The organism is Variovorax sp. DXTD-1, from assembly GCF_003984625.1.
GTDB lineage: Bacteria > Pseudomonadota > Gammaproteobacteria > Burkholderiales > Burkholderiaceae_C > Variovorax.
The window spans coordinates 337,096-394,766 of sequence record NZ_RWKH01000001.1 but is presented as its reverse complement, the minus strand read 5'-3'; the positions used below and the strand labels follow the sequence as shown (position 1 = coordinate 394,766).

The 57,671-nt window shown below is 67.3% G+C and carries 46 protein-coding genes and 1 pseudogene (1 of these 47 running past the window's edge); 17 read left to right on the top strand and 30 right to left on the bottom strand.

Annotated features, from left to right (window positions below; all coding sequences use genetic code 11):
* The 13 genes from EJI00_RS01850 to EJI00_RS01790 all read right to left on the bottom strand — a co-directional run.
* Positions 1–60, bottom strand: partial view of a DegQ family serine endoprotease gene (locus tag EJI00_RS01850; RefSeq protein WP_126745753.1) — the beginning only. 1,440 nt of this gene lie to the left of the window's left edge; 60 of the gene's 1,500 nt are visible here — the first part of the coding sequence; its start codon is at positions 58–60; its stop codon lies beyond the left edge, outside the window.
* Between the two features lie 93 nt (positions 61–153).
* Positions 154–1,221: a MucB/RseB C-terminal domain-containing protein gene (locus tag EJI00_RS01845; protein WP_126745752.1), complete on the bottom strand. Its 1,068-nt coding sequence runs from the start codon at positions 1,219–1,221 to the stop codon at positions 154–156.
* A gap of 20 nt (positions 1,222–1,241) precedes the next feature.
* Complete coding sequence (locus EJI00_RS01840) at positions 1,242–1,895, bottom strand: sigma-E factor negative regulatory protein (RefSeq protein ID WP_409513997.1); 654 nt, start codon at positions 1,893–1,895, stop codon at positions 1,242–1,244.
* Between the two features lie 29 nt (positions 1,896–1,924).
* Positions 1,925–2,467: a sigma-70 family RNA polymerase sigma factor gene (locus EJI00_RS01835; protein WP_409514000.1), complete on the bottom strand. Its 543-nt coding sequence runs from the start codon at positions 2,465–2,467 to the stop codon at positions 1,925–1,927.
* A gap of 141 nt (positions 2,468–2,608) precedes the next feature.
* Complete coding sequence (locus EJI00_RS01830; RefSeq protein WP_126745750.1) at positions 2,609–3,091, bottom strand: hypothetical protein; 483 nt, start codon at positions 3,089–3,091, stop codon at positions 2,609–2,611.
* A 13-nt stretch (positions 3,092–3,104) separates the two neighbouring features.
* A complete protein-coding gene (gene fabF, locus EJI00_RS01825) occupies positions 3,105–4,349 on the bottom strand; it encodes a beta-ketoacyl-ACP synthase II (protein WP_126745749.1) in 1,245 nt (414 codons plus the stop codon).
* A gap of 96 nt (positions 4,350–4,445) precedes the next feature.
* The gene (gene acpP, locus EJI00_RS01820; RefSeq protein WP_007830471.1) at positions 4,446–4,685 is read right to left on the bottom strand and encodes an acyl carrier protein; all 240 of its coding nucleotides are present in this window, start codon (positions 4,683–4,685) and stop codon (positions 4,446–4,448) included.
* 103 nt (positions 4,686–4,788) lie between these two features.
* Positions 4,789–5,532 carry a 3-oxoacyl-ACP reductase FabG gene (gene fabG / locus EJI00_RS01815; protein ID WP_126745748.1) on the bottom strand — a complete coding sequence of 248 codons (744 nt, stop codon included), beginning with the start codon at positions 5,530–5,532 and terminating at the stop codon, positions 4,789–4,791.
* Positions 5,533–5,559: 27 nt separating this feature from the next.
* The gene (gene fabD / locus EJI00_RS01810) at positions 5,560–6,513 is read right to left on the bottom strand and encodes an ACP S-malonyltransferase (protein ID WP_126745747.1); all 954 of its coding nucleotides are present in this window, start codon (positions 6,511–6,513) and stop codon (positions 5,560–5,562) included.
* A gap of 50 nt (positions 6,514–6,563) precedes the next feature.
* Complete coding sequence (locus EJI00_RS01805; protein WP_126745746.1) at positions 6,564–7,541, bottom strand: beta-ketoacyl-ACP synthase III; 978 nt, start codon at positions 7,539–7,541, stop codon at positions 6,564–6,566.
* The gene (gene plsX / locus EJI00_RS01800; RefSeq protein ID WP_126745745.1) at positions 7,541–8,638 is read right to left on the bottom strand and encodes a phosphate acyltransferase PlsX; all 1,098 of its coding nucleotides are present in this window, start codon (positions 8,636–8,638) and stop codon (positions 7,541–7,543) included. The genes EJI00_RS01805 and plsX overlap by 1 nt, the downstream gene beginning before the upstream one ends.
* A gap of 61 nt (positions 8,639–8,699) precedes the next feature.
* Positions 8,700–8,882 carry a 50S ribosomal protein L32 gene (gene rpmF / locus EJI00_RS01795; RefSeq protein ID WP_007830466.1) on the bottom strand — a complete coding sequence of 61 codons (183 nt, stop codon included), beginning with the start codon at positions 8,880–8,882 and terminating at the stop codon, positions 8,700–8,702.
* Between the two features lie 146 nt (positions 8,883–9,028).
* Entirely contained in the window at positions 9,029–9,586 is a 558-nt protein-coding gene (locus EJI00_RS01790) for a YceD family protein (protein WP_126745744.1), read from the bottom strand.
* Positions 9,587–9,667: 81 nt separating this feature from the next.
* On the opposite strand from EJI00_RS01790, the gene EJI00_RS01785 reads away from it, so the two are divergent.
* From EJI00_RS01785 to EJI00_RS01775, 3 genes are read left to right on the top strand one after another with little or no spacing between them, the layout of a single operon-like run.
* Positions 9,668–10,249 carry a Maf family protein gene (locus tag EJI00_RS01785; RefSeq protein WP_126745743.1) on the top strand — a complete coding sequence of 194 codons (582 nt, stop codon included), beginning with the start codon at positions 9,668–9,670 and terminating at the stop codon, positions 10,247–10,249.
* On the top strand, positions 10,246–11,010 hold the full coding sequence (locus EJI00_RS01780; protein ID WP_126745742.1) for an SAM-dependent methyltransferase: 765 nt from the start codon (positions 10,246–10,248) through the stop codon (positions 11,008–11,010). The genes EJI00_RS01785 and EJI00_RS01780 overlap by 4 nt, the downstream gene beginning before the upstream one ends.
* A gap of 2 nt (positions 11,011–11,012) precedes the next feature.
* Positions 11,013–12,170, top strand: coding sequence for an MFS transporter (locus EJI00_RS01775; protein ID WP_126745741.1), 1,158 nt, complete (start codon positions 11,013–11,015; stop codon positions 12,168–12,170).
* Positions 12,171–12,191: 21 nt separating this feature from the next.
* Here EJI00_RS01775 and EJI00_RS01770 read toward each other — a convergent pair whose 3' ends face one another.
* From EJI00_RS01770 to EJI00_RS01755, 4 genes are read right to left on the bottom strand one after another with little or no spacing between them, the layout of a single operon-like run.
* On the bottom strand, positions 12,192–13,235 hold the full coding sequence (locus EJI00_RS01770) for a S49 family peptidase (protein WP_126745740.1): 1,044 nt from the start codon (positions 13,233–13,235) through the stop codon (positions 12,192–12,194).
* Between the two features lie 2 nt (positions 13,236–13,237).
* Positions 13,238–13,609: a Rieske (2Fe-2S) protein gene (locus EJI00_RS01765; protein ID WP_126745739.1), complete on the bottom strand. Its 372-nt coding sequence runs from the start codon at positions 13,607–13,609 to the stop codon at positions 13,238–13,240.
* Positions 13,610–13,623: 14 nt separating this feature from the next.
* Positions 13,624–14,295 carry an HAD family hydrolase gene (locus tag EJI00_RS01760; protein WP_126745738.1) on the bottom strand — a complete coding sequence of 224 codons (672 nt, stop codon included), beginning with the start codon at positions 14,293–14,295 and terminating at the stop codon, positions 13,624–13,626.
* Complete coding sequence (locus tag EJI00_RS01755; RefSeq protein WP_126745737.1) at positions 14,288–15,400, bottom strand: RluA family pseudouridine synthase; 1,113 nt, start codon at positions 15,398–15,400, stop codon at positions 14,288–14,290. Before EJI00_RS01755 ends, EJI00_RS01760 begins: the two co-directional genes overlap by 8 nt.
* A 559-nt stretch (positions 15,401–15,959) precedes the next feature.
* Between EJI00_RS01755 and EJI00_RS01750 the strand changes: the two genes are divergently transcribed.
* Entirely contained in the window at positions 15,960–19,181 is a 3,222-nt protein-coding gene (locus EJI00_RS01750) for an Rne/Rng family ribonuclease (protein WP_126745736.1), read from the top strand.
* 125 nt (positions 19,182–19,306) lie between these two features.
* On the opposite strand, the gene EJI00_RS01745 is transcribed toward EJI00_RS01750, so the two are convergent.
* The 4 genes from EJI00_RS01745 to hemC are packed head-to-tail and all read right to left on the bottom strand — an operon-like array spanning position 19,307 to position 23,396.
* Positions 19,307–20,590, bottom strand: coding sequence for a heme biosynthesis protein HemY (locus EJI00_RS01745; protein ID WP_126745735.1), 1,284 nt, complete (start codon positions 20,588–20,590; stop codon positions 19,307–19,309).
* A gap of 1 nt (position 20,591) precedes the next feature.
* Complete coding sequence (locus EJI00_RS01740) at positions 20,592–21,683, bottom strand: uroporphyrinogen-III C-methyltransferase (RefSeq protein ID WP_126745734.1); 1,092 nt, start codon at positions 21,681–21,683, stop codon at positions 20,592–20,594.
* Positions 21,680–22,453, bottom strand: coding sequence for a uroporphyrinogen-III synthase (locus tag EJI00_RS01735; RefSeq protein ID WP_126745733.1), 774 nt, complete (start codon positions 22,451–22,453; stop codon positions 21,680–21,682). Before EJI00_RS01735 ends, EJI00_RS01740 begins: the two co-directional genes overlap by 4 nt.
* A gap of 16 nt (positions 22,454–22,469) precedes the next feature.
* Positions 22,470–23,396 (bottom strand): hydroxymethylbilane synthase, encoded by a 927-nt coding sequence (gene hemC, locus EJI00_RS01730; RefSeq protein ID WP_126745732.1) that lies wholly within the window; start codon positions 23,394–23,396, stop codon positions 22,470–22,472.
* Between the two features lie 81 nt (positions 23,397–23,477).
* Here hemC and ppc point away from each other — a divergent pair, with 81 nt between their 5' ends.
* From ppc to EJI00_RS01705, 5 genes are all read left to right on the top strand, one after another.
* On the top strand, positions 23,478–26,324 hold the full coding sequence (gene ppc, locus EJI00_RS01725; protein ID WP_126745731.1) for a phosphoenolpyruvate carboxylase: 2,847 nt from the start codon (positions 23,478–23,480) through the stop codon (positions 26,322–26,324).
* Positions 26,325–26,523: 199 nt separating this feature from the next.
* On the top strand, positions 26,524–26,742 hold the full coding sequence (locus EJI00_RS01720; RefSeq protein ID WP_126745730.1) for a hypothetical protein: 219 nt from the start codon (positions 26,524–26,526) through the stop codon (positions 26,740–26,742).
* Positions 26,743–26,836: 94 nt separating this feature from the next.
* Positions 26,837–35,050, top strand: coding sequence for a GH36-type glycosyl hydrolase domain-containing protein (locus EJI00_RS01715; protein WP_126745729.1), 8,214 nt, complete (start codon positions 26,837–26,839; stop codon positions 35,048–35,050).
* A gap of 69 nt (positions 35,051–35,119) precedes the next feature.
* The gene (locus tag EJI00_RS01710; protein ID WP_126745728.1) at positions 35,120–35,659 is read left to right on the top strand and encodes a hypothetical protein; all 540 of its coding nucleotides are present in this window, start codon (positions 35,120–35,122) and stop codon (positions 35,657–35,659) included.
* 197 nt (positions 35,660–35,856) lie between these two features.
* Positions 35,857–37,104: an MFS transporter gene (locus tag EJI00_RS01705; protein ID WP_126745727.1), complete on the top strand. Its 1,248-nt coding sequence runs from the start codon at positions 35,857–35,859 to the stop codon at positions 37,102–37,104.
* On the opposite strand, the gene EJI00_RS01700 is transcribed toward EJI00_RS01705, so the two are convergent.
* A complete protein-coding gene (locus EJI00_RS01700; RefSeq protein WP_126745726.1) occupies positions 37,076–38,041 on the bottom strand; it encodes a LysR family transcriptional regulator in 966 nt (321 codons plus the stop codon). The two genes, EJI00_RS01705 and EJI00_RS01700, sit on opposite strands and share 29 nt — an antisense overlap.
* 49 nt (positions 38,042–38,090) lie before the next feature.
* On the opposite strand from EJI00_RS01700, the gene EJI00_RS01695 reads away from it, so the two are divergent.
* Genes EJI00_RS01695 through EJI00_RS01690 form a run of 3 tightly spaced genes read left to right on the top strand, consistent with a single transcriptional unit; the run spans position 38,091 to position 39,857 of the window.
* A complete protein-coding gene (locus EJI00_RS01695; RefSeq protein WP_126745725.1) occupies positions 38,091–38,615 on the top strand; it encodes a GNAT family N-acetyltransferase in 525 nt (174 codons plus the stop codon).
* Positions 38,602–38,928 carry a hypothetical protein gene (locus tag EJI00_RS25305; protein WP_260590417.1) on the top strand — a complete coding sequence of 109 codons (327 nt, stop codon included), beginning with the start codon at positions 38,602–38,604 and terminating at the stop codon, positions 38,926–38,928. The genes EJI00_RS01695 and EJI00_RS25305 overlap by 14 nt, the downstream gene beginning before the upstream one ends.
* On the top strand, positions 38,832–39,857 hold the full coding sequence (locus EJI00_RS01690; RefSeq protein WP_260590416.1) for an MFS transporter: 1,026 nt from the start codon (positions 38,832–38,834) through the stop codon (positions 39,855–39,857). Before EJI00_RS25305 ends, EJI00_RS01690 begins: the two co-directional genes overlap by 97 nt.
* Positions 39,858–39,880: 23 nt before the next feature.
* Here the strand turns inward: EJI00_RS01690 and EJI00_RS01685 are convergent, their stop codons facing one another.
* The 3 genes from EJI00_RS01685 to EJI00_RS01675 are packed head-to-tail and all read right to left on the bottom strand — an operon-like array spanning position 39,881 to position 42,980.
* Positions 39,881–41,140: an AI-2E family transporter gene (locus tag EJI00_RS01685; RefSeq protein ID WP_126745724.1), complete on the bottom strand. Its 1,260-nt coding sequence runs from the start codon at positions 41,138–41,140 to the stop codon at positions 39,881–39,883.
* A complete protein-coding gene (locus EJI00_RS01680) occupies positions 41,137–41,883 on the bottom strand; it encodes a LytR/AlgR family response regulator transcription factor (RefSeq protein WP_126745723.1) in 747 nt (248 codons plus the stop codon). Before EJI00_RS01680 ends, EJI00_RS01685 begins: the two co-directional genes overlap by 4 nt.
* A complete protein-coding gene (locus EJI00_RS01675) occupies positions 41,880–42,980 on the bottom strand; it encodes a sensor histidine kinase (protein WP_126745722.1) in 1,101 nt (366 codons plus the stop codon). The genes EJI00_RS01680 and EJI00_RS01675 overlap by 4 nt, the downstream gene beginning before the upstream one ends.
* Before the next feature lie 22 nt (positions 42,981–43,002).
* Between EJI00_RS01675 and argH the strand changes: the two genes are divergently transcribed.
* Together argH and EJI00_RS01665 are read left to right on the top strand one after the other, a co-directional pair.
* Positions 43,003–44,400, top strand: a complete 1,398-nt coding sequence (gene argH / locus EJI00_RS01670) for an argininosuccinate lyase (protein WP_126745721.1) — start codon at positions 43,003–43,005, stop codon at positions 44,398–44,400.
* A 15-nt stretch (positions 44,401–44,415) separates the two neighbouring features.
* A complete protein-coding gene (locus EJI00_RS01665; RefSeq protein ID WP_126745720.1) occupies positions 44,416–45,891 on the top strand; it encodes a rhomboid family intramembrane serine protease in 1,476 nt (491 codons plus the stop codon).
* Positions 45,892–45,907: 16 nt separating this feature from the next.
* Here the strand turns inward: EJI00_RS01665 and EJI00_RS01660 are convergent, their stop codons facing one another.
* The gene (locus tag EJI00_RS01660) at positions 45,908–47,209 is read right to left on the bottom strand and encodes a tetratricopeptide repeat protein (RefSeq protein WP_126745719.1); all 1,302 of its coding nucleotides are present in this window, start codon (positions 47,207–47,209) and stop codon (positions 45,908–45,910) included.
* 18 nt (positions 47,210–47,227) lie between these two features.
* Entirely contained in the window at positions 47,228–47,764 is a 537-nt protein-coding gene (locus EJI00_RS01655; protein WP_126745718.1) for a hypothetical protein, read from the bottom strand.
* Positions 47,765–48,004: 240 nt separating this feature from the next.
* Here EJI00_RS01655 and EJI00_RS01650 point away from each other — a divergent pair, with 240 nt between their 5' ends.
* Complete coding sequence (locus tag EJI00_RS01650; RefSeq protein WP_126745813.1) at positions 48,005–48,817, top strand: SGNH/GDSL hydrolase family protein; 813 nt, start codon at positions 48,005–48,007, stop codon at positions 48,815–48,817.
* A gap of 6 nt (positions 48,818–48,823) precedes the next feature.
* On the opposite strand, the gene opgC is transcribed toward EJI00_RS01650, so the two are convergent.
* A complete protein-coding gene (gene opgC, locus EJI00_RS01645) occupies positions 48,824–49,966 on the bottom strand; it encodes an OpgC domain-containing protein (protein WP_126745717.1) in 1,143 nt (380 codons plus the stop codon).
* 150 nt (positions 49,967–50,116) lie between these two features.
* Here opgC and EJI00_RS01640 point away from each other — a divergent pair, with 150 nt between their 5' ends.
* Together EJI00_RS01640 and EJI00_RS01635 are read left to right on the top strand one after the other, a co-directional pair.
* Positions 50,117–56,152, top strand: coding sequence for an alpha-2-macroglobulin family protein (locus EJI00_RS01640; protein WP_126745716.1), 6,036 nt, complete (start codon positions 50,117–50,119; stop codon positions 56,150–56,152).
* 87 nt (positions 56,153–56,239) lie between these two features.
* Complete coding sequence (locus EJI00_RS01635) at positions 56,240–56,884, top strand: hypothetical protein (RefSeq protein ID WP_126745715.1); 645 nt, start codon at positions 56,240–56,242, stop codon at positions 56,882–56,884.
* A 1-nt stretch (position 56,885) separates the two neighbouring features.
* Here EJI00_RS01635 and EJI00_RS01630 read toward each other — a convergent pair.
* Both EJI00_RS01630 and EJI00_RS01625 read right to left on the bottom strand, forming a co-directional pair.
* A pseudogene (locus EJI00_RS01630) lies at positions 56,886–57,400 on the bottom strand (O-acetyl-ADP-ribose deacetylase).
* A gap of 16 nt (positions 57,401–57,416) precedes the next feature.
* Positions 57,417–57,665: a DUF3297 family protein gene (locus tag EJI00_RS01625; protein WP_021006088.1), complete on the bottom strand. Its 249-nt coding sequence runs from the start codon at positions 57,663–57,665 to the stop codon at positions 57,417–57,419.
* Positions 57,666–57,671: the final 6 nt, after the last annotated feature.

The window sequence follows — 57,671 nt, the reverse complement described above, 5'->3', positions numbered from 1 at the left end:
GGCCAAGCCGAATGCGAAGAGATAGGAACGAAGCTTGTGTCCCTCGACTTTGAACATCATCGGTTTTCTTTCAAAAGAACAGAGCGACCAAAAGAAGAGCTATGAGTCTGTGATGCGGACTTGGTTCAGCGCCACCTGCGCATGCGCGCCGGGTCAGCGCGTGCGCGCGAGGCTTTGGGCAAATGCATTGAGCGTCTGCTGCGGCACCTCGCCCACCGCAGTGAGCCACCAGTCGCTCGCCGGCTCGGGCAATCGCCGGCGAATGGCGTTGGTTGCGCCAATGGTCAGCACGCCGTCGCGCGGTGCGCGCTTTTCATCGTAGCGCTCGATGAAAAGCGACACCGAAGCGAGGCCATCGGAGAAGGTCCACTGAACGGTGCGGTCCTGCCCCGTCTTGTCGCCGCCGGCCGGGCGCCGATAGAAGCTGCGCGGCTTGAAGCCGGCCACCGGCGTCTTGAGAACCCAGCCCTCGTCTTGCGCGCTGGTGCGCTCGAGCTCGAGCTTCTCGATGCGGTAACCGCTTGTATTGGTCATCATCTGCGCGAGGGCCTGCGCCTTGACCGGGGCGTCGAGCTGCAGTTCGGAGAACGCCGACTGCTCCACGACGCGGGAATCGCCGTCCACGGTCTGCAGCTTGATGACGAGCCCGGAGCGGCGCTCGCTCCAGATGCGGTAGCCGAAGCGCAAGTTGTCATGCGGCACCAGTTGCACCACATCGGCGTCGAAGCCGGCCACACGGTCCTTGCCGATGGTGCGGACGTCGTAGAAGTCGCCGATCGACGAATCCGGCTTGTCGGGCAGATTGGGGAAAAGGTCGAGGTTTTCGCGCTTTTCGACCTTCACGACCTTTGCCTCGGGCAGGAAGGTCATGACGTGGTGATTGCGCCTGAAAGTCGAGCGCGGCGGCCCCGACAGCGCCTCGATGCGCTCAATCTGCAGGTCGCCGTCCCGCACATGCCAGATGCGCGCGCTCGAAAGATCGCCGCCCGCCGCCGAAACCACGAAAGTGCCCACGTAGTTGCGTTGCCGGGCTCCCGTGTGCATGCGCTGAAGCCACTCGACCACACCCATGGCCGGCGGAGCGTCACCGGTTTGCGCCGAGGCCGCGCCCTTTGCATTCACCGGGCCCGAACGGGTCTGTGCGGTCGCAACCTGCACAAGGCAGAAAGCAGTGAACACCAGCGCGAACGCGCGTACGGAGATCGGCATCTGAACGGTCATTGGGAGCGACAGGCGCGCAATCAGCGCGTGGGCCCCTCGAAGGTCGCGTTGCGCAAGAAGCCCGAAGGCATCTGCGAAGCGCCGCCAGCTTGCTGGTGCGCCTCGAGCAACTGGTCGAGCCGTGGGTCGCGCAGCATGACCTGCGGGCTGCCGTTACCGACCATCACGCGGGTCGGCGTCAGCGTGGTGGCGGCAGGCGACTGGCCGTTGACCGCTGCAGCCGCCAGCACCGAATTGGCAGCCGGTTGCTGCTGGGCGGCGATCTGCGGGCCCGAAGACGGGAAACCTGCTCCGTTGCCCACCAACGTCCAGCTGATGGCAGCCACGGCCACCAGCGACGCGGCGCCGGCCACCAGCTTCCAGCGGAACACCGGCTCGTTGGCGGCATCGGCCCTGCGCTGCAGCGTGACCATCTTGGTGGCCGTTACCGGCGCCAGGATCGGGGTTGCAGCCACGGGCTCGGCCGCTAGGCGCTGCTGGAACCGGGTCAGGAACGCAGTACCGTCGCTGCAAGGCGCATGGGCACCCGAGCGCAGGACATCGCCCACCAGGTGATAGGAACGCCAGGCAGCGCGCGCATCGTCTTCGGCGCAGACGGCTTCGATGGCCCGCGCGAAGTCGTCGCCCTGCAAATGACCGTCCGCCAGTGCGGACACCTGTTCACGAGCCGTCATCGTCTGATTCATTTCATTCACCTGCTTACCTACCAACGCTTGCCCGACTGGTTGTCCAGCAGCGGTTTGACCCTGGCCGAAATGGCCTCGCGCGCCCGGAAAATACGCGAACGCACAGTGCCGATAGGGCAATCCATGACCTCGGCAATCTCTTCGTAACTCATGCCCTCGATCTCGCGAAGGGTGACCGCCTGCCGCAGCTCGGCGGGCAGCGCTTCCATGGCCGCTTCGACCACGCTGGCGATTTCGTTTGCCGCCAGCACCGATTCGGGGGTTTCGTCGCTGATTGGTTCGTTTCCGGGGCGGTAAGTTTCATCGTCTTCGTCAGAAGACGGCCGCAAGGCGCTTTCGGAGATGGTCGGGTCGCGCTTCATGTCGACCAGCGCCTTCTTGGCGGTGTTGACCGCAATCCGGTAAAGCCAGGTGTAGAACTGGGCATCGCCGCGGAACTGGTGCAGCGCCCGGTAGGCCCGGATGAAGGTTTCCTGCGCAATGTCTTCGACCAGGTCGACATCGCGCACCATGCGCCCGATCAGGCGCTCGATGCGGCGCTGGTATTTGATGACCAGCAGCTCGAACGCCTTCTGGTCGCCCGCCACCGTGCGCTGGACGAGTTGGAGATCGACCTCGCCCGGGCGCGGCGCCTCGACGGACACATCGGTCAAGCCGGAGTCCGGTGGCACTGGCGGCGGAGAAGTGGTCATCGGGGAGAGTCAGGGCGCGTCGGCCGGCACGGTCGCCCGCCAAGGCTCGCCAGCAGGCGAGGCGGACGGGGGGCGCGAATATACCGCACGGCGCAGATCGCGCCAGCGCTCAGGGAGGGCGCGCCGTTCGGTCCATATCCAACGCGCGGCGCGGCCTGGTTCGGTCAGCCGGACCAGCAGCAGCGATTGAAGATCGAGCGCCACGGAAGCCTGCGCGGCATGAACGGCACGGCCCCGGTCGGTGCCCGTCAGGCTCCAACGGAGCCCGTCGAAGTGCAACACGCCAGCGCCGTCGCTTCGCAGCCCGAGCGCAGCCGCAATGCCCGAGAACAGAACACTCAGAACCAGGAGCAGCTGGCGCCAGCCGGCACTATCGAAGAGATAGCAAGAGAGACCTGCGCAGCAGGCCCCCAGGGCCCAGGTCGCAATCAGTATCCGGGTTGCGCCGCGCGAGCGCCCCACCGGATAGGTCACCGACGGTGCGCTGTGCATGAAAGAGCAAGGTTCAAGCGCGCTTGAACACCAGCGTGCCGTTGGTGCCGCCGAAGCCGAAGTTGTTCTTGACCGCGACATCGATCTTGAGATCGCGCGCCGTATTGGCGCAGTAGTCGAGGTCGCACTCCGGATCCTGGTTGAAGATGTTGATGGTCGGCGGGCTCTTCTGGTGATGCAGTGCGAGCACCGTGAACACCGACTCGATGCCACCGGCACCGCCCAGCAAGTGGCCGGTCATCGACTTGGTCGAGTTCACGACCAGCTTCTTCGCGTGATCGCCGAAGGCGAGCTTGACCGCATTGGTCTCGTTGAGGTCACCGATCTGCGTGGAAGTGCCATGCGCATTCAGGTACTGCACCTCGTCGGCGTTGACGCCCGCATTGGCCAGCGCCATGGCCATCGAACGGCGTGGGCCGTCGACGTCGGGCGCGGTCATGTGGTACGCGTCGCCGGTCAGGCCGAAGCCCGCCACTTCCGCATAGATCTTGGCGCCGCGGGCCTTTGCTCGTTCGTACTCTTCGAGCACCAGCACGCCGGCGCCTTCGCCGAGCACGAAACCGTCGCGGTCCTTGTCCCACGGACGCGAGGCCGTGGCGGGATCGTCGTTGCGCGTGCTGAGCGCGCGCGGTGCGGTAAAGCCGCCGATGCCGAGCGGAGAAATGGTCGACTCGGCGCCGCCCGCGATCATGACGTCGGCGTCGCCGTATTCGATCATGCGCGCCGAGGTGCCGATGGCGTGCAGGCCGGTGGTGCAGGCGGTGACCACAGCGATGTTCGGGCCCTTGAAGCCGTACTTGATCGACACGTGGCCCGAGATCATGTTGATGATCGAAGCCGGCACGAAGAACGGCGAAATGCGGCGCGGGCCGCGGCTCGCGTATTCGCCATGCGTCTCTTCGATCATCGGCAGGCCGCCAATGCCCGAGCCGATGTTGCAGCCGATGCGCACGGCTTCTTCGTACGACAGCGCTTCGCCGGTCGGCAGCCCGCTGTCCTGCACCGCCTGGATGGCGGCGGCAAGCCCCAGATGAATGAAGCGGTCCATATGGCGCGCTTCCTTCTCCGAGATGTATTGGGTGATGTCGAAACCCTTCACCTCACCTGCGAACTTGCAGGCGAAGGCGCTTGCATCGAATGCGGTGATGTTCGCAATGCCCGAGTTCCCGGCCAACAGGTTGGCCCAGGACTCGGTTGCGGTGTTTCCGACAGGAGCGATGCAACCGAGCCCGGTCACGACGACGCGGCGTTTGGTCATGCCGGCAAACCTTTCTGGAAGCGCTGAACAGCTGCTGGCGGCGCGTACGGTGCTTGAACAAAGCGCCGCCGGCCGTCGCAGTTGCAGCCGGCCCGATCAGGCCTTTTGATTCTTGGTGGCGTAGTCGACGGCGTTTTGCACCGTGGTGATCTTCTCGGCGTCTTCATCCGGAATTTCAATGCCGAATTCGTCTTCGAGTGCCATCACCAGTTCGACCGTGTCGAGCGAGTCCGCACCGAGGTCGGCCACGAAGGCCTTTTCATTCGTTACTTGGGACTCTTCCACGCCGAGTTGCTCGGCGATGATTTTCTTGACACGTGCTTCGATATCGCTCATTTGGTTCCCTCTGAGGGTTGTAGGTAATCGGTGGATTTTAGCCGGGCGCATTGTGGCATTTGCCGTGCACCCGGGACGGGGAAAGATTGCGCCTTGCGGCCAATTACATGTGCATGCCGCCGTTGACGTGCAGTTCCTGCCCCGTCACATAGGAAGCCTGCGGGGATGCGAGATACGCCACCGCATGCGCGATGTCGGCCGGCTTGCCCAGGTGGCCCAGCGGAATCTGCTGTAGCAGCGCCTGTTGCTGAGCCTCGGGCAGGCTGGCGGTCATGTCGGTTTCGATGAAACCCGGCGCGACGCAGTTGACCGTGATGTTGCGGCTGCCGAGTTCGCGTGCCAGCGCACGGGTCATGCCCGCGACGCCGGCCTTGGCCGCGGCGTAGTTGGCCTGGCCGGCATTGCCGGAGGCGCCGACCACGCTGGTGATGCTGATGATGCGGCCGTAGCGCTGCTTCATCATCGGGCGAATCACGGCGCGCGAAAGCCCGAACACGGCCTTGAGATTGGTGGCAAGCACGGCATCCCAATCGTCGTCCTTCATGCGCATGGCGAGCGTGTCGCGCGTGATGCCGGCGTTGTTGACCAGCACGTGGATGGCGCCATAGGCTTTCACGATTTCGTCGATCAGGGCTTCGACGGCAGCGCCGTCGTTCACGTCGAGTGCGCGGCCGCGGCCATCGAAGGCGCTGAGCGCGGAGGTGATCTTGGCCGCGCCGTCTTCGGTGGTGCCGGTGCCAACCACCTTGAGGCCGCGCTGGGCGAGCTCGAGTGCAATCGCTGCGCCAATGCCGCGCGACGCGCCGGTGACCAGGGCGACTTGCCCTTCGAATTTGGGAATGCTCATAGAAGAAGTGTCCGGGCCTTTCGCCGTTCAGGCGGCGAGCAGTTGTCGGGTGTCCGCGAGCGTTGCCGGGTCGTACACCGACGCGGCTTCGAGCTCGGGGGCGATGCGCTTGACCATTCCGGCCAGCACCTTGCCGGGCCCGCACTCGATGATGGCGGCTACACCACGCAGTTTCAAGGCCTGCACGCTTTCAACCCAGCGAACCGGGCCGGCGGCCTGGCGCACCAGGGCTTCGCGGATGCGGGCCGGATCGGTTTCCACGGCCACATCGATATTGTTGAGTACCGGAATCTGGGGCGCAGCGAGGGTGATGGTGCTGAGCTTTTCGCGCAGCGCCTCGGCCGCGGGCTTCATCAGGCTCGAATGGAACGGCGCCGAGACGGGCAACAGCAACGCGCGCTTGGCGCCATTCGCCTTGAGCAGCTCGCAGGCCTTGTCGACGGCCGCCTTGCTGCCCGCGATCACGGTTTGCATCGGATCGTTGAAATTCACGGCTTCGACGATCTCGGCGCTGCCCGCACCGAACGAAGCGGTGGCTTCCGCGCAGCCCGCCACGACCTTGCCAACTTCCATGCCCAGAACGGCAGCCATGGCGCCGGTGCCCACAGGCACCGCTTGCTGCATGGCCCGCGCACGAAACCGCACCAGCGGCGCGGCTTGCGCCAGCGTGAGCACGCCGGACGCAACCAGGGCGGAATATTCGCCCAGCGAATGTCCCGCCACGACGGAAGGGGCTGCGCCGCCTTCGGCCAGCCAGGCGCGCCAAGCCGCCACGCCGGCCACCAGCATGACGGGCTGGGTGTTGGTGGTGAGCGCCAGCTCTTCCTTGGGCCCGCTCTTGATCAGCGCGGCAATGTCTTCGTCCAGCGCCTCGGAGGCCTCGCGCAGGGTTTCGACAACGGCCGGATGGTCGCCCCAGGCGTCGAGCATGCCGACCGCCTGCGAGCCCTGACCCGGAAAGACAAAAGCGAAGGATTTCATTGTTTTAAAGCGTCATGTCGCATTGCAGCCCCTACTGGCGCCGCAATACGCTACAAGTTCAATAGCACCGCGCCCCAGGTGAAGCCACCGCCCACGCCTTCGAGCATGACGGTTTCACCCTTTTTCACCTTGCCGGAGCGCACGGCTTCATCGAGCGCCAGCGGAATCGAGGCGGCTGAGGTATTGCCGTGCTCGTTGACCGTGACGATGAGCTTCTCGCGCGGAAGCTTCAGCTTCTTGGCCGTGCCTTCCATGATGCGGATATTGGCCTGGTGCGGAATGAGCCAGTCGATGTCGGCGTCGGTCTTGCCCGCCTTTGCGAGCGTGGCACGCGCGGCTTCTTCGAGCACGCGCACTGCGAGCTTGAACACGGCCTGGCCGTCCATGTGCAGCAGGGGCGTACCCAGCACATTGCCGCCCGACAGGTGGCCCGGCACGCAAAGAATGCCGACGTGCTTGCCGTCCGCATGCAGGTCGCTCGCCAGGATGCCGGGCTCTTCGCTCGCTTCGAGCACCACGGCGCCGGCGCCGTCGCCGAACAGCACGCAGGTGGTGCGATCGTTGAAATCGAGAATGCGCGAGAACACCTCGGCGCCGACCACCAGCGCGCAACGCGCAGTGCCGGTGCGAATCATGGCGTCGGCCACGGTCAGCGCATAGACAAACCCGCTGCAGACCGCCTGTACGTCGAATGCCGGGCAACCGGCGATGCCGAGCTTGTTCTGAAGGATGGCGGCCGACGACGGAAACACCATGTCGGGCGTCGACGTGGCGACGATGATCAGGTCGATGTCTTCCGCCTTGCGTCCTGCCGCCTCGAGGGCGCTTCGGGCGGCTTCAAGGCCGAGGTCGCTGCTCGTCACCTCGGGCGCCGCGAAATGGCGCGCGTGGATGCCGGTGCGCTCGACGATCCATTGATCCGAGGTCTCGATGCCGCGCGTTGCCAATTCCTTGGCAAGGTCGTCGTTGGTCACCCGGCGCGGAGGCAGATAGCTGCCAGTGCCGGTGATGCGTGAATAAGGGCTCATCAAGCGTGAAGGGCCGTCGCGTCCGCTGGCACCGCTGGCTCCTGCCGCGCGAGCAAAGGCGCGGCGTGGGCGATGCGGGCCCGCACGCGATCGAGCAGGTTGTTGCGAGCGGCATCATAAGCGCGATCCAGCGCATGGCCGAAAGCCACTTCGTCAGCCGAGCCATGGCTCTTGAAAACCAGCCCGCGCAGGCCCAACAGGGCCGCACCGTTGTAACGACGGTGATCCAGGCGATTTTTAAACGCTTTTAGCACCGGATAGGCAACGATAGCCGCAGCCTTGGTGAATAAGCTCCGCGAAAATTCCACGCGAATGAATTCGCCGATCATTGACGCGACGCCTTCACTCGCCTTCAGCGCAACGTTCCCGACAAAACCGTCACACACGACGATGTCGGTCGTTCCCTTGAAGATATCGTTGCCTTCCACGTTTCCGTAGAAGTTCAAGTCTTTGGAATTAGCCGCAGTACGAAGCAGTTGGCTCGCTTTTTTGATGGTTTCGCTGCCCTTGATCGCTTCTTCGCCCACATTGAGCAAGCCGACCGAAGGCGACTCGTTGCCCGTGAGCGCGGAAACCAGCGCCGAGCCAAGCACGGCAAACTGCAGCAGGTCTTCAGCGTCGCAGTCGACATTCGCGCCCAGGTCGAGCACGGTGGTGGCGCCGCCCTTGATGTTCGGCAGCTGCGGGGCAATCGCCGGGCGGTCGATGCCGTCGAGGGTCTTGAGCAGGTAGCGCGCAATTGCCATCAGTGCACCCGTGTTGCCGGCCGAGATGGCGGCTTGGGCGGCGCCGTCCTTGACCTGCTGGATTGCAATGCGCATCGAAGAGTCTTTCTTCTTGCGCAATGCAATCTCGACCGGGTCGTCCATGCCCACCACTTCGCTCGCGGCAACGATGCGCGCCCTAGGGTGTTCGCCAAAGCCGGCCAAGGCCGCGGGCGCTCCGACCAGCAGCAGCGATGCTTCCGCATGCCGATCGAGAAATGCGCGGCAGGCCGCAAGCGTGACGCGCGGCCCGTGGTCGCCGCCCATGCAATCGACGGCAAGCGTGATTGCGGCGGGCGCGGCGGAGGATTCGGAGGAGGAAGACGTAACCATCAAAACAAAGGCCCGACGCTACAGCAAAAGTAGCTTCGGGCCTCGGCCTTGGGATGCGAAATCAGGCTTCGGACTTGTTCTTGAGGACCTGACGGCCACGGTAGAAACCGTTCGGGCTGATGTGGTGACGCAGGTGCGTTTCACCGGTGGTCGGTTCCACGGCAATGCCGGGCACGACCAGCGCATTGTGGGAACGGTGCATGCCGCGCTTGGAAGGCGACTTCTTGTTTTGCTGGACGGCCATGATGGCTCCTGGACTGTTAGGTGAGTGAGTGGATGCGCTCTCTTGCGGTGGCAATACAGGGACATGTATGGAATGCCTTTGTCTGTCTTGCTGCTCACGGCGGCGCGCGCGAAGCCCATGATTATAGCCCAGCCTGCGAGAAAGGGCTACTTGCCCTCTTCCGGCTTGCGCGAACGCAACGCGCCGAGCACCGCAAACGGGTTGGGCTTGGCCTCTTCGGCCGCCTTGAAGTCCTCGTCGCTGGACGAAAGCTGGATCGGCGTCGGGCACACCTCATGGACGGGCATGACGGGGATCTCCATCAAAAGCTCGTCCTCGATGAGGGCATGCAGGTCGAAATCGCGGCTCACGACCAGCAGGTCTTCTTCGGATTCGTCGTCTTCCGCATCCGCCGTAGCCTCATCGGCCACAAAACGGAACCAGCGGTCAGATGCAACAAGCGTATCAACCGGTGCCAGGCAGCGCTGGCACACTAGTGGCACCGTCGTTTCGGCCACCAGATGCAGCCAGGGTTCGGCCTTGCCGTCGGCGCCGGTGCGCTGCTCGCCGGCCGCCTCCCAGTGCACCAAGGCTTCGGGCGCCGGCTCAGCCAGTTCTTGCGCCAGCCGGGAGTAATCAGGCACCGGGTCGTTAGCCGAAAGCACCGCGGCTTCAGCGGCAAAGGCGGCCACGTCGAGCCGCTGGGGAACAAATTCTCTCTTCATCCGCGCCAGTCTAGCGCGCCAGCCGGGGGAATTGGCGCGGTGCAGCCAAAGGCTCTTGCGGGCTCACGCACAATCGTCTCCATGCAACGCCCCTTGATTCTTGCCTCGACCTCGCGCTACCGGCGCGAACTGCTGAACCGCCTTCATTTGCCCTTCGACGTGCAGCCCCCGGAAGTCGACGAAACCGCGCTTCCCGGCGAAACCCCGCGCGAACTGGCCGAACGCCTGGCATTGGAAAAGGCCCGCGCCGTGGCCGCACGCTTTCCCGAGGCCGTGGTGATTGGCTCGGACCAGGTGGCCGACCTGGCCGGCGAGGCGCTCGGCAAGCCCGGCGACCACGCGCGCGCCACGGCCCAGTTGTGCAAGATGCGTGGCCAAACATTGATATTCCAGACCGCCGTGGCCGTCGTTTGCCAAGCCACCGGCTTTGTCGAACGCGATCTGGCGCCGGTTCGGGTCGTTTTCCGAGACCTCAGCGATGCGGCCATCGAGCGCTACCTGCAGGCCGAACAGCCCTACGACTGCGCCGGCAGTGCCAAGAGCGAAGGGCTCGGCATCGCGTTGCTGAGCGCCATCGACAGCGACGACCCCACCGCCCTCGTCGGCCTGCCGCTGATTCGCACCTGCCGCATGCTGCGGTCCGCCGGAGTCGAATTGCTGTGACGCCGGGCAAGCTCTATCTCGTACCCGCACCGCTCGACTTCGGCTGCGATACCCAGGCGCCGCTCCAGGACGCCCTGCCCCTCGGCACGCTGCAGGCGGCCGCCGGCATCACCCACTGGATCTGCGAAAACGCCAAGTCGGCCCGCGCCTACCTGAAACGGATCGACGCCGTTATTCCGCTGGCGGCGCCCCTGCAGGCGCAAGACATCCGGGAACTGCCGCGCGAAGTGCACAAGAAGGGCGACCACGCAGGCCAATTCAATGCCCGGCCCTTGCTGGCGGCCGCACTCGAAGGCCATGACATCGGCCTGCTGAGCGAAGCCGGCATGCCGGCTGTGGCCGACCCAGGCTCTTCGGTGGCGCGCGCCGCGCATGAGGTGGGCATTGCCGTGGTGCCGCTCACCGGTCCGGTGTCGCTGCTGCTCGCATTGGCCGCGAGCGGTCTCAACGGCCAGAACTTCGCTTTCGTCGGCTACCTGCCTCAGGACTCGGGCGAGCGGCAAAGCCGCATCCGCGAGCTTGAGGCGCTGGCGCTCAAGACGGGCCAGACGCAGCTTTTCATCGAGACCCCCTATCGCAACGCCGCGCTGCTCCAGGCGCTGGTGCAAACGCTCCAGCACAACACCCGCCTTGCGGTGGCGCGCGGCCTCACGCTGGCAACCGCCCACGTGCGCAGTGAAACGGTGAAGGCCTGGCGCGCCAAGGCGCCTGGCACCGCTACGGACGAACGCCTGCCCGCGGTGTTCGCGATCGGGCGTTGACGATGGTGGTCACCGCCAGCACCCGCTGGGCCTCGCGCGCGCAGTTCTTTTCCTCCGGCTTCATCTTTGCGACCTGGGGCGTGCACGTTCCCACCGTCAAGGCCCACTACGGCATTGATGAGGCCCAGCTCGGCCTCGCAATGCTCGCGGCCGGTGCCGGTGCGATGTACGGCCTGACCAGCGCCGGCCGCTGGATCGGGCGCCACGGCCCCCGGCGGATGGCGGCCGTCTGCGGCTGCGTCTACGCGCTGCTGCTGGCCGGGCTCATCGCCATGCCCGGCTACCTCGCCCTGCTGGCGTTGCTGGCGGCCTTCGGCCTGGTGACTAGCGTGTTCGACGTGGCCATCAATACCGAAGCGGCGCAGCTCGAGTTGCATGGCGGCACGCCGCTGATGAGCGGCATGCACGGCATGTTCAGCCTGGGCGGCATGGCCGGTGCCGCGAGCGGCAGCGCCGCACTCGCCGCCGGCCTGGGCGCGCAGGCGCACCTGCTGTGGGTTGCGGGCGCCATGGCGTTGCTGGTGGCCGTGTCTTCCATGCGCATGCTGCCCAACCCGCCGGCCGCAGGCGATGCAACTGCCGCAGACCGCAAGTTCCGGCTGCCCCGCGGCGCGCTTGCGGTGCTGGGCGTGCTCGCGGCGCTGGGCCTGATTGCCGAGGGCGCCATCTACGACTGGAGTGTGCTCTACATGCAGCAGGAACTCGGCAGCCCGCAAAAGCAGGCCGCGCTGGCGTACGCGAGCTTCTCGGCGGCCATGGCGGCCGCTCGCTTCGGCGGTGACGCCATGCGTGCCCGCTTTTCGCCGGCCGCGCTGCTGCTCGGCAGCGGTGTGCTGGCGGCAGCGGCCATGACGCTGGTGCTGCTGACGAATCTCCCGTGGCTTGCGCTGATCGGCTTTGCGGGCGTGGGCGTCGGCTTTGCGAACGTGGTGCCGATTCTGTTCGGCGCATCGGCGCGCGTGCCCGGCATCGAACCCGCCACCGGCATTGCCGCCGTCTCGGCCGTGGCCTATCTCGGGTTCATGGCCGGCCCGGCGGTCATCGGCCTGCTGGCGCGGGCCAGTTCGCTGACGGCCGCGCTCTATGTGGTGGTGGTTTTTGCCGTGGCGCTCGCGGCCTCGGCCCGATACACGAACAGCGGCGGCGACAAGCCCGCCTGAGCCGGCCACCGGGGGAAAGCCTTAGCGCAGCGCCGGCGCGGCGGACTGCAGCGAGCGCACCGTGGCGTCGCCCATGGCGGCGCCGAATTTCTTGGCGAGCTTTTCGGCCACGTTGTCGCGGCGGGTGTAGTCGGTCACCTCTTCGGCCTTGATGACTTCGCGCGCCACGTAGTCGACATTGCCCAGCTGGTCCGCCAGGCCGAACTCGACGGCCTGCTCGCCGCTCCAGAACAACCCGCTGAAAAGGCCCGGGGTGTCGAGCTTGAGCCGGTCGCCGCGCCCCGCCTTCACCACGTTGATGAACTGCTGGTGAATCTGGTTCAGCATGGCCTGGGCGTGCGCGCGCTGCGCATCGCTCATCGGGCTGAACGGGTCGAGAAAGCCCTTGTTGTCTCCGGCCGTCAGCAGCCGGCGCTCGACGCCGACCTTTTCCATCACGCCGGTAAAGCCGAAGCCATCCATCAGCACGCCGATGCTGCCGACGATGCTGGCCTTGTCGACGTAGATCTTGTCGGTGGCGGCGGCAATGTAATAGGCGGCAGAAGCACAGGTTTCTTCGACCACGGCGTACACCGGCTTCTTGTGCTTGGCCTTCAGGCGCTTGATCTCGTCGCTGATGATGCCCGCCTGCACGGGGCTTCCGCCGGGCGAATTGATGAGCAGCACGATGCCTTTGGCGCCCTCGTCCTCGAAGGCCGTCTTCATTGCGGCAATGACGAATTCGGCGCTGGCGTCGCCGCCGTTGGCAATTTCGCCCTTGATCTCGACAACCGCCGTGTGGGCTGTTGTCTTGGCGGTGCTCGGCGTGCTGCGCGACATGGCCAGCCAGACCAGGAAGATGAAGAAGGCGAGCCACGAAAGACGCGTAAAGGTCTTCCAGCGGCGCGCGGCCTTCTGTTCGTTCAGGGAAGCGAAGGCGAGTTTCTCGAGCGTTGCGCGCTCCCACCCGGGACGCTGCGTGGGATCTTTGGCCATGTTTTTCGGCGCGCCTTGCGAAGACGCAATGGGGGTGGCCGGCTCAAAAGGATCAAAACCTTCAGGTTCCGTGCGGTTCGGGTCGGTCATTGTCAAAAGCTCAGGGGATGGAGGTTCCAGGCAGTATGCCAGTGCACCACGCCGTCACGTTCGCTGAGGGCGATCTTCAGCAGGCCGCCGCGGCACGGGCCGCCCGCGCATTCGCCGGTGTCCGGCTTGTAGACCGCGCCGTGGGTGGCGCAGAGCAGCCACTGGCCGCTGTCGTCGAAGAAGCGGTCGGGCTGGAAATCCATTTCCATGGCCACGTGGCTGCATCGGTTCAGGTAGGCGTGCGGCTGCCCTTCAAAGCGCACTGCAAAAGCACGGCAGGTTTCACCGCCGTAGACCACGTCGAAAGGTACGGCGAGGCTGCCTTCGACGAGGTCCGAGGCGTTGCAAAGGGGAATGGGCTCTTCTTCGCTCATCGCAAGATCTTCGGTCAGGCGTTGTCCAGGAGCCATGCCTCGAGGCTGGCCACCGAGTGGGCAATGAACAGCGGCTTCAGCGCGTCGAAGCTTTCGGGCTCGTGGGCGCCGTAGCTCACGCCCACGCTGGCGCAGCCGGCATTGAGCGCCAGTTGCAGGTCGTGCGTGGTGTCGCCGATCATCAAGGTGCGTTCGGCCGGCACCTCGAGCTCTTCCATCAGCTCCAGCAGCATGCGCGGGTGCGGCTTGCCGAATGTCTCGTCGGCGGTGCGCGAAGCGTCGAAACGGTCGCGCAGCGCGACCGTCTTCAGCGCCTCGTTCAATCCGCGGCGCGATTTGCCCGTGGCCACGGCCAGCTTGTGGCCGCGCGCGCGCAGGGCGTCGATCATCTGCAGCACGCCGTCGAACAGCACGAGGTCGTCCTGGTGCTGCAAATAGTGATAGCGGTAGCGCGCGCCGAGCTCGGCGTATTTTTCTTTCGGCACATCGGGCGCTGCACGCGCCAGGGCCTCGGCCAGGCCCAGGCCGATGACCCAGGCGGCGTCGTTCTCGCTCGGCTTGGCGCCGCCGACGTCGATCACCGCCGCTTGAATGCAGCGCACGATGAGCCGGGTGGAGTCGTAAAGCGTGCCGTCCCAATCGAAGGCGATCAGGTCGAAGCGCAGGGGTCGGGAAGAATCAGTCATTGGCCGTGGGAGTGGGATGTTGGGCGAGCGCCTCGAGCGCCTGCGGCGGCATCAAACTATGCAGCTCAGGCGGCAAGCCGGCCTGCAGCGCCACGCGCTCGCCGGTCGCGGGGTGGCTGAACTGCAAGCGCCAGGCGTGCAGGAACATGCGCTTGAGGCCCAGTTTTTGCAGCGCGCGCTGGCGCTCGAAGGCGCCGTACTTGTCGTCGCCCGCAATCGGGTGGCCGGCCGAAGCAAGATGCACGCGAATCTGATGGGTGCGGCCGGTCTTGATGGTGACCGCCAGCAATGACAGCGGCGTGGTGTCGCCCGGCAGCGTGAGCCGCGCCAGCACGCGCACCAGCGTGACGGCGCGCATCGCATCAGGATGGTCCTTGGCGACCACGCGCACGCGGCGCTCGCCCGCACCGGCGCCATCGCCCGGCAGCAGATATTTGGCAAGCGGCGCATCGAGCACCTTCTTGTTGGCGGGCCAGGCGCCCTCGACCAGCGCAAGATAAGTCTTGCCGGTCTCGCGGTCGCGGAACTGGTCTTGCAGCGCGACCAGCGCGCTGCGCTTCTTGGCCACCAGCAGGATGCCCGAGGTCTCGCGGTCGAGCCGGTGCACCAGCTCCAGGAACTTGGCGGCCGGCCGCGCGGTACGCAATTGCTCGATCACGCCAAAGCTCACGCCGCTGCCGCCATGCACCGCCACGCCGGCGGGCTTGTCGATGGCCAGCACCGCGTCGTCCTCCAGCAGCACCGGAAATTCGCGCGCCGGCACGGGCGGCGCGGCGCCCTCTTCGGCGCGCGGCGATATGCGCACAGGCGGCAGCCGCAGCACGTCGCCGGCCTCGATGCGCGTTTCGGCCTGCGCCCGGCCCTTGTTGATGCGCACCTCGCCCGACCGGATGATCCGGTAGACATGCGTCTTGGGCACGCCCTTCAAGTGGCGGAACAGGAAGTTGTCGAGCCGCTGGCCCGCGGATTCCGCATCCACGGTAATGAATTTGATGGACGCGTGCGGCGCCGCGGCGTCCACCGCAACCTTTTGGGCCGCGGGATCCGGAACTGCGGGATTTGGAGCGGCCGCGGGGCTTCGCTTCGCACCTATAATGTTTTTCACCAGCGCGGTCGTGTAAGTGCTTGATTAGACAGAAGTTTAGATCACTGCAGTCAAACGCCCAGGACAACGCTGCGAGGTCGATGCCGCTTTGGCGCCGAGACTGCAAACCCCGCGCAATTGCGCAAAGTGGCAGCCCCTGCGCCCAAGTCAAGCCGACACCCACGAAACACCGATACGGAATACCCAGCCTGCAGCTTCCAAGCTGCCGGCGGATCGAAGCGAGTCCCTTGTGTTGATACTGCTGATTCAACTGTGCCTGCGTTGGCCCACCTGGCTTTTGCCAGTGGCCTCAGGCATTGAATCATCCGCACCGCGCGCCACCATTGCGCAACCAGCTATCAATAAGATAGCTGCTCAACACCGAACCTGGCTCGCGCCCATCCACGCGCCCCCACCCCGGCTGTCTTCTTGAGCTGATGCTCAAGAGGCCTGCTCGCGCTTGCCGCGGCAGTGACAGCATCCGGGGCCAAGCGGCAATTCCCCTCGTTTCGCGGGCGTCGTCCGTGCATCGTTGGCCCGTCATGGGCCGGTAGAACGATACATATAAGGACAACGCATCATGAAGCGGATGCTGATCAATGCCACGCAGGCCGAAGAACGCCGCCTGGCCATCGTCGACGGGCAAAAGCTCCTCGACTACGAAATCGAGATCGAAGGGCGCGAACAGCGCAAGGGCAACATCTACAAGGCCGTCGTCACGCGGGTCGAGCCATCGCTCGAAGCCTGTTTCGTCGACTACGGCGAAGACCGCCACGGCTTCCTGCCATTCAAGGAAATCTCCAAGCAATACTTCGCCGAAGGCGTTTCCGCCAACCAGGCCCGCATCCAGGACGTCATCAAGGAAGGCCAGGAACTGGTCGTCCAGGTCGAAAAAGAAGAGCGCGGCAACAAGGGCGCGGCCCTCACCACCTTCATCTCGCTGGCCGGCCGCTATGTGGTGCTGATGCCCAACAACCCCCGCGGCGGCGGCGTGAGCCGGCGCATCGAGGGCGACGACCGCGCCGAACTCAAGGAGGCGATGGACCAGCTCGAATACCCGAAGGGCATGAGCATCATCGCGCGCACCGCCGGCATCGGCCGCTCTGCGCCCGAACTCCAGTGGGACCTGAACTACCTGCTCAAGCTGTGGACCGCCATCGACGGCGCGGCCAAGGGCGGCAAGGGCGCCTTCCTGATCTACCAGGAATCGTCGCTCGTCATTCGCGCCATCCGTGACTATTTCAATCACGACATCGGCGACATCCTGATCGACACCGACGACATCTACGACCAGGCGCAGCAGTTCATGGCGCACGTCATGCCCGAGCATGCCGCCCGCGTGAAGCGCTACCGCGACGACGCCGCGCTGTTCAGCCGCTTCCAGATCGAGCACCAGATCGAGTCGGCCTACGCGCGTACCGTGCAGTTGCCCTCGGGCGGCGCCATCGTGATCGACCACACCGAAGCACTGGTGTCGGTCGACGTGAACTCGGCCCGCGCCATCAAGGGCGGCGACATCGAAGAAACCGCCACCCGCACCAACCTCGAAGCCGCCGACGAAGTGGCCCGCCAGATGCGCCTGCGCGACCTGGGCGGCCTGATCGTCATCGACTTCATCGACATGGACGAGTCGAAGAACCGCCGCGAAGTCGAAAGTCGCCTGCGCGACGCGTTGCGCCAGGACCGCGCCCGCGTGCAGTTCGGCTCGATCAGCAAGTTCGGCCTGATGGAAATGAGCCGCCAGCGCCTGAAGCCGGCGCTCAGCGAAGGCTCTTCGATTCCCTGCCCCCGCTGCGGCGGCTCGGGCCACATCCGCGACACCGAATCGAGCGCGCTGCAAATCCTGCGCATCATTCAGGAAGAGTGCCTGAAGGACAACACGGCCGCCGTGCACGTCCAGGTGCCGGTCGAAGTGGCGTCGTTCCTGCTGAACGAAAAGCGCCCCGAAATCGCCAAGATCGAGCTCAAGCAGCGCGTCACCGTGCTGATGGTGCCCAACAAGACGCTCGAAACGCCGAACTACAAGCTCGAACGCCTGAAGCACGACGATCCGCGCCTCGACCACATCGAAGCCAGCTACAAGATGGCTGACGAGATCGAAGACCCGACCGCCGTCACCCGCCGCTCGCAGGAACCGACCAACAAGCAGACGCCGGTCATCAAGGGTGTGCTGCCCGACGCACCGGCACCCGTGGTGCCGCCCAAGCCCGAAGCCGTGCGCACGCCCGCCGTTGCGCCGGCGCCGGTTGCACCGCCCGTGGCAAGCGCACCCGCGCCGGCCGAAATGGGCTTCTTCGCCCGCATCAAGAGCTGGTTCGGCGGCACGCCGGCACCGGCGCCCGCACCGGCCGTGATTCCCGTCGAGGCTCCGAAGCCCGCGCGCCGTGATGGCAGCCGTTCCGGCCGTGACGGCGAAGCACGCGGCGCCCGCGACGGCGAGCAGCGCCGCGGTGGCCGCGGCGGCGAAGGCCGCAGCGAAAACGGCGGCCGTTCCGGCGGCCGCGACGGCGAACGCCGCGGCGGTCGCGGTGGCGAGCGCCGTGGTGAAGGCCGCAGCAGCGAACAACGCAACGAAGCCGCGCTGCCGCGCGAACCGCGTGAACAGCGCGAGCCCCGCGAACAACGCGAACCCCGTGAAGCACGCGGTCCGCGCGAAGGCGAACAGCGCCGTGGTGGCCGCGGCGAGCGCCGCGAAGGCGAAGGCCGCGAAGCACGGCCCGCATCGGCCGAGCTGATCGACGGCAACCTCGAAGCGCAGCAACTCGCGCCCGCCGGCGACGAAGGCAATGCCCCGGTAGAACGCGCGCCCCGCGCCCGCGGCGAACGCCGTGAACGTGGCGGTGAGCGCGGTGAACGTGCGGACCGTGGCGAACGTGGTGAGCGCAACGAACAGCGCAATGGCACCGATGCGCCGCGCGAAACCTCCGGCGACGACAACAACGTCGCTCCGCAGGACGGTTTGCAAGCCGAACGCGCACTGCGCAATGGCCGTGAAGAGCGCGGCCAGCGTGGCGAGCGCAACGACGGCCGCCGTGACCGCCGCAATGAAGGCCAGCCGCGCTTTGCCAACGGCGAAGCACAGGCACCCGCCGACGAGGCAGCTGCCGTCGCTCCGGGCGCTGAAGGCGAAACCGATGCCAGCGATCAGGCACCGCGCCGTGAAGGCGAAGAGCGCCGCGGCCGTTCGCGCGACCGTTACGGCCGCGACCGCCGTGAACGCGGTCCGCGCGACGAAAGCGAAGCCAATGTGGCGGGCGCATCGGCCGACAACGCCGTGGCCGTGACCGAGCCGAACGAAGCCCGTGCTGCAATGCCCGAAGAAGAATCGCGTGCACCCGCAGCACCGCGGAGCTACTTCGACCGCCCTGCAGCGGCGCCTGCACCAGTTGCCGCTCCGGTGGCACCTGTGCAAGCCGTTGCGCCTGTGGAAGCTGTTGCACCAGTCGCAACCTTCGCTCCCGCTCCCGTCGTGGCACCGATTGCCGTCGAAAAGAGCAGCAGCAAGCCCGCCGCCAACGGCCGTGCCCTGCCGAAGGTCCAGCCCTTCGAACTGCCGCTGAACGAACTCGCGCAAATCGCCGAGCGCTCGGGTCTGCAGTGGGTCAACTCCGATGCGGAACGCATTGCACAGGCCCGCGCCGCCATCGCGGCCGAGCCGAAGCCGGTGCACGTGCCGCGCGAACGCCCGCCTGCGATCACGCTCGACGAAGGTCCGCTGGTGCTGGTCGAAACCCGCCGGGAGCTCAGCGCAATGACGCTGCCTTTCGAAAAGGCATCGACCGACGCGCAAGGCGTGAACTGAAGACGCTCAGGCCCTCGGGCCTGAACGCAATAAAAAACGGCGCCAATTGGCGCCGTTTTTTTATTGGGGAACGGAAGAGATGCCTGTCGGCAACAGCGACCCGCAGCAACGTCGCAGCCGAATGCTCAGGCCTTCTCCGCCTGGGCCGCGCGCTTCCACGCTGCAGCGGCCTGCTCCGCGTCTCCGCGCGCCTCGGCCAGTTCGGCCAGCGCCAGCCATGCACGGCGATAAAGGTCTGTGTCCTGCAAACCCATGCCGGCCTGCATGAGCAGCTGCTGGGCCTTGCCCCACAGTTGCCGCTTCATGCACGCCATGCCGGCCAGGTATTGCAGATTGGGGTCGCTGGGGTTGTTGCGTTGTGCTGTCTCGATGCGGGCGAGCCAATCGGCATCCACCGAATCGAGCCCCGCCTCGAGCGCACGTGCCAACCTGACGCGCAATGCGTCGCCGAGGCCGCGCGGCTGCGACACCATGCGCTCCCAGGCCGGCAGCAGCCAGCCGCGTGCCAAGGCAAGGTCGCCGCGCAAGGCCACCATGCGCTGGGCGGCATGAATCGCCACCTCTGGCATTTCGCGCTCGGCGGCGTCGAGCTCGCCCCAGGCGCGGAGCAATTGCGCCGGGTCGTGCGCGCCGCCCAGCAGTTCGGTGGCCAGGCCGCGCACGATGCTCTGCGCCGCCGCGTCGGAAAAGGCACGGTGCTTGGCGAGCAGGCGTGCGGTTTCCAGCGCTTCGAGCGTGCGCCGGTCCTGGCGGGCCGCCTTCAGGCGAATGCGCAGCGCAAGCGTTCGCCGCTGCACGCCTTGCGGAAGCTCTTCGAGCCGGGCGAGTGCGCCCGCTGGATCGTGGTCTTCGAGCGCCCAGCGTGCGGCGCGCAGCTGCACGCCTTCGCGCGTCTCGGGGCTTGCCAGCACGGTCCGGTCGACGCTTTCATTAAGAGCTTGCTGCAGATGGGCATCGCGCGCCGGCCGGTCTTGCAATGCTTGTGCGCTCTCCGCGGCCAGCAGATGCGAGATCACGCGGACCTGCTGCGCCTGCGGCAGGTTGGCGCCCAGGGCCGCCAGCGTTTTCTCTTGCACCAGCGCGGCTTGCGCGGCCTTGCGCGCACGCGAGAAGCGGCCCGACAGCAGCTGCACCATGGCATCCAGCAAAGCCGAATGCAGCGTGCGTTCCTTTTGCTGCAGCCGCCACTGGCGTGCCTGGGTCGGAAGAGAGAACAGCGCCGCCAGGCCCCGCAGCGCAAGGTGCAGCAACGCGAAGGCGCCCAGCAGGATCACCAGCACCAGGTTCAAAGAAAGATCCACGCGCCACGGGGGCCAGAACACGGTGATCGTGCCCTGGTTGTTGCCTGCGAACAGCGCCACCGCCGCGGCGATGGCGAAAAGCGCCAGAAGCCAGAGGGCCGCTCTCATGTCAGCGCCCCGCCGCTGCGGTTGCCAGCGCGGCCAGCGTGTCGTCGATGCGCGGAGGTTCGGAGGTCTTCACCTGTGCCTGGAGCTGCTGCAGCAGCGTGGCGGCCGCTTGCGTGCGCCGCGACGCGGGATCGAAATAGCGGTTCAGCGATGCGGACACCGTGGCGAGCTCGCTGCGCGCGGCATCCACCTGCCGCGAAAGGAGCGAAAGCCTTGCGTTGAGCAGCTTGAGCTTGAGGTTCTCGCGCAGGAAGTAGGTCTGGTCGGGCGCCAGCAGCACGGCCTCGGGGCGCTCGATGCGGCCGACGCGCACCAGCGAGCGCAGTTCGGCACGCACGGTCAGCAGCGCCCGCTCCCACCAGGCCGCGTCGGCCGGAATGGGTTCTGGCTGCCAGGCGTTGACGCCGGCGCCGCGCGTCGCCACGGCATTGAGCGGCGGCAGGTCGTCCACGCTGCGCATCAGTTCGTCGAGTTTCTGCAGCACCTCGCCGCTGTCGGCACTGGCGCTGCTGCGCAGGCGGTCGGCGTCTCGCTGCATGGCGCGCTGCAGCGGCGCAAGCCTGGGCTGCGCGGCGCGCGCGATACGCAGGTCGCCGGACTTGAGCGCGGCCAGCAATGGCTCCACGCTGCCGGTGACCTGGGCCTGCTGCAGCGCCAGCCGCACGGCCGATTCAATGTCGACCACCAGGTTCTCGTCGCGCGAACGCGAGAGGCTTTGCATGAGTTCTTCGAGCTGCGAACGCTGCAGCGCAACTTCGGCGACACGGGTTTCGGTAAGGGCCGCGCGCGCGGCGGTGTCGCGCACGGTGTCCATTGCCTGCCGCGCGAGCGTGCGCGCCTCGAGCGATTGCGCCTGCGCATCCGCGCTCTGGCGCGCCAGCTGCTCCTGCATGCCGCTCACCTTCTGCCAGAGCGCGATGGCGATGGCCAGGGCCGCGAGCGACACGACGGCCAGAAGGCCGAAGCCGATACGGGAGAGCATGGTTGCGGCGGCCGCCATCGCCTCTGGCGACTGCGGCGCCACGAGCGTTGCGGGCACCGGCGCGGCGGCAGTTGGGGGGGAGAAGTCGTCGGACGGAGACGCGGCACTCATGTGAAGGATTCTATCGACGCGATCAACGCCTCACGCTGGGGACTGCACACGCGCACCGCTCCGAATCCCGCGGTGCGCGCGGCCTCGCCGATGCGTACGTGCGTTGCCACCGCGCTGGCGGCCTGCCAGCCGGTTGCGGGCATGGCCACTTGCAAATTGGCGATAGCCTCGGAGCTGCTGAACAGCCAGACCGCATGCCCTTCTGCACCATCGAGTGCGAGTGCGCGCTCCTCGTCGCCAAAGGAGGGTGGCAGGCGGCGGTAGGCGACCACCGTGTCGCGCAGGCCTTGCGCGGCATCGATCTCGTGGGCGAGCCAGTCGCGCCCCTTCGGGTTGCCCGCCCCATCGCCGCCGCGGACGATGAGCACCCGCACGCCCGCCGAGACCTGCGCTTTGACCCGTTCCCACAAGGCTTCGGAGTCGAAGCTCGCGGCATCGGCCGGCGGTGCGTCGATGGCTTCGTCGGGCACGCCGGCGCGCCGAAGGGCACGCGCCGTGCCGGGGCCGGTGGCCCAGAAGCGCGGACGCGCCGCCACAGCATTCTTCTCGGCATGGAAAAAGAAGTGCTCGACTGCAGCCGCGCTCACAAACATCAGCGCGGCATAGTCCGAGATCCGACGCCAGGCGGCCCGCAGGGGTTCAGCATCAGCGGCCGGTTCGATCACGATCAGCGGCAACGCCGCCGCAGCCAGGCCGGCGGCGCGAAAGTCGTCCACCCACTGCGCGGCCTCGCGGCCCGGCCGCGTGACGATGACGGGCTTGGCAGCCATCTGTCTGGGGCCGCGCTCAGTGCGCGCCTGCGTCGCGCAGCAGGTCCGCGGCCCGTTCGCCGAGCGCGCCTGCCTGTGCGAAATCGGCCGCTTCGGCCTGGGTGTGAATCCGCACCAGCGCGGCATTGCCTTCCGGGTCGCCCCAGGCAGCATCGATGCGCAGCGTGCCATCGGTCTGCCAGCGCGCGTGCGCCGCCAGCGGCATCGAGCAGCTGCCGCCCATCGATCGGCTCACCGCGCGCTCGGCGGCGGTGGCCAGCCAGTCGCTCCGGTATGAGAGCGACGCGAGCAATGCAATCAGGTCGCCGCGGTCGGCCCGCACCTCGATGCCGAGCGCGCCCTGCCCTGCCGCCGGCAGCATGGTGTCGGGATCGAACGCGACCCGGATGCGCGATTCGAGGCCGAGCCGCTTGAGCCCGGCCGCCGCGAGCACGATGGCGTCGTACTGGCCTTCGTCGAGCTTGCGAAGGCGGGTGTCGAGGTTGCCCCTCAGCGGCTCGATGCGCAGGTCGGGCCTCATGGCGCGCAGCAGCACCACGCGCCGCAGGCTCGAGGTACCGACGACCGCGCCCTGCGGCAGTTCTTCCAGCGAGGCATACCGCGGCGACACCAGCGCATCGCGCGGGTCTTCGCGCTCGAGCACGCAGGCCAGGACAAAGCCCTCGGGCAAATCCATCGGCACGTCCTTGAGCGAATGAACCGCGATGTCGGCGCGGCCCTCTTCCAGGGCGAGTTCGAGTTCTTTCACGAAGAGGCCCTTGCCGCCCACCTTGCTGAGCGACTTGTCGAGGATCTGGTCGCCCCGCGTGGTCATTCCCAGCAGGCTGACCGTGTGGCCTCTTTCTTGCAGCAGCGCTTGCACGTGTTCGGCTTGCCACAGGGCCAGCCGGCTTTCGCGCGTGGCGATCACGATGTTGCTCAAGATCGCTCCCAAAAAGTACATGTTTCAGACCTCTGGAATGCTAGCATGTTGCGCCGCAGCAACGCAGGCGAAGTCTCCTTTCTAGTTCAGGAAAAACATCGAATGAAAGCCAGCAAGACACCTGCGCCTCCCAAGCGCCGGCAAGCCGAAGACCAGCCACTGATCGACGACATCCGGCTGTTGGGCCGCATCCTCGGCGACGTCATCCGCGAGCAGGAGGGCGAAGAAAGCTACGCGCTGGTCGAAAAGATTCGCACGCTGTCGGTGGCTTTCAGGCGTGATGCGGACCATGCGGCCGACCGCGCACTCAAGAACCTGCTCAAGGGCCTGAGCGCGGCCGAAACAGTGCGCGTGATTCGCGCCTTCACCTACTTCAGCCACCTGGCCAACCTGGCGGAAGACCGGCACCTGATTCGCCGCCGCACCGAGGCCGAGCGTGCCGGCGAGAGCGCCGACGGCGACCTGCAGACCGCTCTTGCACGCATCCGCAAGGCCGGCGTCAAGCCCGACGAGGTGGTGGCCTCTCTGGCACACAGCTACGTGTCGCCGGTGCTCACCGCGCACCCGACCGAAGTGCAGCGCAAGAGCATCCTCGACGCCGAGCGCGCCATTGCGCAGCTGCTCACCACGCGCGACGAGATCAAGCTTCGCCAGAGCGCCTACGCAGGCGGCAAGGACGCGCTCACGCCGCTCGAGTTTGCCGAGAACGAAACGCAGATGCGCATCCGCGTCACGCAGATCTGGCAGACGCGCCTGTTGCGCTTCTCCAAGCTCACCGTGGCCGACGAAATCGAGAACGCACTGAGCTACTACGAAGCCACCTTCCTGCGAGAAATTCCGCGCGTCTATGCCGACCTGGAAAAAACTCTGGGCCAGAACGGCGTGGTGCCCTCGGTGGCTCCGTTCCTGCGCATGGGCCAGTGGATCGGCGGGGACCGCGACGGCAACCCCAACGTCACGGCCGAAACGCTCGAGTACGCATTGCGCCGTCAGGCCGAGCTGGCGCTGCGCCACTACCTGACCGAAGTGCACTACCTCGGCGGAGAGCTCTCGCTCTCGGCCACGCTGGTGGACGTGTCGGTCGAGATGCAGGCGCTGGCCGAGCGCTCGCCCGACACCAGCGAGCACCGCAAGGACGAGCCCTACCGCCGCGCACTCACCGGCGTGTATGCGCGCCTGGCGGCCACGCTGCGCGACCTGACCGGCGGCGAGGCTGCGCGCCACGCGGTGCCGCCGCAAAACCCCTACACCGCGGCCGAAGAATTCCTGGCCGACCTTCGCACCGTGGAAGAGTCGCTCAACGAAAAGCACGGCAGCGTGCTCGCCGCGCCGCGCCTGCGGCCGTTGATCCGGGCGGTGGAGGTGTTCGGTTTTCATCTGGCGACGGTCGATTTGCGCCAGAGCTCCGACAAGCACGAGGCCGTGATTGCCGAGCTGCTGGCCACCGCGCGCATCGAGCCCTCGTATGCGTCGCTGGCCGAGGAAGCCAAGCAGCAGTTGCTGCTCAAGCTGCTCGACGACGCACGTCCGCTGCGCGTGCCCGACGCCGAATATTCGCCGCTCGCGCAGAGCGAACTCGCGATCTTCGCGGCAGCGCGCAACGCGCGCGCACGCTACGGCGCGGCGGCCATCCGCCACTACATCATCAGCCACACCGAAACGGTGAGCGACCTGCTCGAGGCCTTGCTGCTGCAAAAGGAAGTGGGCCTGCTGCGCGGCGCCATGGGCAGCAACGCAACCTGCGACCTGATCGTGGTGCCGCTGTTCGAAACCATCGAAGACCTGCGCAACGCCGCGCCGATCGTGCGCGCCTTCTACGCCCTGCCCGGTATTGCCGAGCTCATAGAGCGCTCGGGCGCCGAACAGGACGTGATGCTCGGCTACAGCGACAGCAACAAGGACGGCGGCATCTTCACCAGCAACTGGGAGCTCTACCGCGCCGGCATTGCGCTGGTGTCGCTGTTCGACGAGCTCAACAAGAAAAAGAAAACCCATCCGATCCGCCTGCGCATGTTCCATGGCCGCGGCGGCACGGTGGGACGCGGCGGCGGCCCGAGCTACCAGGCCATCCTCGCGCAGCCGCCGGGCACTGTGCGTGGCCAGATCCGTCTCACCGAGCAGGGCGAAGTCATCGGCTCGAAATACGCCAACCGCGAGATCGGCCGGCGCAACCTCGAGACACTGGTGGCCGCCACGCTCGAAGCCACGCTGCTGCCGCAGGGCAAGTCGGCGCCTTCCACCTTTCTTTCGGCGGCCGCGGAACTGTCGACCGCGAGCATGGCGGCGTACCGCAAGCTGGTCTACGAAACCCCAGGCTTCGGCGATTACTTCTTCGGCTCCACGCCCATTCGCGAGATTGCCGAACTCAACATCGGCTCGCGCCCCGCGTCGCGCAACCCGAGCCACAAGATCGACGATCTGCGCGCCGTGCCGTGGAGCTTCAGCTGGGGCCAGTGCCGCCTCACCATACCGGGCTGGTTCGGCTTCGGCTCGGGTGTGGAGCAATTCCTGGCGTCGGCCGCAACGCCGGCCGCGCGCAAGGAACGCATCGCTCTGCTGCGCCGCATGTATGCGCAGTGGCCGTTCTTTCGCACCCTGCTCTCCAACATGGACATGGTGCTTGCCAAGAGCGATCTCGCATTGGCTTCGCGCTATGCCGAACTGGTAGGCGACCGCAAGCTGCGCCAGAAGGTGTTCTCGATGATCGACACCGAATGGCATCGCACCTCCGATGCGCTCACGCTGATCACCGGCGCAAAACAAAGGCTCGAGGGCAATGCCGAGATGCAGCGCTCGGTGCGCCATCGCTTTCCGTACATCGACCCGCTGCATCACCTGCAGGTCGAGCTGATGCGGCGCTATCGCGCGGGCGAAGGCGGCGAACGGTTGCAGCGCGGCATTCATATCTCCATCAACGGGGTTGCGGCCGGCTTGCGCAACACCGGCTGAACAGAGAGACAGAGAGACCCAGGGCCTATAGGACAAAAGGCCACGAGAGGGCGCCTTATGCGTCCTCTCCTACGCAAACACCCGCACAACATCGATCTGTAAGGTCAATTAAGAGAGTAGGGTCGGGGAACCTTCAAAGTTTTCTCGCAATCGCTCGCAATCGCGCGGCAGCTTGAGTCGTATTCAGGAGCCCGTTGCAATGTCTACCCCGCAGTCCCTCGCCCACTCGCAGATCGATTTCGTCAACAACGACTTCGAGGCGCTGGCCTCCCATATGCGCCACTGCTCCCGCGCCCACGGGCGTTGGTTCTCGGCCAGAAGCCACATGCAGCGGGTGCGCGCGCTCGCTGCGGGCCGGATCGTCACAATGGCTTGCGTCGCAGCCGCTTTCGGCATCGGTCTGTTCGCCTTCGCTTGAGAGTGACCGACCCCAAACCGAACTGGGCTGTAGTGCTCCCCGATAGGGAACAAGCAAGCAGCAACCCTCATGGATTCCAGGCAAAGGCGGCGCGATGAGCGCCGCCTTTGTCGTTGATCGGCTCGCGGATCTCAGCCCTTACGCGCGCACGCTGCTGCTTGCTCCGCACGATCCGGTTGCACTGCCGATCCGCGCCGAACTCTTCGGAGCCCAGCGCTTCGAACAGCACGGCCGCAGCCTGGCACGGGCCCAGGTGGTCGAAATCGATCCGCGCCGCGCGCGCGAGGGGGCACCCTTTTTTCCGCGCGTGGACGAGAACCTCGAATCCCTGCGCAATGCCTTCGACTACATCGCGCTGATCTCGCAGAGCGGGCGCTATGTGTCTCCGGCGGCCGAATGGCTGCTCGACAACTTCCACCTCGTGGAAGCGCAGCTCCAGCAGATCAACGAGGGAGTGCCGCGCAGCTACTACGCGCGCCTGCCGAAGCTCGCCACGCCGCCTCTCGCGGGCCTGCCGCGCGTCTACGGCATCGCGTGGGCCTATGTGGCCCATACCGACAGCGTGCTCAACCAGTCGCTGTTCACGGCTTTTCTCAACGCCTACCAGGACATCGACGAACTCACGCTCGGCGAGCTCTGGGCGCTGCCCACCACCTTGCGCGTGGTGCTGCTCGAAAATCTGCGCCGCGTGGCCGAAAGCATTGCGGAGAACAAGGTTGCGGGCGAAATAGCGCATGCCGTCTGGGACGCGGCGCCGCATCTCTCGACGCAAGACCTCGATGCGCTGTACCGCGCATTGCAAAGCCACGACCTGCAGGACGCCTACCTCACGCAGCTCTGGCAGCGCCTGCCGGTGGAGCATGGCGAGAGCATGTCCGCGCTGGTGCGATGGACCGAACAGCACTGCCCCAACGGGCCGGCGCTGATCGGCGAGGCGCAGAACGCGCAGGCAGCGGCCAACCTCACCGTCGGCAACATCATCACCACGCTGCGCATGATCGGACAGGTCGAGTGGAGCGACCTGATCGAACCCGTCAGCCGCTCGCTGCGCGTATTGCGCCAGCTGCCGAGCTTCGCCGACGAAAGCGAGCGCACGCGCCAGCAGATCACGTACGCGATGGAGCGGGTCGCGCGCGACAGCGGCCGCTCCGAGCGCGAGGTGGCAGAGGCCGTGGTGCAACTGGCGGCAGTTGCGCCCGCCGACGATGCGAGCCCCCACCCTGCCCGCGGCGACCGCGCCGACGGCACCGCCGGCTACTACCTGTTCGGCCAGGGGCACGCGGCGCTGATTGCGGCGCTCCAGGCCGACACGGCGGGCGGCCGCCCGGCACGGATGCGGCCGTTGCGCAGCCGCGGCTGGCGCCTGCCTGCCTATGTGCTCTCCATTGTGCTGGGTACCGTCGCGCTGCTGGCGGCCGTGGCTCACGGCCTGCCGCAGCCCCACGGCTGGACCACGTTTGCAGCGATGGCATTGCTCGCATGGCCGCTCTCGGAGGCGCTGATCGCCTTGGCACAGCGCATCATGGCCGAGTCAGTGCGGGTGCAGGCGTTGCCTCGCCTCGACTTCGCGGCCGGCATTCCCGAGCGGCATCGCGCGCTCGTCGTCATTCCCACGCTGCTGAGCTCGCCCGCGAACACCGCGCAGCTCGCCCACCGGCTCGAACTGCATTGGCTCGCGAACCGCGAGGCGCACGCCCAGTTCGCGCTGCTGACCGACTGGGCCGACGCCTCCCAGGCATCGCTGCCGGAGGATGCGCCGCTGCTCGAAGATGCCGTTGCGCGCATCGACGCGCTCAACGCGAAGTACCCGGTTCCCGCCGGCGCGGCCTCGCGCTTCCTGCTGCTGCATCGCCCGCGCAGCTGGAGCGGAACCGAAGAACGCTGGATGGGCTGGGAGCGCAAGCGTGGCAAGCTCGAAATGCTGATGCGCCTCCTGGCAACCGGCGACGCCAGCGGCTTTCTTCCGCTCACGCCGGGCCAGCAGCTGGCTCCGGGATTCACACCTTATGTGCTGACGCTCGACAGCGACACCGGCCTGCCGCCGGGCGCCTTGCGCGACCTGGTGTCGATTGCCGCCCACCCGCTCAATGCGCCTGAAATCGATACGCAAACCCGGAGCGCGGTCGCCGGCTTCGGCATCCTCCAGCCGCGCATCGTGACACCGTTTCCGATGCGCAACGAACGCTCTTTCTTCCACTGGATGTTTGCCGGACAGTGCGGGCTCGACCCCTACGGCAGCGGCGCGTCCGACATCTACCAGGACGTGTTCGGCAGCGGCTCCTTCACCGGCAAGGGCCTGCTGAACGTGCGCGCAGTGCATGGTGCACTCGACCAGCGCCTGCCCGAAGGCGCGGTGCTGAGCCATGACCTGCTCGAAGGCACGGTGGCGCGTTGCGCGATGGTGAGCGACGTGGTGCTGATTGAAGACCACCCGCACCACTCCGGCGTGGCCGCATCGCGCGTGCACCGCTGGGTGCGCGGCGACTGGCAGCTGCTGCCGCTGTTGTGGCGCGCCAGGCACTTCGGCATCGACGCGCTCGGCCTCTGGAAGATGGGCGACAACCTGCGCCGCTCGCTGGTGGTGCCCGCTTCTTTCGCGCTGCTGGTGCTCGTCATCTTCACGCAGGCCATGCCGCTCGGATGGGCGCTTGCCGCGGTCGCCTCGGCACTCACGCTCGGGCCGCTGCTCGGCGCCCTGGCCGGGCTGGTGCCGACACGCCGCGCCATCGAGCTGCGCCACTTCTTCGACGTGGGCGCGGTCGAGTTGCTGCGCGCCATGGCCGGTGCGGCCTGGCAATTCGTGCAACTGGCGGCGCAGACGCGCCTGCTGCTCGATGCGATATTCCTGGCGACATGGCGGCTGACCGTCAGCCGCAGGCATCTGCTGCAATGGACCACGACAGCGCAGGCCCAGGCACAGTCGAGCCAGCAACTGCCACCCTTCCTGCGCAGCGCGGCCCTCAGCAGCGTGCTTTGCCTGGCACTGGCGGCAGTGGCGGCGCGCTGGAGTGCCTATCCGCTCGGCGGACCGCTGCTGTTCATCGTCTGGGCGCTGGCGCCGCTCGCGGCCTGGTGGAGCAGCCGCGTCGATGCGCAGGTGCCCGATCCGCTGAGCGCCGAGCAGCGCAGCTACCTCGAGAAACTGGCACACGACACTTGGCGGTTCTTCGAGCGCGTGGTCGGCCCGGAAGACAACCACCTGCCGCCCGACAACCTGCAGCTCGAACCGCAGCCGACCATCGCCCACCGCACCTCGCCGACCAACATCGGCATGTACCTGCTGGCCACCTGCTGCGCGCGCGAGTTCGGCTGGATCGACACCGCGGCGCTGCTCGCACGCATCACGGCCACGCTCGACACCGTCGACCGCATGCAGAAGCACCAGGGCCATCTCTTCAACTGGTACGACACGCAGACGCTGCAGCTGCTGCCGCCGGCCTACGTGTCCAGCGTGGACAGCGGCAACTTCGCGGGCCACCTGGTCGCCGTGGCCCAGGCCTGCCGGGCCTTCGCCGCGGAAGGTTGCCAGCGCCATGAGGAACCCGCGCTGGAGGCGCTGGCACAACGCTGCGACGCGCTGCACGCCGGAATGGATTTCAGCGGCCTCTACGACCCCAAGCGGCACCTGTTCCACATCGGCCTGCGGGTCGAGGAGAACGTGCTCGATGCAAGCTACTACGACCTGCTGGCCTCCGAGTCGCGGTTGCTGAGCTTCCTGGCAATTGCCAAGGGCGATGTACCCCGCCGCCACTGGATGGCGCTGGGCCGGCCGTTCCTGCTGGTGGGTTACCAGCCCGGCCTCAAGTCGTGGTCCGGCTCGATGTTCGAGTACCTGATGCCCGCGCTCGTGATGTCCGAGCCCGTCGACGGCCTGCTGCAGGTGGCCAACACCGCGGCCATCGCCGAGCAGCAGGCCTTCGGCCGGTTGCTGAACCTGCCCTGGGGCGTTTCGGAGTCGGCCTACTTCGCGCAGGACCATTCGCTGGCCTACCAGTATTCGCCCTTCGGCGTGCCGCGCCTCGCGCTGCGCCGCACGCCCCCCACCGACCGCGTGGTGGCGCCCTATGCGAGCGCCATGGCCGCCGTGCTTGCACCGGCCGCGGCGGTGGTCAACCTGAGGCTGCTCGAATCGCTCGGCGCGCGCGGCGAGTTCGGCTTTCACGACGCGGTGGACTTCACCACCTCGCGCCAGGCCGAGGGCCAGGACTTCACCGTGGTGCGCAACTTCATGGCGCACCACCAGGGCATGTCGCTCGTGGCGCTGTGCCACGTGCTGCGCGCCGAGGCCCCGCGCCGCTGGTTCGGCAGCGCCGCGCTGGTGCAGGCGCACGAGTCGCTGCTGCACGAACGCACGCCGCGGCAGATCATCGGCAGCGCCGACCCGCGCACGCCGCCCGAGCCCAGCCAGACCGAACTCGCGCCGCTGTTCCAGCCCCGCGCGGTGGACCCGACAGGGCCCGGCTTCCAGCCCACGCACCTGCTGTCGAACGGGCGCTACACGGTGGCCCTGCGCGCCAACGGCGCGGGCGTGAGCCGCTGGCACGCGTTCAACGTGACCCGCTGGCGCGACGATCCGCTGCGCGACAGCCACGGCACCTTCTTCTACCTGCGCAACATCGAAAAAGAGGGAGGCCGGCACGAACCCGTCTCGCTCACCGCGCTGCCCGCGCCGGGCGCAGGCTGGAGCTACCGCACCCGTTTTCTCGCCGAGCAGGTGCAGTTCGATGCGGCCGGCGACGGCTTGCAAGTGCGCACCACGGTGCTGATCAGCCCCGAAGACGACACCGAGCTGCGCAACATCACACTGCACAACACCGGGGAAGAAACCCGCACGCTCGAGCTCGTCTCCTACTTCGAGCCGGTGCTGTCGAACCCCAAGGCCGACGAGGCGCATCCGGCCTTCACCAACCTGTTCGTCGAATCGCGCTGGGAGCCTGCATGGCGGGCGCTGCTGATGACGCGCAAGCCGCGGCTGCATGGCGACCCCGTGGTGGCCGCCGTGCACTTTCTCGCCTCGGTCGATGCGCATGTGCTTTCCGTCGACTGCATGACCGACCGGCGCGCCTTCATCGGCCGCAACCGCTCGCTCGCGAGCCCCGCGCTCGATGCGCAGCCGCTCGCGGCCGACGGCACGCCGGTGAACGGGCTCGACCCCATCGCGTGCCTGCGCGTGCGCCTGTCGATCGCGCCGGGCACCACCGCGCGCCTGTGCTTCGCGACCGCCGCCGACGAAAGCATCGAGGCGCTGATGCCCAGCATCGACCGCTACCTGGAGCCGATGCATGTCGAGCGTGCCACGCGCATGGCCGCCACGCTGGCGCAGGTGCGGCTGCGCGACCTGAGCATCGCGCCCGCGCAGACCTTCGCGCTGCAAGACCTGACGACCATCCTCACCTACACGACGCCGCGCGTGATGAAGGACCGTGGACTGGTCGACCTGCGGCAGATCTGGCGCTTCGGCATCTCGGGCGACAAGCCCATCGTGCTGGTCGCCATCCATTCGATGAACGGCATGGGGCTCATCGACGCACTGCTGCGGGCGCAGCCTTGGTGGGGCTTCGGCGGCGTGGCCTGCGACCTGGTGGTGCTCAACAGCGAGCCGAACTCCTACCTCATGCCGCTGCAGCGCGAGATCGAGGCCCTTCGCCTGCGCGTTGCACACCAGACCCAGAACAGTTTTCCGCGCAACGACACGGCGGGCTTCTACCTGCTGCGCGACCACGAGGTGGCGCCTTCGGAGAAGGCCGCACTCTCGAAGCTGGCGCGCGTGGTGTTTACCGCCGACGGGCGCTCGCTCGAAATGCAGGTGGCGGCGCTGCACGAAGCGCGAGTCGATGCTGTGACCGGCGGCGATGCCGAGGCGCCGGCGGCATCGTCGCGGGTCGCGTTGCTGGCACGCCCCGCGGCGGCGCCTTCCGCGCAGGCACCGGTGGGAAGCTTCGACGCCGAAAGCGGCGAGTTCCGCTTCGAGGTCGACGCCGGCCATCGCACGCCTCGCCCGTGGATCAACGTGATCGCCAATGCGAACTTCGGCTTCCAGGTGTCCGAATGGGGCACCGGCTTCACCTGGGCCGGCAACAGCCGCATGCACCAGGTCACGCCGTGGTCGAACGATCCGGTTCAGGATCCGGCCTTCGAGCACTACCTGCTGCAGGACGTCGCCTCGCGCGCCCTGCTGCCGCTCACGCCGGCCGGCCAGGGCGCGGGGAGCGAAGATCAGGTGCGCCACGAAGTGCGCCATCGAGTGCGCCACGGCCAGGGCTACACCGTCTTCGAATGCCGCCAGCAGAACCTGGCACTCGAGACCACCTTCTTCGCGGATCGCGACGACGCCGTCAAGCTGGTGCACGTGCGTGTGCGCAACGAGGGCCCCGGCCAGCGGCGCCTGCGCGCCCTCGGCATGGTCGAGTGGCAACTCGGCGCGGCGCGCGGCGAAAGGCGAACCGTTCATTGCTGGAAGCCCGACGACCAGCCCGCGGTGTTCGGCCAGCAGCGTGAATCGAGCACGGGCTTCGGCGGCAGCACGGCTTTCCTGCTGCTGGCCGGAGCGCCCAGCGCCACCGAATGGACCTGTGACCGCAACGAGTTCTTCGCCGGGCGCGGCATCGTCGAAGTGCCCGACACGCTGGCGCGGCGCGCGGGCGGCGGGCTCGACGCGTGTGCAGCCATCGGCGGCGAATTCATCATCGGTGCGGGCGAGGCGGCGGAGTTCAGCTTCGTGCTCGGCCATGCCGGCAACGCCGATGCGGCCCTGGCGCTCGCACGCCGCTGGCGGCAGCGCGACGTGCCCGAAGCCCTGGCGCAGGCGCGCGGCTTCTGGGACGAGTTGCTGGGCCGCCTGCAGGTGCGCACGCCCGATCCGCTGTTCAACGCCATGGTCAACCGCTGGCTCATCTACCAGACGCTGGTCTGCCGGCTCTGGTCGAAAGCCGGCTTCTACCAGGCCGGGGGCGCCTTCGGTTTTCGCGACCAGCTGCAGGACGCCATGGCCTTTGCGCTCACCGATCCGCCCCGGCTGCGCGAGCAGATCCTGGTCAACGCGGCGCGCCAGTTCCCCGAAGGCGACGTGCAGCACTGGTGGCACATGCCCGGCGGTGCCGGCGTGCGCACGCATTTTTCAGACGACCTGCTGTGGCTTCCTTTCGCAACCGCACACTATGTCGAGGTGAGCGGCGATGCGGCGCTGCTCGACCATGTGGTCGGGTTCATCGAAGGCCCCGCGATTCCCAAGGGCGCCGAAGACGCCTACTACGCGCCGCAGCACAGCGGCCGAATGGCCACCGTGTTCGAGCACGGCGCGCTCGCCATCGACCGCAGCCTGACGACTGGCGTGCACGGCCTGCCGCTGATGGGCACGGGCGACTGGAACGACGGCATGAACCGCGTCGGCCACGAGGGCCGCGGCGAATCGGTCTGGCTTGCATGGTTTCTGTGCAGCGTGGTCGAGCAGTTCGCGCCGATTGCGCAGGCGCGCGGCGAACACGAACGCGCCGAGCGCTGGAACGAAGCCCGGCGCGGCTGGATCGCAGCGCTGCACGACGCCGGCTGGGACGGCGCCTGGTTCCGCCGCGCCTTCTTCGACAACGGCGCGCCGCTCGGCTCGTCGGCCAACGACGAGTGCCGCATCGACCTGATCGCTCAGGCCTGGTCGGTGCTGTCCGGCGCATCGGACGGCGCCCACACCGCGCCGGCAATGGCCGCCGTCAAGAAGCACCTGCACGACGAGCCGGCCGGCCTGCTGCGCCTGCTGACGCCGCCCTTCGCCCGCTCGACCAACAACCCCGGCTACATCCAGGCCTACCCGCCGGGCGTGCGCGAGAACGGCGGGCAGTATTCGCACGGTGCCGTGTGGGCGCTGATGGCGCAGGCACTGCAGGGCGACAACGAAGCGGCCTGGCAGAGCTTCGAAGGCCTGAGCCCAGCGCACCGCGCGGCACATCCGGAGCGCGGGCCCGCCTACGAACTGGAGCCCTATGTGATGGCGGGCGACATCTACAGCGCCGCGCCGTATGCGGGGCGCGGCGGCTGGAGCTGGTACACCGGCTCGGCCGCGTGGCTGCACCGCGCCGCGGTCGAAACGCTGCTGGGCCTGTGCGTGAAGGGCCGCATGCTCTCGCTCACGCCGCGCGTGCCGGCACACTGGCCCGGCTTCGAGATTGCGTTGCGGCTCGGTGAAAGAAGCCTTGTGCTGCAATGGGGCACGCCCAAGGCGGCCGAAGCGACCGGTGAGCCCACGCACCACATTGCGGCGGGCGAATGGATCGACTGGCAAGCGCTGCCGGCCAATGCGGTGCTGCGGGTGAGTTAATGTCGGCAGCGCCCGCAGGGCGCTCGCAGCCGACCGCAGGGCACTCGCCGCCAACAGCCTCCTTCCTTCATGACCACCATCCAGTCCCGCCGCAAGCTCATCGTCGCCATCCTGCTCTGCGTGGCCGTCGGCGGCGCCGTCGTGCGGCACTACGCAACACCGGGCTCGACCACGCGCGATATCGGCACGCTGCTGATGGTGCTGTGGGTGCCCATCATCGGCAACGTCATTGCCTGGCTCATCGGCAAGCTGCCGCGGCGCGCACCGTCGGCCGAGCCCGCGAGCTTCGACACGGCGCGCGCGTTCATGCCGCACCTTCGGGTAGAACTCACGCTGCGCCCGCCGGCGCTGCCTTCGCACGACGTGCCGCTGGCCGCCGGCGAATACCGCTGCGCGCTGGTGATCGGCAACGAAGGCTTTTCCGCGCGCTGGTTTGTGCCGCAGGGCGAACAGCTCGAACGCGGAAAGCCGCATGCGCTCGACGTCGAGTTGTTGACGCCAGACATTGCGAACGCACGATTCCCCGAGGGTGCGACCTTTCGTGTGCTTGTGGGCGACTCTTTCATCGCCGACGGGCGGGTTCTGCAGCTTCGCCCGGCGGCCGCCTAGCAGCACTGCAAGGCACTGGTGCGACCGGTGCCAGGCAGGGCGAGAACGGCAAAGGGTCGATTGTTCGCCGCCGGGAAACTGACTACTGCCGGCAAGGCCCTTGGTGAAGAGCCCATCCGCTTCGACACTGGACGGCCTTTCGCAACAAAACGCATCGGCGCGCGCTTTTTTGGCCGGTGCGACTCCAGGACCATCCCATGATGAATTCACCCAGCAGCAACCCCTGCATCGACGATCTGTCGCCCGAACCGGTCAAGACGACCCGCTCGGCCTGGCTGGCCGTCAGCTCGATTGCCGTCGGCACCTTTGCAATGGTTTCGACCGAGTTCATGCCCATCGGTCTTCTGACCGACATCGCCCGTGGGCTCAATGTGTCGGACGGCACGGCGGGGCTCATGATCACCATGCCCGGCGTCCTTGCCGCTCTTGCAGGACCCGGGCTCATCGTCGCTTCGGGCCGCCTGGACCGGCGGACCGTGCTGATCGCGCTCACCACGCTGCTGATCGCATCGAACCTGCTGGCGGCCTTTGCGCCCAACTTCGCGACCATGCTGGTTGCGCGGCTCATGCTGGGCCTGTGCGTGGGCGGTTTCTGGACCTTTGCACCCGCGGCAGCCACCCAGCTGGTGCCGCAAGCCTCGAAGGCGCGGGCCATGTCGCTGGTGCTGGCGGGCGTGTCCGCGGCCACGGTGCTCGGCGTGCCCGCCGGTTCCCTGCTTGGAACGCTGTTCGGCTGGCGCGCCTCGTTCGCGGTGACCGGCGCGCTTGCCGCGGTCGTGCTGCTGGTGCAGCTGTGGCTGTTGCCTGCAATACCGCCGGTGCGCGCCATCGGCGCACGCGACCTGCTCACACCGTTGACGCGCCGCATGGCGCAGGTCGGCCTGCTGGCCGTGCTGTTCTTCATTGCCGGCCATTTCGCCGCCTACACCTACCTGAAGCCGCTGTTGCAGCAGGTGTTCGGCCTGGCGCCGCACTCCGTCTCCACGCTGCTGCTGGTGTACGGCGCCGTGGGCTTCATCGGCACATTCCTGGGCGGTAGCCTGGTGGCGCGCAGCGTGCGCGGCACCACCCTGCTCGCGGCGCTGATGCTGGCGACGGCGCTGCTGCTTTCGACAGTGATCGGCCGCGGCTTCGTGGCCGGCGCGGTGGTGGTCTTTATCTGGGGCGTGGCCTTCGGCCTGATCCCGGTGGCGCTCACAGGCTGGATGATGGAAGCCGTGCCCGATGCACCCGAAGCCGGCCAGGCACTGCTGGTGAGCGGCTTCCAGGTGGCCATTGCCTCGGGCGCGCTGATCGGCGGCGTCACGGTCGACAACTACGGCATCTCGAGCGCCATGGTGCTCAGCGGCGCGCTGGTGCTGGTTGCCGCGCTCATCGTCGGCACGCTGGGCCGCGCACCCGGCGGCGCGGCGCGGGCTACGTCTTCGGCCTTTTCACCGGAGTAACGGCCGGAGTAACGGCCGAACTCCCCTTCTTGCCCGCCGCAAGAATCGCATCGAGCACCACGCGCAGGGCCTTGCTGACCGGCTTGTCGCGCCGGATCACGACGGCCAGCGTGCGGTGCATGCCCGGGCTCAGCCGGCTTGTCTTCAACCCGGGGTGCGCGCCGCGGCCCGCCATGGACATGCGCGGCACGATGCCGTAGCCCAGCCCTGCGGCCACCATCTCCTTCATGGCCTCGACACTGCCCAGCTCCATGACGGGCTGCGGCTGCAGGCCTTCGGCGGCAAACCACCGGTCGACCAGCTTGCGCGTGTTGGCCGCGGGCTCGAACAGCACCAGCGGCAGCGCGGCCAGGTCGGCAGGCCCGACGCAGGCTTTCAGCGGCGCGAGATCGCCGCGGCCGATGGCGACGAACTCGTCGTCGAGCACCGGCAGCACGCTCAGCGAGCGGCCCGCCGCCGGCAGCGTGACCAGCGCGAGGTCGATGCTGTTTTCTTCCACCTTGCGGACCTGGTCGTCGGTATTGCCGGTGCTCACCACGATGCCGAGCGCCGGGAACTGCTCACGCAAGCCGCGCAGCAAGCCCGGCAGGAAATAAAGGCAGGCCGTTGCGCCGGTACCCAGCCGGACGCGGCCCGTCACGCCGCTGGTGTGGTCCGCCAACGCGTCGATGGCGTTCTCCACCGCCGTCTCGATGTGCTGGGCGTGCAGCAGCAGTGCCGCACCGGCGGGCGTGGCCTTGGCCTGCCTGCCCACGCGCTCCACCAGGCGCACGGCCAGCTTGCGCTCCAGCTGGCGGATCTGCAGGCTCACCGCGGGCTGCGTGAGGCCGAGCCTGTCGGCCGCGGCGGAGAAGCTGCCGGTTTCAATGACCAGCCCGAAGGACTTCAGCTGGTCGAGGTTCAATGTCTTTTCCAAAGTATTCCTTATGCTTTGCATAGGCTGGCCAAGCTTCACTTATCCGGTAAAGGCCGTCAAGATCCGGGGCATGCCTCCACAGACCTTCGCCTCCACCTCCTTGGAGATCCTCGGCGCCGAACCGCACCATATGCCGGCGGTGCAGGCCATCTACAGCCACTACGTGCTTCACGACCTGTGCTCCTTCGAGGAAGAGGTTCCCACCGTCCAGCAGATGCAGGCGCGGCGTGCCGACGTGCTTGCGCGCGGCCTGCCCTACCTTGTGGCAATGAAGGACGGCGAGGTGGCCGGCTATGCCTATGCAAGCCCCTACCGCAGCCGGTCCGCGTACCGCCACACGGTGGAGGATTCGGTCTACGTCGCGCAAGGCATGCAGGGCCACGGTATCGGCAAGGCGCTGCTTCAGGCGGTGATCGGGCGCTGCACCGATGGCGGCTTCACGCAGATGGTCGCGGTGGTCGGCAACAGCGCCAATGCCGGATCGCAGCGCCTGCATGAAAGCCTCGGCTTCGAGATGGTGGGCGTGCTGCGCAACGTGGGCTTCAAGTTCGGGCAGTGGGTCGATACCGTGCTCATGCAACGTGCACTGCGCTGAGGCAGCGCCCGCACGCGGATGGCTGGCGCTGCTGTGCGCGAGCCGGCTGCTGCAGGCAATGATCGTCACCGCCTACTCCGGCGTGCTGCCGTTCATGATGGCCGACTGGCACATGACGGCCGCGCAGGCAGGTTCGATCCAGAGCGCCTGGCACATCGGCTACATGAGCTCGCTGTTCGCGGTGGGCCTGCTGGCCGATGCTTCGGCCCGCATCGCGTGTTCCTTGTCGGCAGCATCATCAGTGCATTCGCTGCAGCGGCTTTCGCGGTCTTCGCGCACGACCATCGTTCGGCCATGCTGCTCTACGGCCTGACGGGGTTGTGCGCTGGCGCCTCGTACACGCCGGGCCTGCAGCTCCTGGCACGCAACACCGAACCCGCCGTGCGCGGCCGCGCGATGGGGCTGTTTCTCGGCGCGGCGTCGATGGGCTATGCCTTGTCGCTCGCAGTGGTGGCGGTGTTGAGCCATGTGCAGCACTGGCGGCTCGGGCTGTTCGTGGCGGCGGGCTGCACCTTGGCGGGTGCATTGCTGACGCTGCCCGCGCTGCGGCGCATGCGCCCGCCCGCGCCGCCCGCCAGTGCCGGCACGCCGCGCGAAGGCGCCTGGCATGCACTGCGCGAAACGGTGCGCGACAAGCCCGCGATGGCCGGCAACTGGGCCTATGCATTCCATTGCTGGGAGCTGATGGCCCTGTGGGCGTGGCTGCCCGCCTATCTCGTTGCCTCCGCGGGCGGCAGTGCTCGGTGGCAAGGCGCGGGCATCGCACTGGCGGCGCTGGCGCACCTGGTGAGCGTGTTCGGCAGCATCGCGGGCGGCGCCGCATCCGACCGGTTCGGCCGTGCGCGAATCATGATGGTCGCCACGGTGGCCAGCCTTTGCATGTCGTTCAGCTTCGGCTGGATGTGGACCTGGCCGCTGTGGCTGCTGGCCGCGATGGCCGCCATCTACAGCCTGCTTGCCATCGCCGACTCGTCGGTCTATTCGACCGCGCTGGCCGACGTGGTGGCGCCGCACCGCCTGGGCGTGGCGTACTCGGTGCGCTCGGTGATGGGCTTCGGCGCCGGTGCCTTGAGCCCCTGGGTGTTCGGCCTGGCGCTGGACTGGGGACAGTCGCACTTCGGCTTCGGCAGCACCTACGGCTGGGTCGCGGCATGGAGCTCGGTCGGGCTCGGCGCGCTGCTGGGGCCGTGGATGATCGTGCGCTTCTCCAGGCTGAACCAGGCCCGTGCCCGGTCTGGCTGAAGCCCTCGTGCGGCGCAAGCCTCCTAGTCGCCCAGAAGCTCCCCGATCGGCTGCAGGTCTTCCACCCGGTCGCAGATCGACTTGACCACCATGGTGATGGGAATGCCCAGCAGCAGCCCCCACACGCCCCAGAGCCAGCCCCAGAAGATCACGCCGACGAACACCGCCACCGGGTTCATTCGGCTGGTGCGGCTGGTGAGCCACGGCAGCAGCAGGTTGCCCACCAGGGTGTGGATGAGCAGCGACGTGCCGGCCACCAGCAGCCCCATTTCAAGCGTGTTGAACTGCAAGAAGGCCACCAGCCCCGCGGCGCCCATGACGATGACGGAGCCGATGTACGGAATGAGGTTGGTCACCGCCGCAACAATGCCCCACACGGCCGCGTTCTCCAGCCCCAGCCCCCAGAACGCGAGACCCGTGGCCACGCCGACCAGCACGCTGGTGAGTATCTGCACCAGCAGGTAGCGCTCGATGTTGCGCGTGATGTCGTCCAGCACATGCACGGTGATCTTTTTCTTTTCGAGGCTGGGGCCGGTGATCTTGATCAGCTTACGCCGGAACGTGTTGCCCGAGCACAGCGCAAAGAAGGTCAGAAAGATCACCAGCGTGAACTGCCCCGCGGCGGCCAGCAACCCGACCGTGCCGCTCCACAGGTACTCGCGCACGTTGAAGGCCGGCCGCTCGATGACGACACGCGCCACGCCCTTGCGGGCCGCAACGCGGGCCGAATTTTCCTCGGCCGCGCGTTCGAGCTGCGCGGCGGCCTGCTGCACGCTGTCGAGCGGCGTGGCGGTGGCGCTCTTGTTGCTGCGCGTGGCCTGCCGCAGCTTTTGCGCCGCAACCGGCAACGAATCGAGCAGCTCCGAGGCGCTGCCCGACAGCGAATAGCCCGTCCAGCCCAGGCCGCCGGTCAAGCCCAGCAGGATCACCGTCGCACCGATCCAGCGCGGCACCTTCCAGTGCTCCAGCCGGTCGACCAGGGGCGAGAGCGCATAGCTCAGCAGCAAGCTCACCATCAGCGGAATGAAGACCGCCGAAGCCCATCGCAACGCGAAGACACCGGCCAGCACCGCAAGCACCACCAGCGAAGCGCTGCGCACGTCGACCGGCATATGCAGCAGCATGCGCTGGGGTTCGGGCTCCGGTTCAGGCTCGGGGGCGGCGGCCTGCGGCGCGGGCGCCGCCGCGGGCTCGGGGGGCAGTTCGGGCGGAGTTTCGGCAGCCTCGGGCGGAGGCTGTCCTGCTGCCGTTGTCTCGTCGGCGGTTTTCTTGTCGTCGGTCATCGGGCTTCCTTCAGCACTTCGCGCACTGCAGCCAGTTGCCGCCGCGAAACCGCGACGGGTTCGGGAATCGCGTCGAGCCGCAAGGCCCAGCCTTCGGCGTCTTCCCCGTCATCGTATTTCTCCAGCGCGCGGATGGCTGCGCGCGCCACCAGCGCATTGCGGTGCACGCGCAGAAAGCGCCCCGGGTACCGCTCTTCGAATTCGTTCAGCGAACCGTCCAGGATGTGGCTGCGCGTGGCGGTGCGCACCGTGAGGTACTTGTATTCCGACTTGAGGTAAAGCACCTCCGAAAGCGGCACCCGCTCGGCGCGGCCCCGGTCTTGAATGAGCACGCTCTCCTGCACGGCGCCCGCCTGCAGCACCCGCCGCTCCTTCAGAAAACGCTCGGCCTTCTGCAGCGCCTGCTGCAGGCGCTCGGCCCGCACGGGCTTGGTCAGGTAGTCGACCGCATCGAGGTCGAAGGCCGTGACCGCATGGGCCGCGTGGGCTGTGACGAACACCACGGCCGGCGCGTCCGCCTGCTCGTGCAGCGCGCGCGCCACCTCGATGCCGTCGACACCCGGCATGTGGACGTCGAGCAGCACCAGGTCGATCGCCATGCTCGCCAGGTGTTGCTGCGCTTCGGCGCCCTGGGCCGCCTCGGCCACCACGTCGGCCGCGGGCGAGCGGCAGTCGCGCAGCAAGGTGCGCAGCCGGGAGCGCGCAAGGGTTTCGTCGTCGACGATCAGGGTCTTGAGGGTCATGATTCGGCGGGAATGGCAATGCGCACGCGGTAGTTCTTCTGGTCCATGCCGGCGCTGAACTGCATCTGCATGTCGTGCAAGAGCCGCAGCCGGTCGCGCACGTTGGCCAGCGCAATGCCGTGGCCACGCGGCAAGGGCTCGTCGGCCCAGCGCAGGGGCGGCAGGCTGTTGACCACCTCGATCACCACCACGTCGCCCCGGCGCTCGGTGCGGATGCGCAGCCTGGCGCCCTCGGGGCTGGGCTCCACGCCGTGCTTGATGGCGTTCTCGACCAGCGGCTGCAGCAGCAGCGGGGGCAGACGCGCACTGCTGGCCGCGGCGTCGAGGTCCCACCGGATGCGCAGGCGGTCGCCGAAGCGCACCTGCTCGATGGCGAGGTAGCGCTCGGCCAGCGCGATTTCGTCGGCCAGCGTGCCCGATTCGCCGGGGTCGGCCAGCGCCTGGCGGAACAGCTCGGCCAGGTCTTCCAGCATGGTCTCGGCCTTGGCGGGCTCCTCGCGCACCAGGGCAATGGCGCTGTTGAGCGTGTTGAACAGAAAGTGCGGGCGGATGCGCGACTGCAGTTCCTCGAGCCGGGCGGTCATCGCGGCCGGCGTCTGGCCGCGCGCGCGCAGCACCATCGCCGCCATGACCATGCCCGCGATGAAGGCGCCCGCCACGGCGCTGGCGAGCCACGGCGCCGTGCCAAGAACACCGGTGAGCCGCAGCAGTCCGCAGCCGTAGAGCGCCGAAACGGCGCCCAGCACTGCGCCCGCCGCGTACTGCGCCTGGCGCGGCAGGCGACCGAGCGGCTTCTTGAGCCCGCAGGCGGCGACCAGCCACAACAGGGTGGCGGGCAAGGCGCCGCCCGTGACGGTGGCGGTCTGCACCAGCCATTCCCCGGGGGAAGACGATACGAAGAGCGTGGCGGTCGCCACCAGAGCCTCGACGAAGAGCACCGCGCGCAGAACCACGCCGATCTGGCAGGCGTCGAACAGCCCGGAAACGCCGCGCGCAGGCAAACGCCCTCTTTCCGGCGAGGACGGAGGCGTGGGGTTGGAGGTGGCCGATAAAATCGCCGGGTTGCGCATCACAGATACATTGGGTAACCAACCCATTATTGCCTCTCGAACGGCTCCCATGACCCAAAACCAACTCGACAAGAAATCCGAAGCCTGGTCGGCCCTGTTCTCCGAACCCATGAGCGACCTCGTGAAGCGCTACACCGCCAGCGTGTTCTTCGACAAGCGTCTGTGGCAGGCCGATATCGAGGGTTCGCTGGCGCATGCCGGCATGCTGGCCGCCCAGGGCATCATCGCCAAGCAGGACCACGCCGAAATCGAACGTGGGATGGCGCAGATCCGCGCTGAAATCGAATCGGGCGCCTTCGAGTGGAAACTCGACCTCGAAGACGTGCACCTGAACATCGAGGCCCGGCTGACCCAGCTCGTGGGCGACGCCGGCAAGCGCCTGCACACCGGCCGCAGCCGCAACGACCAGGTCGCGACCGACGTGCGCCTGTGGCTGCGCGGCGAAATCGACCTGATTGCCGACCTGCTCGTCGCACTGCAAGTCTCGCTGGTGGACATCGCCGAAAAGAACGTCGACGTCATCCTGCCCGGCTTCACGCACCTGCAGGTGGCGCAGCCGGTGAGTTTTGGCCACCACATGCTGGCCTACGTGGAAATGTTCAGCCGCGACGCCGAGCGCCTGCAGGACGTGCGCAAGCGCGTCAACCGCCTGCCGCTGGGCGCCGCCGCGCTGGCCGGCACCAGCTACCCGCTCGACCGCGAACTGGTGGCCAAGACCCTGAAGATGGACGGCGTGTGCCAGAACAGCCTGGACGCCGTGAGCGACCGCGACTTCGCCATCGAGTTCACCGCCGCCGCCAGCCTGTGCATGGTGCACATCAGCCGCATGAGCGAGGAACTCATTCTCTGGATGAGCCAGAACTTCGGCTTCATCCAGATCGCCGACCGCTTCACGACCGGCTCTTCGATCATGCCGCAGAAGAAGAACCCCGACGTGCCCGAGCTGGCGCGCGGCAAGACCGGCCGCGTGGTCGGCCACCTGATGGCGCTCATCACCTTGATGAAGGGCCAGCCGCTGGCCTACAACAAGGACAACCAGGAAGACAAGGAGCCGCTGTTCGACACCGTCGACACGCTCAAGGACACGCTGCGCATCTTCGCCGAGATGATCGGCGGCATCACCGTGAAGCCCGAGGCCATGGAGGCCGCCGCGCTGCGCGGCTACGCCACCGCCACCGACCTGGCCGACTACCTCGTGAAGAAGGGCCTGCCCTTCCGCGACGCGCACGAAATCGTGGCCCATGCCGTGAAAGCCGCCACTTCGCACAAGGTCGACCTGGCGGAACTGCCCCTGACGGTGCTGCAGCAGTTCAACCCGAACATCGAGAAGGACGTGTACGACGTGCTGAGCCTGCGCGGCTCGCTCAATGCGCGCAACATCCTGGGCGGCACCGCGCCGGCGCAGGTCAAGGCGCAAATCGCGCGCCATCGTGCACGGCTTGCCTGACCTTCAAGGCGCCACTTGTTCTACGCCATCCCGCTCGAGAACAAACCGAGCTGGCGCAATCCACCGTGGATGACGGTGCTGCTGATCCTCGTGAACATGATCGTGTTCTGGGGGCCGCAGCGCAGTGAAGAAAAGGCCGACGAACGCGCGGCCCACTATTACGCGCAGAGCGTGCTGCCCGAGCTGGAGCTGCCGCCCTTCGTGGCCTGGCTCGAGGAAACGCGCTCGCCCCGTGCCAAGGCCGCCCAGCGGCTGCTGGCCCGCAAGCAGACAGGGCCACTGCTCGACGGCATGCAGCAGGAAAAAGCGTTCCTGCAAAAGCTGCGCTCAGACGGCGTGATCACGCCCGCCAACCCTCGGTACGCCGAGTGGAAGCGCGACCGCCAGCAATACGAATCGATGCAGCCCGCGCCGTTCACCGAACGATGGGCGCAGGACTACACCAAGGACGCGGAGTTCAAGCCCTGGACCTGGGTCACCGCCGCCTTCCTGCACGGCAGCACCGGGCACCTGCTGGGCAACATGCTGTTCCTCTTCCTGTTCGGCTTTTCGGTCGAGCTGGCACTGGGCCGCGGCACCTACCTGAGCTTCTACATCCTGGGTGCGGTGGGCGCTTCGGTGCTGGCCGACTGGGCCTATGCGGGCAAGGGCAGCTACGGGTTCGGCGCCTCGGGCGCGGTGTCGGCGCTGATGGGCATGTACGCGGTGATGTACCGGCTGCGGCGCATCCGGTTCTTCTACCAGCTGTTCTTCTATTTCAACTACGTCACGGCGCCGGCACTGCTGCTGCTGCCGGCGTGGATTGCCAACGAACTGCTCCAGCACGCGGTAGGCGGCCAGGGCATCGCCTACATGGCGCACCTGGGCGGCCTTCTGGCGGGCGCGGCACTGATGGCCTGCGCCATGGCGCTGAACCGGGTGAAGACGCCGGAGACCGTGGCGTCGGAACAATCGAACGGCGACGAGGAGTTCAACGGCCACGTGGCCGCGGCGCGGCGGCTGGGCGCCGCCATGAAGTTCGAGGCCGCCGCCGCCGAATGGCGCGCCGCCGCCGCATTGCAACCTGGCGACACCGATACGCTGCGCGCCTGGTTCAACACCGCGCGGCTGCAGCCCGCGAGCGAAGACTTTCACCAGGCCGCGCGCCGCATCTTCCGCCTGCCCGCCACCGATCCCGACACCCTGGCGCTGCAGCACGCCAGCTACACCACCTACCTCGACCAGGCCAAGCCCGGCGCGCGCCTGAAGCCCGACGACATGGCCCGGCTTGCGCGCCGCTTCACGCGCGTGCGCCAGTTCCAGGACGCCGACAAGCTGTGCCGCGTGCTGCTGAAGACCGCGCCCGACCATCCGGAACTGGCCGATACCCTGTCGGCCTGTGCCAACGGATTGCTGCATGCCGGCGAGCGCGAGATGGCCAAGGGCTGGCTGCCGCATCTGCTGCGGCTTGCGCCCAACGACATGGTGACGCGCGCCCTCGAGCGCGCCTGAACAGGCTGGCGGCCGCCTAGGCTGCCGGACGGAGCAGCCAGCGCACTTCCTGCGTCTGCTCGCTGTCCGGAAAGCGCGATTCCAGCGTCTTCAGAATCGGCTGCGCCATGTCGGCGCGGCCCAGCCCCTGCACCAGCACCCTGGCCGCCAGTTCGTAGGCTTGCGGAATGGCCGCATGGCCGCGAAAGCGCCGGTCGAAACCCGACAGCAGCGCGAGCGCGGCATGCGCATCGCCGTTGCGCCATTCGGCTTTTGCAAGCGTCACGACCGTGGGCGCGTCGTCGAGCGCAAAAGCCTTGTCCTTCTCGCGGCAGGCCCTGAAGACCTTGAGCGCCTCGGACGCCAGGTCGCGCCCCAGCAGCAGCGGAATGTAGCGGCGCGCGTGGTCGAGCAAGGTGGAAGCCTTGTCGGGCATGAGCAGCAGCACGCGGTGGTAGCGGCGCTGCGCCGCCAGGTCGTCGGACGATGCCACGCGCTGCGCCTCGTAGGCCACGCCCAGCGCGCCGGCCACGTCGCCGTCGGTCACCAGCTGTGCCACCTCGGCATCGGTGCGCTGCGCGGCAATCTGCTCGGGCGTGCGGCGGTCCACCGGCGCGCCGTCGTCCACCCCGCCGCCGGGCAGCAGGTCGATGCCGAAAGCGTCGTGGTGCTGGTACATCACGTAGCCCAGCAGGCTGGCCATCACCCAGCCGAAGTAGATGAACGCGAAATTGGCGATCGGCAGCACAATGAGGCCGTCGATCATCGGCAGCAGCATGTCGATGGCAACCTGGGCGCCCGCGCTCAAGAGAAACAGGAAGAAGCACAGCAGTGCGTAGGGCCAGCCGATGATGCGCATCGCATCCATCACGTGGCCGGGGTTCATGGCCTGGAAGAAGCTGCCCGACTGCACCAGCACGATCACGGCGGCCGGAAAGGTGAACGACACCACGAACACCGCGACAGTGCCCAGCACCGGCTCGTACCAGGCCAGCCAGCCGATCAGCGCGCCCTGCACCACTGAAATAGCAAACAGCTTCCACGGCAGGTTGACCCAGTCCTCATTGAGTTCGCGCGGAAAATCTTCGGAACGCCAGATGCCCCGCGAGCCAAGCGCGGTCACCTTGAAGCCATAGCGGCTGGCCGCCAGCACGATGCCCAGTTCGATCACGATCAGCGACAGGCCGGGATGCAGAAAAGGAATGGCCTCGAACAGCAGGCTGCAAAACGCGAGCACCAGGCCGTACATCAACGGCCGCAACTGGAACGGAAACGCAAAGAAGCTGTTGAGGCGGTGCCAGAACGGCGGCGGGGGCGGCAGCGAGTCGTTGACGAGCATGGTGGCGACGCTCCGCGCTTACTTGAAGAAGTCGCTCTGGCTCATGGCGCCGCGCCCGCCCATGCGCACCACGGTCACGTCGTCGCCGCGCACCAGCCGCATCTGGCCCAGCTCGCGCTCCAGCCGCTGCGTGAAAGTGCTCTTGAACTGCATGGCCGTCTCGCCCATCTTCAGCACGCTGGTGCCTTCGACGGTAGCGCTCTTGCGGTCGCTCGCCACCTCGATGCTGTCGATGTGGTACTCGTACTCGATGGTGAGAATGCCGCCCATGCGCTCGCCCACCGACTCGAACATCTTGAAAGTCTTGCGCAACGAGTCGCAGGCCTGTTCGCGGTCGCTGCTGGTTTCGGTGGTGCGGCCCATCATCACCGTCTTGCTCTGGATGACGACCTTCTTGCTGAGTTGCTTGCACAGCTTGTCCGCGTCACGCGAATAGATGGCGTGCGCCTCTTTCTCGTAGTACGTGCGCACCATCGATTCGTCGAGCTTGCGCCCGCCGATGAAGAAGTACCACGCGCCCACGCAGAGCGCGACAACGATCGCAATTTGCTTCATTCCCCACCCGCACGCTTGTGCGCTCCGCTCCGATTTTGCGGGGCAGTATACGTTGCCGAATGTTTCCTGGGAGCGGGGAGCGAGGCCGGCAAGGCGCTCCGGCGGCGCGTCGGAAGAGTGGCCGGCCCGGTATTTCATGCCCCACAATCCGAAGACGGCACCCGGGTGAAACCGCGCCCACTGCCCGCTCCCGATTGAACAAAAACGGTCCGATTTGCGCTCCGACTTCCGATGCCTTCGATGAAAACCGCGCTGGCCGCGGCCTTGCTGCTGACCGCGGCACTCGCCTCGCACGCCCAGAACCACACTGCCGTCCTCCCCTATGAGTCGCTGGACAGCACGGCGGCGGATGCCTCCACCTCCTCCGAATACCTTGCGGCCAAGGCGCGCTGGCACAACGAGCTCGCGGCCTTCTCGCGAGCCGACCAGCAGCAATTTCCGGCGCCCGGCGGCGTGGTGTTCGTGGGCAGTTCCACCGTGCGCATGTGGAAGAGCCTCGCGCAGGATTTCCGCCAGGTGCCGGGCGTCGTCAACCGCGGCTTCGGCGGCTCGACCATGGCCGACTGCAGCCTGTTCGCGCGCGACCTGGTGGTGCGCTACAAGCCGCGGCAGGTGCTGGTGTACGCCGGCGACAACGACCTGGCCGAAGGCCGCACGCCGCTGCAGGTGCTCGAAAGCTTTGCGCGTTTTGCCAACACGGTGCGCGCCGAGCTGCCGAACACGCGCATCAGCTTCATCTCCGTCAAGCCGAGCCCCTCGCGCGAGCACCTGCTGCCGCTGGTCCGCGAAACCAACAACGTGATCGCGGCCTACCTCAACCGGCTGCCCGACAGCGAATACATCGACGTTTTCACGCCCATGCTCGGCGCGGACGGCCGGCCGCGGCCGGAACTGTTCCGCAGCGACAGGCTGCACATGACGGACGAGGGCTACCGGCTCTGGCAGTCGGTCATCGCGGCGCGCCTGCCGGGAGCCGTTGCGGCGGCAGCGCCGGCACCTGCGACGGCACCCACGCCGACATCGGCGCCGGCCGCGGCGTCTGCCCTGCCCTGACCGCTCTCAGGCCCGCGCAGGCTCCGTAGGCACATCGTCCGCTGGCGGCGGCACATCGGCGCCGCGCGTGAAGCGCGCCACCGCGTACATCCCCGCGAACACCGCCAGCAGCAGCAAGCCGTCGCCCCACCACGGCCGCGCGGTCTGGCTGTCGCCGTAGAAAGCCAGCACCAGCAGCACCGCCACCAGGTGCGCGCAGAACACCGGCAGCGAGGCCGCGCCCATGGCCTCGAGCCAATGCAGGCGCGGAATCTTGCGCATGAACCACGGCCCGAAACGCACCGCCAGGATGCCCAGCGCCACCAGGTTGACGAGGCGCAGCGGCCCCAGTTGCCATTTGTCGAACAGCAGGTTCAGCTCCACGTCGCCCCCAAAGGGCGCCTGGCCGTTGATGCCATGGTGGCGCCACCAGAAGCCATAGAGCGCAATGGCCAGCGCGGGCATCCACAGCCAGGCCGGAAAACGCATCGGCCGCGCATCGGGCAAATTGCGGCTCGCACCCATGCACAGTCCCGCAAACCAGAGGAACTGCCACGCGTAGCTGTTGAAAGCGCCCATTTCATGGAACGGCACCGAAATACCCAGGTAACGCACGGCCAGCGCATAAATCCATTCGCTGATGCCGAACTGCGCCATGGCCCACACGGCGACGCTGGCGGCCATGACCGGCGTCCAGCCGTGGCGCATGGCAAAGGCCAGCACCCAGGGGCTCATCAACATGAAGAAGATGTACATCGGCAGGATGTCGAGCAGCGCCGGTTCGTAGATGAGCAGCAGCCCGAACAGGAAGCCGTCGCGCGGCTCCGCGAGGTAGTACGACACCAGGTTCTTCACCGCCGGCTGGTCGATGTGCAGCCCGAGTGCGGCAATCACCGTGAACAGAAACAGCAGGATCGCCGCCTGGCACAGGTACACCTTGAGCACGCGCCGCCAGAAGGCCTGGCGCATCGAATCGACGCCGCGCACGTAGCCGATGCGGCTGTAGACCAGGCCGGCGACGAAAGCCGACAGCAGCACGAAGCCTTCCGCCGCCGAAACAAAGCCGAAGGGCTGGCCCAGCGGATCGGTCAGCCGCGTCGGCAAATGGGTGACGGTCATCAGCACGAGCATCAGCCCGCGCAAGGCGTCTATTTCCCAGTAGCGTTTCATCGGTCGGCGGCGAGGTCTTGGTGGCGGTCCGCGCGGCGCACGCACGACAGTGCCGATTGTATGAAGACAGCCACGGCATATGACTCTTGGCACTGCCGAACCGCCTTTCAAATCGGCTACGCTGCGCGGTGCTTCAAGGCGGAGAAAAAATTGAAAAGAACCATTCCAGCGTTGCTTTTGGCCGGCAGCGCTTTTTTTGCCGGCCCGGGCCATGCCCTGCAGATCACCAGCCTGACGCCGCAAGGCGAGGTGGCGCGCGTGCGCCAGATCGTCGCCAAGTTCGACCAGACCGCCGTCAATTTCGGCGACCCGAAGGCACCCGCGCCGCTCACGGTGAGCTGCACCGACGCCCGTGCGGGCAAGGGAACGGGCCGCTGGACCGATGCCAAGCAATGGGTCTTCGACTTCGAGAACGACCTGCCGCCCGGCGTGCGCTGCACCGTTACGCGAATCTCCACCTTCAAGCCGAGTGCCGGCGGTGAACTGACCGGCCCGGAGCGCTATCAATTTAATAGCGGCGGCCCGTTCGTGCGCAATTTCATGCCCGGGAGCTACGGGCGCATCGACGAGCAGCAGATGTTCGTGCTCGAGCTCAACGGTGGGGCGACGGTCGAGAGCGTGCGCCAGAACGTCTGGTGCGCGGCCGAGGGCATTGGCGAGCGCATTCCCGTCAGGCTGCTCGAAGGCGAGCAGCGCGCCGGCCTCCTCAAGGCTTTTGGCCGCGACCAGGAGGCCGCGAAAGAGCCGCTGCGCTTCATTGCGCTGCAGTGCAACCGCACGCTCACGCCCGGCAGCAAGGTGCAGATCGTCTACGGCAAGGGCGTGGCCACGCCCTCGGGTGTGGCCAACAACGTGGAGCGCCGCCTGAGCTTTCAGGTGCGCGAGCCGTTTGCGGTGTCTTTCACCTGCGAGCGCGAGAACGCGCAAGCCGCCTGCCTGCCGCTGCGGCCGATGCAGCTGCAGTTCAATGCGCCGGTCACGCGCAAGATGGCTTCGCAGATCCAGCTCAAGGGCGCCGGCAAATCGATTGCCGCCACGCTCGAGAACGACGGCGGCACACCCAGCGAAGACGATGTCGTCAGCGCCGCGAGCTTCGCCCCGCCGCTTGCCGAAGACACCAAGTACACGGTCGAGCTGCCCGCCAAGTTCGAAGACGCATCGGGCCGGCCGCTGGCTTCGCCCGGCAGCTTTCCGCTGGACGTGGCGACCGGCGCCATGCCGCCCCTGGCCAAGTTCGCCGCCTCGCCTTTCGGCGTGGTCGAGCGGCTGGCCGAACCCGGCACGCCGGCCATGATGCCGGTGACCGTGCGCCGCGTGGAACCCGCGCTCATGGTGCAGGCGCTCACGCCCGGCAAGGTCAGCGACATGAATCCGAAGACCGACGCGGAAATCATCGCGTGGTTCCGCAAGGTGCGCCGCTACGACGAGTACACGGTGAGCCGCGAGCAGGCGCGCAAGGACATCAAGGGCGCGCTGCCCGCAGTCATCGAGACCAACGAGCGCACCCGCATTCAGACCCGCATGCTGTCTCTTCTGGCGGGCCAGCCCGGCGTGAAGGCGCTCGACATGCCCAAGGCCGAGAGCGGCGATCCGCGCCCCTTCGAAGTCATCGGCATTCCGCTGACGCCCGGCTTCCACGTGCTCGAAATTGCCTCGCAGAAGCTCGGCGACGCGCTGCTCGACGAGCGCTACGGCGCAAGCCGCACGATGTACGTGCGCACCACCGCGCTGGCCACCAACCTGGCCGTGCATTTCAAGCTCGGCCGCGAGAACTCGATGGCCTGGGTCACCACGCTCGACAAGGGCAAGGTGGTGCCGAATGCCGAAGTGCGCGTGTCCGATTGCCGCGGCACCGCCGTCGCAACCGGCAAGACCGACGCCAACGGCATCGTCAACCTGACCGGCATCGCGCCCGACGCGCCCAGCTGCAACGGGCCTGACGAATACAACACGGGCGCGTGGTTCGTCAGCGCGCGCGCCAAGGACGACAAGGGCATTGAAGACCTGGCTTTCACCTGGAGCGACTGGCAGCGCGGCATCGAGCCCTGGCGCTTCAATGTGCCCACCAGCCTGCAGGCCGAGCCCGACCGCGTGGCCCACACCATCTTCGACCGCACGCTGCTGCGCGCCGGCGAAACGGTGTCGATGAAGCACCTGATCCGCACCCAGACCAGCAAGGGTTTCGGCCTGCCCGAAAACCGGCCGGACACGCTGGTGGTGACCCACACCGGCAGCGGCCAGCGCTTTACGCAGCCGCTTGCCTGGCGCAAGACGCCGACCGGCGGCCTGAGCGCGGAAAACACCTTTGCCATTCCGCCGGCCGCCAAGCTCGGCGTGTACGAGGTCATGCTGCGTACCGGCAAGGGCAAGGACGCCAACAGCGGCGAATCCGATGGCGAGGGCGGCGAAGGCGGCGACAGCGACTACAACCGCAGCTTCTCCACCGGCCTGTTCCGCGTCGAGGAGTTCCGCCTGCCCGTGCTCGAAGGCCGCATTGCGCCCACCGACAAGAAACCGCTGGTGAGCGTGGTCTCGGTGCCGGCCGACGTGCAGATCAACTACGTGGCCGGCGGCGGCGCCGCCAACCTGCCGGTGCGCGTGTCGGCCATGATGCGCGGCAAGAGCCTGAGCTTTGCCGACCACGACGCCTTCAGCTTCAACCCGCCGCGCGTGCAAGCCGACGGTGCGCAGGCGGCCGCGCCCGCCGCCGATGCTGCGGGCGGAGAGGAAGACATCAACAGCGCCAGCGACACCCGCGTGATCGCCGACAAGCTGCCGCTCACGCTCAACAAGGACGGCGCCGGCAAGGTCACGATCGACAAGGTGCCCAAGGTCAAGGCCGCGCGCGAGCTGCTGCTCGAAGCCACCTACGCCGACCCGAACGGCGAGGTGCAGACCATCCGCAGCACGCAGACGCTGTGGCCCGCCTCGGTGATTGCCGGCATCAAGACCGAGGGCTGGGTTTCCACCAGCCAGAAGCTCAAGTACCAGGCGCTGGCACTCGACCTTTCGGGCAAGCCCCAGGCCGGCGTGACGCTCAACGTGCGCGCCGTGGCGCGCATCACCACCACCAGCCGCAAGCGCATGGTGGGCGGTTTCTACACCTACGACAACAAGACCGACACCAAGGACATCGGTACCGTCTGCAGCGGCAAGAGCGACGCACGCGGCCTGCTGCTGTGCGAATCCGAGCTGAAGGAAGCCGGCGAAGTCGAGCTGGTGGCCAGCGCCACCGACAGTGAAGGCCGCGACAGCCGCGCCGCCAGCTCGGTGTACGTGACCAAGCAAGGCGAACTCTGGTTCGGCGGCGAGGACAACGACCGCATCGACGTGCTGCCCGAGAAGAAGAGCTACCAGCCCGGCGAAATCGCCAAGTTCCAGGTGCGCAGCCCCTTCCGCTTTGCCACCGCGCTGGTGTCGGTGGAACGCGAGGGCATCATCGAAACGCACGTGGTCCAGCTCAACGGCAAGGACCCGACCGTGAGCCTGCAGGTCAAGCCCGAATGGGGACCAAACGCCTACGTGAGCGTGCTCGCCCTGCGCGGCCGCCTGCGCGAAGTGCCGTGGTACAGCTTCTTCACCTGGGGCTTCAAAGCACCGCGCGAATGGTGGACGGCCTTCTGGTACGAAGGCAAGGAATACGTCGCGCCCACCGCGATGGTCGACCTGAGCAAGCCCGCCTATCGCCTGGGCATGGCCGAGATCCGCGTCGGCACGCGCGCGCACCAGATCGACGTGACAGTAACCAGCGACAAGCCCAGCTACCCCGTGCGTGGCAAGGCGCAGATCACCATCTCCGCCAAGCTGCCCGACGGCAAACCCGCGGCCGGCGCCGAAGTGGCCTTGGCCGCGGTCGACCAGGCCCTGCTGGAGCTCATGCCCAACGACAGCTGGAACCTGCTCAACGCCATGCTGCAGCGGCGCAGCTGGGGCGTCTCCACCTCCACCGCGCAGATGGAAATCGTCGGCCGGCGCCACTACGGACGCAAGGCCGTGCCCGCAGGCGGCGGCGGCGGCAAGGGCCAGACGCGCGAACTGCTCGACACGCTGTTGCTGTGGAACCCGAAGGTGGTGCTCGACGCCAACGGCCAGGCCGTGGTGACGGTGCCGCTCAACGATGCGCTCACCACCTTCAAGATCGTGGCCGTGGCCGATTCGGGCACCAGCCTCTTCGGCACGGGCCAGACCAGCATCCAGGCCACGCAAGACCTGCAGATCATCAGCGGCCTGCCGCCGCTGGTGCGCGAGGACGACCAGTTCCGCGCCCAGATCACGCTGCGCAACACCACGCAGAAGCCGATGAAGGTGGAAGCCACGCCGCGCGCCACGCTGCTCACGCTCGAGACGCAAACCGTCGACATTCCGGCCGGCGAAGCACGCGAAGTGGCCTGGACCGTGACCGCGCCCGCGCAGCTCGCGCAGACGCGCGCCGAAGCCATCCTGTGGGAGATCGAGGCCAAGGACACGCTGGGCGGCGCGCGCGATGCGCTCAAGGTGCGCCAGCGTATCGTGCCCTCGGTGCCGCTCACGGTGCAGCAGGCCACGCTGGTGCAGCTCGACGGGCCCTTCACCATCGACGTGGCACCACCCGCCGACGCCCTGCCCGGCCGCGGCGGCCTCAAGCTCGCCTTGCAGCCCAAGCTTGCCGAAGGCCTGCCCGGCGTGCGCGACTGGTTTGCGAACTACCCGTTCATCTGCCTCGAGCAGAAGACCAGCAAATCGGTCGGCCTGCGCGACGCGAAGATGTGGCAAGGCGTGCTGGCCCAGCTGCCGACCTACCTGGACAGCGACGGCCTGGCCAACTACTTTCCGCCGCGCGACGGCGAAGCCAACCGCGGCAGCGACATTCTCACGTCGTACCTGCTGGCGGCAACGCACGAGGCCGCGGCGCTGAACCCCGCCTTCGCGCTGCCTGACGACGTGCGTGCACCGATGGAGTCGGGCCTCATCGCTTTTGTCGAAGGCCGCATCCAGCGCGAATTCTGGAGTCCGCGCAAGGACCTGGACGTGCGCAAGCTTGCCGCGCTGGAGGCGCTGTCGCGCTACGGCACGGCCAAGGGCAGCATGCTCGGCAGCATCACCATTGCGCCGAACCAGTGGCCCACCAGCGCCGTGATCGACTGGCTCAACATCCTCAAGCGCGTGCAGGACGTGCCGCAGCGCCAGCAGCGCCTCGACGAGGCCAACAACGTGCTGAAGGCGCGCCTGTCGTACCAGGGCACCAAGCTCATCTTCAGCACCGAACAGGACGACTACTGGTGGTGGCTCATGACCAACGGCGACGTCAACACTGCGCGGCTGCTGCTGAGCGTGATGGACGACCCGGCGTGGAAGGACGACATCGGCAAGCTCGCCAACGGCTTCATCGGCCGCCAGCAGAACGGCGCCTGGCACACCACCACCGCCAACCTGTGGGGCGGGCTCGCGCTCGAGAAGTTCTCCAAGGTGCTCGAAAGCACGCCGGTGGCGGGCATCACCGCCGCCACGCTCGGCGCCGCGAAGGCGCAGGTCGACTGGAGCAAGGTCGATCGCGTGAAGACCACCGATGCGGCCGGCGCCCCCAACCAGAGCACCTTCTTCGGCGCGCCCGCGTCACCGGGCAACCTGAAGAACAACACCATGTTCCTGCCCTGGGCGGCATCGCCTTCGGGTGCGCCGGTGCGCGACACGCTGCTGGTCACGCAGCAAGGCACCGGCAAGCCGTGGCTCACGATGCAGTCGATTGCCGCCGTGCAGCTGAAGGCGCCTTTTGCCGCCGGCTACGCGCTCAAGAAGACCATCACGCCCGTCGAGCAAGCCACCGCGGGCAAGTACACGCGCGGCGACGTGCTGCGCGTGAGCATCGAGGTGAACGCCAGCGCCGACATGACCTGGGTCGTGATCAGCGACCCGATTCCCGGCGGCGCCACCATCCTGGGCAGCGGCCTCGGCCGCGACTCGCAGATCGCCACGCAAGGCGAGAAGAAGTCGGGCGCCGGCTGGCCGGCTTTCGAAGAGCGCAGCTTCGAAGCCTTCCGCAGCTACTACGAGTACCTGCCCAAGGGCGTGGTGAAGATGGAATACACCGTGCGCCTGAACAACGTTGGCGACTTCGCGCTGCCGCCGAGCCGCGTCGAGGCGATGTATGCGCCGGAGATGTTCGGCGAGACGCCGAATGCGCGGGTGAAGGTGGAGGCGGCGAAGTAAGCGCCGGGGCGACAGTTAATACCGGCGAACGCGCGTGACGCACAGCACCGCATTCGCCGAATCGATCATTGAAACAAGGAGGACCCTGTGGGCCTTTCAATCTCCGTCGGCATCCTCGCCGACTTGCTCGAGAACGATCCCGAGAGCGCCGAACGGTTCGATGAAGATTTCGCTGCGGCGAACCGCAGACTCATAGCGGCTGGCCTGCCGCCGCACGTGGAGCCGCGCACGTTGCCGCCACTCGAGTCCCGTGCCCGGATCGATGGCCTGCCTTATTCGTTCATTCATTACCTCCGCCGGGCCTACGCACATCGCGTGACGACGCCCGACTGGATGGCGACGCCCTTGCCGGATGGCGTCGACCCCACGGAAGACGAGACGCTCGAAGACGTGGCGGGCATGTTCGAAAGCCACCTGCTTTGCCACTCCGATGCGGAGGGCTTCTATCTGCCGGTCGACTTCGAAGAGGTGATCTTTGCCGAGCAAGACGAGGCTGATCTGCCCGGTGGCATGCTTGGCTCTTCGTACAGATTGCTTGAAGAACTGGTGCTGGTCGCTCCCGCACTCGGCATCGCGCTCTCGAATGGCCAGCTCTCGGACGAGGAAGCGTCCCGTCTCACCGCGATCAGCGAAGGAGAGGAAAGTCTGTATCGCGAAATCGAGTCTTGGCTGCTGCTTTATGAGTCGGCCCGGCTCAGCATCGCGCACAAGACCGCCATCGTTTTTGGTTGATTCAGGCAGGCCCCGCTGCCGCAAGCGCCGCCTCGTACACGGCCAGGTCCGCGTCCGAGAAGCAGCAGAACGTGGCCTCCTGAACGCTGGCGCTTTCGGCCAGCGCCGACCGGACCGTGGCTACCGCGATGGGCGCCGCGAGTTCGATCGGATAGCCGTAGATGCCCGTGCTGATCGACGGAAACGCGATGGTCCGCAGGCCGTGCTGCCCGGCGATTTCCATCGACTTCCGGTAGCACGATGCAAGCAGTTCCGGCTCATCGTTCGAGCCCCCGCGCCAGACCGGCCCGACGGTGTGGATGATGAACCGGGCCGGTAGCCCTTGGTCAGCTTGGCGTCGCCCGTCTTGCAGCCAGACAGCAGGCGGCACTCATGCAAAAGCTCGCGCCCTGCGGCGCGGTGGATGGCACCGTCGACACCGCCTCCGCCGAGCAGCGATGAATTGGCTGCATTGACGATGGCATCGACCTGCAGCTTGTTGATGTCGCCGCGTACGGCGCGAAGCGCGTTCTGCATGGCCCTGAGCGGAGTCTTACCGATAGAACGCCTCGACCCTGCCCTTCAGCTTGATCAGCAGCGGCTTGCCCTTGCGGTCCACCGTCTTGCCCGCGGGCACCTTGATCCAGCCTTCGCTGATGCAGTATTCCTCGACGTCCAGGCGCTCCTTGTCGTTGAAGCGGATGCCGATGTCGTGCTCGAAAACGGCCGCCACGTGATGGGGGCTGCGCGGGTCGGTGGACAGGTGGTCAGGAAGGGGCGGAAGGGAATTGGCTTCGGTCATGGAATA

Bases quoted from the DNA above. Each gene is read 5' to 3' on its own strand.
- EJI00_RS01775 (WP_126745741.1), top strand. From the start codon at position 11,013: ATGGTGGTCACCGCCAGCACCCGCTGGGCCTCGCGCGCGCAGTTCTTT.
- EJI00_RS01790 (WP_126745744.1), bottom strand. From the start codon at position 9,586: ATGAAGAGAGAATTTGTTCCCCAGCGGCTCGACGTGGCCGCCTTTGCC.
- EJI00_RS01765 (WP_126745739.1), bottom strand. From the start codon at position 13,609: ATGAGCGAAGAAGAGCCCATTCCCCTTTGCAACGCCTCGGACCTCGTC.
- EJI00_RS01700 (WP_126745726.1), bottom strand. From the start codon at position 38,041: ATGCAAAGCATAAGGAATACTTTGGAAAAGACATTGAACCTCGACCAG.
- EJI00_RS01695 (WP_126745725.1), top strand. From the start codon at position 38,091: ATGCCTCCACAGACCTTCGCCTCCACCTCCTTGGAGATCCTCGGCGCC.
- EJI00_RS01655 (WP_126745718.1), bottom strand. From the start codon at position 47,764: ATGAAGCAAATTGCGATCGTTGTCGCGCTCTGCGTGGGCGCGTGGTAC.
- EJI00_RS01750 (WP_126745736.1), top strand. From the start codon at position 15,960: ATGAAGCGGATGCTGATCAATGCCACGCAGGCCGAAGAACGCCGCCTG.
- EJI00_RS01740 (WP_126745734.1), bottom strand. From the start codon at position 21,683: ATGAGTGCCGCGTCTCCGTCCGACGACTTCTCCCCCCCAACTGCCGCC.
- plsX (WP_126745745.1), bottom strand. From the start codon at position 8,638: ATGGTTACGTCTTCCTCCTCCGAATCCTCCGCCGCGCCCGCCGCAATC.
- EJI00_RS01830 (WP_126745750.1), bottom strand. From the start codon at position 3,091: ATGCACAGCGCACCGTCGGTGACCTATCCGGTGGGGCGCTCGCGCGGC.
- EJI00_RS01745 (WP_126745735.1), bottom strand. From the start codon at position 20,590: ATGAGAGCGGCCCTCTGGCTTCTGGCGCTTTTCGCCATCGCCGCGGCG.
- EJI00_RS01770 (WP_126745740.1), bottom strand. From the start codon at position 13,235: ATGACCGACCCGAACCGCACGGAACCTGAAGGTTTTGATCCTTTTGAG.
- EJI00_RS01650 (WP_126745813.1), top strand. From the start codon at position 48,005: ATGAAAACCGCGCTGGCCGCGGCCTTGCTGCTGACCGCGGCACTCGCC.
- EJI00_RS01685 (WP_126745724.1), bottom strand. From the start codon at position 41,140: ATGACCGACGACAAGAAAACCGCCGACGAGACAACGGCAGCAGGACAG.
- fabD (WP_126745747.1), bottom strand. From the start codon at position 6,513: ATGAAATCCTTCGCTTTTGTCTTTCCGGGTCAGGGCTCGCAGGCGGTC.
- EJI00_RS01715 (WP_126745729.1), top strand. From the start codon at position 26,837: ATGAGCGCCGCCTTTGTCGTTGATCGGCTCGCGGATCTCAGCCCTTAC.
- EJI00_RS01760 (WP_126745738.1), bottom strand. From the start codon at position 14,295: ATGACTGATTCTTCCCGACCCCTGCGCTTCGACCTGATCGCCTTCGAT.
- rpmF (WP_007830466.1), bottom strand. From the start codon at position 8,882: ATGGCCGTCCAGCAAAACAAGAAGTCGCCTTCCAAGCGCGGCATGCAC.
- EJI00_RS01785 (WP_126745743.1), top strand. From the start codon at position 9,668: ATGCAACGCCCCTTGATTCTTGCCTCGACCTCGCGCTACCGGCGCGAA.
- EJI00_RS01710 (WP_126745728.1), top strand. From the start codon at position 35,120: ATGACCACCATCCAGTCCCGCCGCAAGCTCATCGTCGCCATCCTGCTC.
- EJI00_RS01705 (WP_126745727.1), top strand. From the start codon at position 35,857: ATGATGAATTCACCCAGCAGCAACCCCTGCATCGACGATCTGTCGCCC.
- EJI00_RS01845 (WP_126745752.1), bottom strand. From the start codon at position 1,221: ATGACCGTTCAGATGCCGATCTCCGTACGCGCGTTCGCGCTGGTGTTC.
- EJI00_RS01680 (WP_126745723.1), bottom strand. From the start codon at position 41,883: ATGACCCTCAAGACCCTGATCGTCGACGACGAAACCCTTGCGCGCTCC.
- fabG (WP_126745748.1), bottom strand. From the start codon at position 5,532: ATGAGCATTCCCAAATTCGAAGGGCAAGTCGCCCTGGTCACCGGCGCG.
- fabF (WP_126745749.1), bottom strand. From the start codon at position 4,349: ATGACCAAACGCCGCGTCGTCGTGACCGGGCTCGGTTGCATCGCTCCT.
- EJI00_RS01805 (WP_126745746.1), bottom strand. From the start codon at position 7,541: ATGAGCCCTTATTCACGCATCACCGGCACTGGCAGCTATCTGCCTCCG.
- EJI00_RS01625 (WP_021006088.1), bottom strand. From the start codon at position 57,665: ATGACCGAAGCCAATTCCCTTCCGCCCCTTCCTGACCACCTGTCCACC.
- EJI00_RS01720 (WP_126745730.1), top strand. From the start codon at position 26,524: ATGTCTACCCCGCAGTCCCTCGCCCACTCGCAGATCGATTTCGTCAAC.
- EJI00_RS01840 (WP_409513997.1), bottom strand. From the start codon at position 1,895: ATGACGGCTCGTGAACAGGTGTCCGCACTGGCGGACGGTCATTTGCAG.
- EJI00_RS01660 (WP_126745719.1), bottom strand. From the start codon at position 47,209: ATGCTCGTCAACGACTCGCTGCCGCCCCCGCCGCCGTTCTGGCACCGC.
- EJI00_RS01675 (WP_126745722.1), bottom strand. From the start codon at position 42,980: ATGGGTTGGTTACCCAATGTATCTGTGATGCGCAACCCGGCGATTTTA.
- hemC (WP_126745732.1), bottom strand. From the start codon at position 23,396: ATGTACTTTTTGGGAGCGATCTTGAGCAACATCGTGATCGCCACGCGC.
- EJI00_RS01735 (WP_126745733.1), bottom strand. From the start codon at position 22,453: ATGGCTGCCAAGCCCGTCATCGTCACGCGGCCGGGCCGCGAGGCCGCG.
- opgC (WP_126745717.1), bottom strand. From the start codon at position 49,966: ATGAAACGCTACTGGGAAATAGACGCCTTGCGCGGGCTGATGCTCGTG.
- acpP (WP_007830471.1), bottom strand. From the start codon at position 4,685: ATGAGCGATATCGAAGCACGTGTCAAGAAAATCATCGCCGAGCAACTC.
- argH (WP_126745721.1), top strand. From the start codon at position 43,003: ATGACCCAAAACCAACTCGACAAGAAATCCGAAGCCTGGTCGGCCCTG.
- ppc (WP_126745731.1), top strand. From the start codon at position 23,478: ATGAAAGCCAGCAAGACACCTGCGCCTCCCAAGCGCCGGCAAGCCGAA.